Annotated in this window: 55 protein-coding genes (2 of these 55 running past the window's edge); 37 read left to right on the forward strand and 18 right to left on the reverse strand. The window is 29.8% G+C overall.

All coding sequences use genetic code 11. The features are described from left to right. Positions 1-451: the 3' end of an alpha-2-macroglobulin family protein gene (locus EAH69_RS05415; protein ID WP_230466716.1), read on the forward strand. 5,477 nt of this gene lie to the left of the window's left edge; 451 of the gene's 5,928 nt are visible here — the last part of the coding sequence; its start codon lies off the left edge, out of view; its stop codon occupies positions 449-451. Between the two features lie 43 nt (positions 452-494). On the opposite strand, the gene EAH69_RS05420 is transcribed toward EAH69_RS05415, so the two are convergent. Both EAH69_RS05420 and EAH69_RS05425 read right to left on the reverse strand, forming a co-directional pair. Continuing rightward, positions 495-1,223, reverse strand: a complete 729-nt coding sequence (locus EAH69_RS05420; protein WP_121934160.1) for a LytR/AlgR family response regulator transcription factor — start codon at positions 1,221-1,223, stop codon at positions 495-497. Continuing rightward, on the reverse strand, positions 1,204-3,885 hold the full coding sequence (locus EAH69_RS05425; protein ID WP_121934161.1) for a sensor histidine kinase: 2,682 nt from the start codon (positions 3,883-3,885) through the stop codon (positions 1,204-1,206). The genes EAH69_RS05420 and EAH69_RS05425 overlap by 20 nt, the downstream gene beginning before the upstream one ends. 356 nt (positions 3,886-4,241) lie before the next feature. Here EAH69_RS05425 and EAH69_RS05430 point away from each other — a divergent pair, with 356 nt between their 5' ends. Continuing rightward, positions 4,242-4,679 (forward strand): hypothetical protein, encoded by a 438-nt coding sequence (locus EAH69_RS05430; RefSeq protein ID WP_121934162.1) that lies wholly within the window; start codon positions 4,242-4,244, stop codon positions 4,677-4,679. A 469-nt stretch (positions 4,680-5,148) separates the two neighbouring features. Here the strand turns inward: EAH69_RS05430 and aceA are convergent, their stop codons facing one another. Both aceA and aceB read right to left on the reverse strand, forming a co-directional pair. Further along, on the reverse strand, positions 5,149-6,435 hold the full coding sequence (gene aceA / locus EAH69_RS05440) for an isocitrate lyase (protein ID WP_121934164.1): 1,287 nt from the start codon (positions 6,433-6,435) through the stop codon (positions 5,149-5,151). Positions 6,436-6,503: 68 nt separating this feature from the next. Further along, complete coding sequence (aceB, locus tag EAH69_RS05445; protein WP_121934165.1) at positions 6,504-8,093, reverse strand: malate synthase A; 1,590 nt, start codon at positions 8,091-8,093, stop codon at positions 6,504-6,506. A 116-nt stretch (positions 8,094-8,209) separates the two neighbouring features. Between aceB and EAH69_RS05450 the strand changes: the two genes are divergently transcribed. From EAH69_RS05450 to EAH69_RS05460, 3 genes are all read left to right on the forward strand, one after another. Next, positions 8,210-9,706 (forward strand): helix-turn-helix domain-containing protein, encoded by a 1,497-nt coding sequence (locus tag EAH69_RS05450; RefSeq protein WP_121934166.1) that lies wholly within the window; start codon positions 8,210-8,212, stop codon positions 9,704-9,706. Between the two features lie 94 nt (positions 9,707-9,800). Further along, the gene (locus tag EAH69_RS05455) at positions 9,801-10,424 is read left to right on the forward strand and encodes a lysoplasmalogenase (protein ID WP_230466717.1); all 624 of its coding nucleotides are present in this window, start codon (positions 9,801-9,803) and stop codon (positions 10,422-10,424) included. A 24-nt stretch (positions 10,425-10,448) separates the two neighbouring features. Beyond that, positions 10,449-11,075 (forward strand): hypothetical protein, encoded by a 627-nt coding sequence (locus tag EAH69_RS05460; RefSeq protein ID WP_121934168.1) that lies wholly within the window; start codon positions 10,449-10,451, stop codon positions 11,073-11,075. Between the two features lie 56 nt (positions 11,076-11,131). Here the strand turns inward: EAH69_RS05460 and EAH69_RS05465 are convergent, their stop codons facing one another. Then, the gene (locus EAH69_RS05465; RefSeq protein WP_121934169.1) at positions 11,132-11,845 is read right to left on the reverse strand and encodes a 16S rRNA (uracil(1498)-N(3))-methyltransferase; all 714 of its coding nucleotides are present in this window, start codon (positions 11,843-11,845) and stop codon (positions 11,132-11,134) included. A gap of 1 nt (position 11,846) precedes the next feature. After that, positions 11,847-12,866, reverse strand: a complete 1,020-nt coding sequence (gene tsaD / locus EAH69_RS05470) for a tRNA (adenosine(37)-N6)-threonylcarbamoyltransferase complex transferase subunit TsaD (protein WP_121934170.1) — start codon at positions 12,864-12,866, stop codon at positions 11,847-11,849. Between the two features lie 128 nt (positions 12,867-12,994). Here tsaD and EAH69_RS05475 point away from each other — a divergent pair, with 128 nt between their 5' ends. From EAH69_RS05475 to EAH69_RS05505, 7 genes are all read left to right on the forward strand, one after another. Beyond that, a complete protein-coding gene (locus EAH69_RS05475; RefSeq protein ID WP_121934171.1) occupies positions 12,995-17,506 on the forward strand; it encodes a translocation/assembly module TamB domain-containing protein in 4,512 nt (1,503 codons plus the stop codon). A gap of 213 nt (positions 17,507-17,719) precedes the next feature. Then, positions 17,720-18,190: an Lrp/AsnC family transcriptional regulator gene (locus EAH69_RS05480; RefSeq protein WP_121934172.1), complete on the forward strand. Its 471-nt coding sequence runs from the start codon at positions 17,720-17,722 to the stop codon at positions 18,188-18,190. Between the two features lie 34 nt (positions 18,191-18,224). Then, positions 18,225-18,926, forward strand: a complete 702-nt coding sequence (locus EAH69_RS05485) for an NUDIX hydrolase (RefSeq protein ID WP_121934173.1) — start codon at positions 18,225-18,227, stop codon at positions 18,924-18,926. Positions 18,927-18,936: 10 nt separating this feature from the next. Beyond that, positions 18,937-19,422, forward strand: coding sequence for a hypothetical protein (locus EAH69_RS05490; RefSeq protein WP_121934174.1), 486 nt, complete (start codon positions 18,937-18,939; stop codon positions 19,420-19,422). A gap of 173 nt (positions 19,423-19,595) precedes the next feature. Further along, positions 19,596-21,011 (forward strand): L-serine ammonia-lyase, encoded by a 1,416-nt coding sequence (locus EAH69_RS05495; protein ID WP_230466718.1) that lies wholly within the window; start codon positions 19,596-19,598, stop codon positions 21,009-21,011. Between the two features lie 249 nt (positions 21,012-21,260). Then, entirely contained in the window at positions 21,261-23,222 is a 1,962-nt protein-coding gene (locus tag EAH69_RS05500; protein ID WP_121934176.1) for a DEAD/DEAH box helicase, read from the forward strand. 115 nt (positions 23,223-23,337) lie between these two features. After that, positions 23,338-25,035 (forward strand): AMP-binding protein, encoded by a 1,698-nt coding sequence (locus EAH69_RS05505; protein ID WP_121934177.1) that lies wholly within the window; start codon positions 23,338-23,340, stop codon positions 25,033-25,035. A 458-nt stretch (positions 25,036-25,493) separates the two neighbouring features. On the opposite strand, the gene EAH69_RS05510 is transcribed toward EAH69_RS05505, so the two are convergent. Genes EAH69_RS05510 through EAH69_RS05520 form a run of 3 tightly spaced genes read right to left on the reverse strand, consistent with a single transcriptional unit; the run spans position 25,494 to position 27,313 of the window. Further along, entirely contained in the window at positions 25,494-26,204 is a 711-nt protein-coding gene (locus EAH69_RS05510; protein ID WP_121934178.1) for a ZIP family metal transporter, read from the reverse strand. Beyond that, positions 26,197-26,928 carry a class I SAM-dependent methyltransferase gene (locus tag EAH69_RS05515; protein ID WP_121934179.1) on the reverse strand — a complete coding sequence of 244 codons (732 nt, stop codon included), beginning with the start codon at positions 26,926-26,928 and terminating at the stop codon, positions 26,197-26,199. Before EAH69_RS05515 ends, EAH69_RS05510 begins: the two co-directional genes overlap by 8 nt. Positions 26,929-26,935: 7 nt before the next feature. After that, positions 26,936-27,313: a Fur family transcriptional regulator gene (locus EAH69_RS05520; protein ID WP_121934180.1), complete on the reverse strand. Its 378-nt coding sequence runs from the start codon at positions 27,311-27,313 to the stop codon at positions 26,936-26,938. 256 nt (positions 27,314-27,569) lie between these two features. Here EAH69_RS05520 and EAH69_RS05525 point away from each other — a divergent pair, with 256 nt between their 5' ends. Genes EAH69_RS05525 through EAH69_RS05535 form a run of 3 tightly spaced genes read left to right on the forward strand, consistent with a single transcriptional unit; the run spans position 27,570 to position 30,214 of the window. Then, positions 27,570-28,709, forward strand: coding sequence for a THUMP domain-containing class I SAM-dependent RNA methyltransferase (locus EAH69_RS05525; RefSeq protein ID WP_121934181.1), 1,140 nt, complete (start codon positions 27,570-27,572; stop codon positions 28,707-28,709). Positions 28,710-28,720: 11 nt separating this feature from the next. After that, entirely contained in the window at positions 28,721-29,158 is a 438-nt protein-coding gene (locus EAH69_RS05530) for a DUF2750 domain-containing protein (RefSeq protein WP_121934182.1), read from the forward strand. 15 nt (positions 29,159-29,173) lie between these two features. Continuing rightward, the gene (locus EAH69_RS05535; protein WP_121934183.1) at positions 29,174-30,214 is read left to right on the forward strand and encodes a glycosyltransferase; all 1,041 of its coding nucleotides are present in this window, start codon (positions 29,174-29,176) and stop codon (positions 30,212-30,214) included. Positions 30,215-30,456: 242 nt separating this feature from the next. On the opposite strand, the gene EAH69_RS05540 is transcribed toward EAH69_RS05535, so the two are convergent. Beyond that, positions 30,457-30,879 carry a PaaI family thioesterase gene (locus EAH69_RS05540; RefSeq protein ID WP_121934184.1) on the reverse strand — a complete coding sequence of 141 codons (423 nt, stop codon included), beginning with the start codon at positions 30,877-30,879 and terminating at the stop codon, positions 30,457-30,459. 64 nt (positions 30,880-30,943) lie between these two features. On the opposite strand from EAH69_RS05540, the gene EAH69_RS05545 reads away from it, so the two are divergent. Then, positions 30,944-32,209, forward strand: coding sequence for an acetyl-CoA hydrolase/transferase family protein (locus EAH69_RS05545; protein ID WP_121934185.1), 1,266 nt, complete (start codon positions 30,944-30,946; stop codon positions 32,207-32,209). A gap of 39 nt (positions 32,210-32,248) precedes the next feature. Here the strand turns inward: EAH69_RS05545 and EAH69_RS05550 are convergent, their stop codons facing one another. Then, the gene (locus EAH69_RS05550; RefSeq protein ID WP_121934186.1) at positions 32,249-32,884 is read right to left on the reverse strand and encodes an NAD(P)H-dependent oxidoreductase; all 636 of its coding nucleotides are present in this window, start codon (positions 32,882-32,884) and stop codon (positions 32,249-32,251) included. A 96-nt stretch (positions 32,885-32,980) separates the two neighbouring features. Then, positions 32,981-33,562 carry a DUF6642 family protein gene (locus tag EAH69_RS05555; protein WP_121934187.1) on the reverse strand — a complete coding sequence of 194 codons (582 nt, stop codon included), beginning with the start codon at positions 33,560-33,562 and terminating at the stop codon, positions 32,981-32,983. A gap of 273 nt (positions 33,563-33,835) precedes the next feature. Here EAH69_RS05555 and EAH69_RS05560 point away from each other — a divergent pair, with 273 nt between their 5' ends. From EAH69_RS05560 to EAH69_RS05610, 11 genes are all read left to right on the forward strand, one after another. Further along, complete coding sequence (locus EAH69_RS05560; protein WP_121934188.1) at positions 33,836-34,834, forward strand: LLM class flavin-dependent oxidoreductase; 999 nt, start codon at positions 33,836-33,838, stop codon at positions 34,832-34,834. Continuing rightward, a complete protein-coding gene (locus EAH69_RS05565; protein WP_121934189.1) occupies positions 34,834-35,331 on the forward strand; it encodes a hypothetical protein in 498 nt (165 codons plus the stop codon). Before EAH69_RS05560 ends, EAH69_RS05565 begins: the two co-directional genes overlap by 1 nt. A gap of 39 nt (positions 35,332-35,370) precedes the next feature. Further along, positions 35,371-36,342: a polyprenyl synthetase family protein gene (locus EAH69_RS05570; RefSeq protein WP_121934190.1), complete on the forward strand. Its 972-nt coding sequence runs from the start codon at positions 35,371-35,373 to the stop codon at positions 36,340-36,342. A gap of 6 nt (positions 36,343-36,348) precedes the next feature. Then, positions 36,349-37,335, forward strand: a complete 987-nt coding sequence (locus EAH69_RS05575) for a GSCFA domain-containing protein (RefSeq protein WP_121934191.1) — start codon at positions 36,349-36,351, stop codon at positions 37,333-37,335. Continuing rightward, positions 37,329-38,096 (forward strand): TatD family hydrolase, encoded by a 768-nt coding sequence (locus EAH69_RS05580; protein WP_121934192.1) that lies wholly within the window; start codon positions 37,329-37,331, stop codon positions 38,094-38,096. The genes EAH69_RS05575 and EAH69_RS05580 overlap by 7 nt, the downstream gene beginning before the upstream one ends. Positions 38,097-38,145: 49 nt before the next feature. Then, the gene (pyrH, locus tag EAH69_RS05585) at positions 38,146-38,856 is read left to right on the forward strand and encodes a UMP kinase (protein WP_121934193.1); all 711 of its coding nucleotides are present in this window, start codon (positions 38,146-38,148) and stop codon (positions 38,854-38,856) included. Positions 38,857-38,863: 7 nt separating this feature from the next. Beyond that, positions 38,864-39,418 (forward strand): ribosome recycling factor, encoded by a 555-nt coding sequence (gene frr / locus EAH69_RS05590; protein ID WP_121934194.1) that lies wholly within the window; start codon positions 38,864-38,866, stop codon positions 39,416-39,418. Between the two features lie 83 nt (positions 39,419-39,501). Beyond that, positions 39,502-41,916, forward strand: coding sequence for a DUF5686 family protein (locus EAH69_RS05595; RefSeq protein ID WP_121934195.1), 2,415 nt, complete (start codon positions 39,502-39,504; stop codon positions 41,914-41,916). Between the two features lie 155 nt (positions 41,917-42,071). After that, the gene (gene asnS / locus EAH69_RS05600; RefSeq protein WP_121934196.1) at positions 42,072-43,520 is read left to right on the forward strand and encodes an asparagine--tRNA ligase; all 1,449 of its coding nucleotides are present in this window, start codon (positions 42,072-42,074) and stop codon (positions 43,518-43,520) included. A 91-nt stretch (positions 43,521-43,611) separates the two neighbouring features. Next, positions 43,612-45,084: an RNA polymerase factor sigma-54 gene (gene rpoN / locus EAH69_RS05605; protein WP_121934197.1), complete on the forward strand. Its 1,473-nt coding sequence runs from the start codon at positions 43,612-43,614 to the stop codon at positions 45,082-45,084. Positions 45,085-45,148: 64 nt separating this feature from the next. Further along, complete coding sequence (locus tag EAH69_RS05610; protein ID WP_121934198.1) at positions 45,149-45,709, forward strand: hypothetical protein; 561 nt, start codon at positions 45,149-45,151, stop codon at positions 45,707-45,709. On the opposite strand, the gene EAH69_RS05615 is transcribed toward EAH69_RS05610, so the two are convergent. After that, entirely contained in the window at positions 45,706-46,182 is a 477-nt protein-coding gene (locus tag EAH69_RS05615) for a GNAT family N-acetyltransferase (RefSeq protein ID WP_121934199.1), read from the reverse strand. The two genes, EAH69_RS05610 and EAH69_RS05615, sit on opposite strands and share 4 nt — an antisense overlap. A 49-nt stretch (positions 46,183-46,231) precedes the next feature. Between EAH69_RS05615 and EAH69_RS05620 the strand changes: the two genes are divergently transcribed. The 3 genes from EAH69_RS05620 to EAH69_RS05630 are packed head-to-tail and all read left to right on the forward strand — an operon-like array spanning position 46,232 to position 48,152. Next, the gene (locus EAH69_RS05620) at positions 46,232-47,521 is read left to right on the forward strand and encodes an MFS transporter (RefSeq protein WP_121934200.1); all 1,290 of its coding nucleotides are present in this window, start codon (positions 46,232-46,234) and stop codon (positions 47,519-47,521) included. Continuing rightward, positions 47,521-47,925, forward strand: coding sequence for a hypothetical protein (locus EAH69_RS05625; RefSeq protein WP_121934201.1), 405 nt, complete (start codon positions 47,521-47,523; stop codon positions 47,923-47,925). The genes EAH69_RS05620 and EAH69_RS05625 overlap by 1 nt, the downstream gene beginning before the upstream one ends. Positions 47,926-47,930: 5 nt before the next feature. Then, complete coding sequence (locus tag EAH69_RS05630; RefSeq protein WP_121934202.1) at positions 47,931-48,152, forward strand: hypothetical protein; 222 nt, start codon at positions 47,931-47,933, stop codon at positions 48,150-48,152. Between the two features lie 9 nt (positions 48,153-48,161). Here the strand turns inward: EAH69_RS05630 and EAH69_RS05635 are convergent, their stop codons facing one another. Next, positions 48,162-48,509: a hypothetical protein gene (locus EAH69_RS05635; protein ID WP_121934203.1), complete on the reverse strand. Its 348-nt coding sequence runs from the start codon at positions 48,507-48,509 to the stop codon at positions 48,162-48,164. A 91-nt stretch (positions 48,510-48,600) separates the two neighbouring features. Here EAH69_RS05635 and lpdA point away from each other — a divergent pair, with 91 nt between their 5' ends. Further along, entirely contained in the window at positions 48,601-49,992 is a 1,392-nt protein-coding gene (gene lpdA, locus EAH69_RS05640) for a dihydrolipoyl dehydrogenase (RefSeq protein WP_121934223.1), read from the forward strand. Positions 49,993-50,060: 68 nt separating this feature from the next. Here the strand turns inward: lpdA and EAH69_RS05645 are convergent, their stop codons facing one another. Next, positions 50,061-50,900, reverse strand: a complete 840-nt coding sequence (locus EAH69_RS05645; RefSeq protein WP_121934204.1) for an aldo/keto reductase — start codon at positions 50,898-50,900, stop codon at positions 50,061-50,063. Between the two features lie 154 nt (positions 50,901-51,054). On the opposite strand from EAH69_RS05645, the gene EAH69_RS05650 reads away from it, so the two are divergent. Beyond that, positions 51,055-52,008 carry a DUF3667 domain-containing protein gene (locus tag EAH69_RS05650; RefSeq protein WP_121934205.1) on the forward strand — a complete coding sequence of 318 codons (954 nt, stop codon included), beginning with the start codon at positions 51,055-51,057 and terminating at the stop codon, positions 52,006-52,008. A 37-nt stretch (positions 52,009-52,045) separates the two neighbouring features. Here EAH69_RS05650 and EAH69_RS05655 read toward each other — a convergent pair whose 3' ends face one another. Next, the gene (locus EAH69_RS05655; protein WP_121934206.1) at positions 52,046-52,507 is read right to left on the reverse strand and encodes a DUF1569 domain-containing protein; all 462 of its coding nucleotides are present in this window, start codon (positions 52,505-52,507) and stop codon (positions 52,046-52,048) included. Between the two features lie 116 nt (positions 52,508-52,623). On the opposite strand from EAH69_RS05655, the gene EAH69_RS05660 reads away from it, so the two are divergent. Both EAH69_RS05660 and EAH69_RS05665 read left to right on the forward strand, forming a co-directional pair. Next, positions 52,624-53,580, forward strand: coding sequence for a hypothetical protein (locus EAH69_RS05660; RefSeq protein ID WP_230466719.1), 957 nt, complete (start codon positions 52,624-52,626; stop codon positions 53,578-53,580). A 273-nt stretch (positions 53,581-53,853) separates the two neighbouring features. Then, entirely contained in the window at positions 53,854-54,495 is a 642-nt protein-coding gene (locus tag EAH69_RS05665) for a 2OG-Fe(II) oxygenase (RefSeq protein WP_121934207.1), read from the forward strand. A gap of 36 nt (positions 54,496-54,531) precedes the next feature. Here the strand turns inward: EAH69_RS05665 and EAH69_RS05670 are convergent, their stop codons facing one another. Then, positions 54,532-54,843 carry a winged helix-turn-helix transcriptional regulator gene (locus tag EAH69_RS05670; RefSeq protein WP_121934208.1) on the reverse strand — a complete coding sequence of 104 codons (312 nt, stop codon included), beginning with the start codon at positions 54,841-54,843 and terminating at the stop codon, positions 54,532-54,534. Positions 54,844-54,998: 155 nt separating this feature from the next. Here EAH69_RS05670 and EAH69_RS05675 point away from each other — a divergent pair, with 155 nt between their 5' ends. Beyond that, positions 54,999-55,844 carry a pirin family protein gene (locus tag EAH69_RS05675; RefSeq protein ID WP_121934209.1) on the forward strand — a complete coding sequence of 282 codons (846 nt, stop codon included), beginning with the start codon at positions 54,999-55,001 and terminating at the stop codon, positions 55,842-55,844. A gap of 77 nt (positions 55,845-55,921) precedes the next feature. Then, positions 55,922-56,443, forward strand: coding sequence for a GNAT family N-acetyltransferase (locus EAH69_RS05680; RefSeq protein ID WP_121934210.1), 522 nt, complete (start codon positions 55,922-55,924; stop codon positions 56,441-56,443). 24 nt (positions 56,444-56,467) lie between these two features. Here the strand turns inward: EAH69_RS05680 and EAH69_RS05685 are convergent, their stop codons facing one another. Further along, complete coding sequence (locus tag EAH69_RS05685; protein ID WP_121934211.1) at positions 56,468-57,430, reverse strand: alkaline phosphatase family protein; 963 nt, start codon at positions 57,428-57,430, stop codon at positions 56,468-56,470. A 102-nt stretch (positions 57,431-57,532) separates the two neighbouring features. Between EAH69_RS05685 and EAH69_RS05690 the strand changes: the two genes are divergently transcribed. Continuing rightward, positions 57,533-57,671 carry the 5' portion of an OsmC family protein gene (locus tag EAH69_RS05690; protein ID WP_121934212.1) on the forward strand. Its footprint extends 281 nt past the window's final position, so 139 of the gene's 420 nt are visible here — the first part of the coding sequence; it begins with the start codon at positions 57,533-57,535; its stop codon lies beyond the right edge, outside the window.

Consider the following 57,671-nt stretch of genomic DNA (forward strand, 5'->3'; position numbering starts at 1 on the left):
TTTAGATCAAATTAAATCTGCTGAAACAGGAATAAAATTCAACAAGAAATTGTTTGTGAAAACGAATACTTCGAATGGTCCAATTCTAAAAGAAATTACATCGCAAACACCAATAAAAGTAGGAGATGTTGTGACTGTTCGTTTAGAGATTTCGATTGATCGTAATATGGAATTTGTTCACATCAAAGATATGAGAGCAAGCGGTTTTGAACCTGTAAATGTTTTATCTGGTTATAAATGGAAAGGTGAATTTGGATACTATGAAAGCACAAGAGATGCGTCGACTAATTTCTTTGCCGATTATATGAGAAAAGGAACGTACGTTTTTGAATATGATTTAAAAGCGAATAATGCAGGAAACTTCTCGAATGGAATTACATCAATGCAAAACATGTATGCACCAGAATTAAGTGCGCATAGTGAAGGAATACGAGTAGAAATAAAGAATTAATATTATTATAAAGTAAAAGCCTCAACGTTAGTTGAGGCTTTTTTTATTTCTTTAAAATGATGATTTTATCGAGAATGGATTGAATTTTATCGGTTGCAATTGGTATTTGTATATCATTAATTAGATGTAAAGTTCCACCATTTGTTTTACTTACTGAAACGATAAAATCGAAGTTTACAATATATGATTTTTGCACACGAACAAATCTGGAATCTGAAGCTAAAACATCTTCAAAATTCTTTAAATTTTTGCTTACAAGTATATGTTTTTGATCTTTAATAATTACATCAGAATAAGCGCCTTCTCCTTTGATGTAAATAATGTTTTTGGTTTCTAAGAACAATAAATTATTAGCTGTCGGAACTGCTATTTTTTCAATTGGAACGTCAGTTTTTATTTCAATAGGGATTATTTTTTTACGATTAATACGTTCTATTGTATTTATTAAATCTTCTGGATTAATTGGTTTAAGTAAATAGTCAAATGCATTTAATTTAAACGCTTTTAATGCATATTCTTGATAGGCTGTTGTAAAAACTAATTCAAAGTCAATATCATTCATATCAAAGAATTTATCAATATCTAAACCATTGAAGTTTGGCATTTCAATATCAAGAAATACAATATTTGGTTTTAGTTTATTAATTGCTTTTACACCTTCAGTTAAATTTTCGCAAGAAGCAATAATTTCTATCGTAGGACAAAATTCTTTAATCATTATTTCGAGAGAAATCCTAGCACGGTTTTCATCATCAATTATAATCGCTTTCATAGGCAAGTTTTAAAAGTTTAATATCAACTCTTGTTCCGGTTGGTTGGCCATTATTATTATACAAATCAATATATGTAATTTGTAAATCAAGTTGATAGGATTGGTTTAATATATTTACACGATTCTCTATTGCTTTGGTTGCAAAAGATTCATGATTTTTTCTAGATTTATTTATTTTTTCACTTTCTGTTCGTCCAATACCATTGTCAATAATACTAATTATTAAATGAGTTTCATTTTGATTAATTATTATGTCAATTTTTTTATCACCATTTTTGTGTAATAATCCATGTTTAATAGCATTTTCTATCAATGGTTGTAGTAGAAGAGAAGGAAATCTCCATTTAAGTATATCTGTTTTATTTTTTATTTCAATTTGATATTCAAAATTATCATTAAAACGAGCTTTCTCTATATCTAAATATATCTCATTTGTTTCAATTTCTTCTTTTAAACTAATAAAATCTTTCTCACTTAAATTAAGAATTTGACGTGTTAATTTGGAGAATTTTGATAAATAAAAAAGAGCTAATTTCTTATCATCAGTTAATATATAAGACTGTATAGTGTTTAAAGCATTAAAGAAAAAATGAGGATTCATTTGAGATTTTATAGACTTTAATTTTTGCGTGTTTAATTCATTTTTTAAATTTATTTGATTCAAATATTGTTTGTTATTATTTTTAATTTTCTTAATTCTAATTCTCGTAAAATAAAAGATAAGGCCAGCTATACATGCTATTAATAGGGTATTAAACCATAGTTTTGACCAAAAAGGTTTTGCTATGGTAAAATTAAATTCTTTAGTAATTGAGCTTTTATAATCACCTTCAATTAATATTTTTACAACGTAGCTGCCTGGAGCTAAAGAGGAAAGATTTATCGTTCTTGATTTGTGATCCTTCTTTATCCAATTTGAATTATTGATTTTATAAAAAATGTTATATACTTCGTTTGGTGTTTTACTAATTACTTTAAAGTGGATATCAATATTGTTTTCACTATGATTTAATTCTTCCAAAATAGGATAATCAACTTCAGTAGAATTAATGTATACTTTGTCGATTTCTAACCAAGGATGGTAATTAGACGTGAAATTAAATTTATTTTTTTTTAGTACTCCAAGAGATGTTGCAAAGTAGAGATATGAACCAATTCTTTCGACATCTGTGGCTTTAAAATATGGAGTTAGATTAATCATTTTGGAAATATTTTGATGTATTAAATCATATTCGTATACAGCATTTGTAGAAAAAATAAACAGCATATTTTCTAATATTTTTATTTTTTCAACAGTTGTATTTTTTATATAACTCGGTAATTCAAAATTTGAAATTTGATTTTTTGAATTGATTACAACTATCACATCATCTTTAGTTAGCCCAAAAATTTTATCGTCGTAAAAAGAGATATCTTTTAAGTAAATTGATTTTCCAAATGAATCTTTGATTTCTGTTTCTTCTTTATTTTTTATTCGAATTAAACCATTATTAGTTGCGAAATATATACTTTGTTTGTTAGGCTCATATACTACACTTCTTGCATTGTACTCTACAAGAAGATTTGTAAAATATAATCCTTTAATTTCTTGTCCAATACCATTAGGGAAATTTTTTAAATTTTCTTGATGTACAATAGGATCGTTAGTAACTAAACCAGAACGAATACTTCCTGCGAAAGCATAATTGTTTTTACCAATAGGTACAATATCTTTAATAGAAGTATGATTTTCGTAACTCTTATTTTTTTCAATCCATTTAAAACTTGAAGAAGTAGCTAATAATCTATCTTGATTTTCATCAAACTTAGTCATTAAAAAGCTATGATTGGATGTGTAATTATACATCAATTTATAATTATCATTATTTGATGTAAATATTTTTTCGTCTTCAGTACTTACAATTAACGTGTTATTATTCTTAGCTAACAACACTGGTGTAGATTTTAAATCAAAAATTTTAGTATTAAAACTTTCAATAAAGAAAATACCTTCATTTAATGTAGAAATCCAATAATGATTATTCTTGTCTTTAAAAATTTGTGAAATATTTTTCTTCTTAAAATATAATTCAGTTCTTTTAGTTATTACATTATATCTTACAATTCCAGATGTGGTACTCATCCATATTTCATTACCAAAACTTGTAATGTTTTGTTTAAATTCTATGGGGAAGTCAATTGTATGTTTTAGTAATTTTTGTTCATCAAATGTGTAAAAAACTTTAGAATTATGTTTGTCAAATAAATAAACTTTATTTTTTAAAGTTGTAGCTAATGGATTTTCAATATCTTTTTTAAATTCAGGATCAATTTTAATGACATTAATATTATTTTTATCTACAAGCTTGACATAATTTTCATAAAAAATTCCAAGTCTACCATTTAATTCAAAAACATCAATAACTCCTTTTGTAGAGTGCTTTAGATCTATTTTATTTTTTAAATTTGATAATGAAAAATAGCTTAAAGTGTTTTGTTCTATGATGTAGATTAAATTATTTGTGATAATATATTTAATATATCCTTTAGCAATCGTTTTAGGGAGAATTTTAATTACATCATTTTCTATGTAATATATTCTTCCATTAAAATCTTGGTACCAAATTCTATTATTGGAATCAAACTGTATATTAGAAACTCCATTTTTTCTGATTTGATCCATTTTTTCTAATAGATTTCCATCATATTTATAAATTCCGTTTTCCGTCGCAATCCAAAATACACCTCTAAAATCTTGTTTTACATCATATATTGTGTTTGTAGAAAGACCTTCAGTTGTACTAATTCTATAGTAAAATGGTTCTTGAGCATTAATTAAAATACTCTGAATTAATAAAATAATAGGGATTAAGTATTTTGAATTTAATAGTTTGATAGGTTTATAGTGTTGATTATTAATAAAATAAATATAGTGTTTTTGTGAATTTTTTTAAGATTTTATTTCTATTGATTGTTGAATAGTTGAGGTTAGATTAATTGCTCATTGCTTTTTGTATTTTTGCTTGATACTTTTAGATTATGACAAAAGATTTATATGATGCAATTGCAATTGTTTTAAATGAGAAAATTTATTATTTAAACGGTTTAATTGAAGATTTACGCGCATCAAATAATGATACGAAAAGTAGCATGGGGGATAAGTACGAAACTTCTCGTGAAATGATGCAACAAGAGATTACTCGAATTCAAAATCAGTTGAATGAAGTGTTAGTTCAACAAGAACAATTTTTGAAAATAGGTGTGAAAGTAAGTCAAACAATAATAAATGGATCTTACATCGAAACTTCTATGGGGAATTTCGTAATCGCATGTAGTTTAGGTGAAATAATGTTTGATTCTAAAAAGATTTTTGTTTTATCAAATCAAACGCCATTGGCACAAGTTCTTTTAGGGAAGTGTGACGCAGAACAATTTGAAATGAATGGTAAAATGTTTATGATTAATAAAGTTGATTAGAATCTTTTCTTTTTGAAGATTTTAAACTGAAAAATAAAATTAAATAACAAAAAATAGATATAACTGCCCAAGTCATAGAAATTTTATTGATATTTTCATTGTTTAACCATTTGTCAATAATAAGTTGAAGTATAATTAATGGAGTTGAAATAGAAAATAGTAATAATTGAAAAATATAGATTTGATTGTTATACTTTATAGTTCTTAAAATTTTATTTTCAATTACAATTATGATGAATATTACGGATATAATAATTATACCTATTAAGTTTACTATATAGTTGTTTCTCGCTAAAATATCTAAATATTTTAAACAAAAAAGTATCGTAGAAATTATTAAATAAAAAATTAAAGAAGATTTAAATATTTGAATAAATATATTCTTATTCGATTGATTCATATTTCATATATAATAAAAAAGACCGAGGTTGCAGCTCGGTCTTTTTAATTGAAAAGTATGCATTATGGTTTAGTGAAACTGAGCAGTCTCTGTACTTTCAGCCATAGCTGTCGTAGAAGAAACGCCTTGTTGCACTGTGTTTTGTACATAGTCAAAGTACTGAGTTCCTACAAAAGATTGGTGCTTAACTGCAGCAAATCCTTCATCTTGTAAAGCGAACTCACGTTCTTGTAATTCTGAGTATCCAGCCATTCCTCTTGCGTTGTAAGCTTTTGCTAATTCGAACATTGATGTGTTCATCGCATGGAAACCAGCTAATGTTATAAATTGAAATTTGTATCCCATGGCAGCTAACTCTTCACGAAATGTTTCCATTTGTGACGGAGTTAAGTGTTTGGCCCAGTTAAATGATGGCGAACAATTGTACGCTAACATTTGGTCTGGATATACCTCACGAACAGCTTGAGCAAATTCTCTCGCCATTCCTAAATCTGGATTAGATGTTTCCATCCAAACTAAATCTGCATATGGCGCGTAACTTAAAGCACGATCAATTCCTTGATCTAATCCATTATTTACTCTGTAAAATCCTTCCGATGTACGAGAACCATCAACAATAAATTTGCGATCTCTTTCGTCTATGTCAGAAGTGATTAAGTTTGCAGCTTCAGCATCTGTGCGCGCAACCAATAAAGTTGGAACTCCACAAACGTCAGCAGCTAAACGAGCAGCTAACAATTTATTAATAGCTTCTTGCGTCGGAACTAATACTTTCCCACCCAAGTGTCCACATTTTTTAGCTGAAGATAATTGATCTTCAAAATGTACACCTGCTGCACCTGCATCAATCATTTGCTTCATTAATTCGTATGCATTCAAGTTTCCTCCGAAACCAGCTTCAGCATCAGCAACGATTGGTACGAAATAATCAATATTTCCTTGTCCTGTGATAGATTGAATTTCATCACGGCGACGTAATGCGTTGTTGATTCGCTTAATAACTAATGGAACAGAATTAGCAGGATATAAGGATTGATCTGGATACATTTCTGCTGATAAATTAGCATCAGCAGCAACTTGCCAACCTGATAAATAAATAGCATTTAACCCAGCTTCAACTTCTTGTATCGCTTGATTTCCGTTTAATGCACCTAAACCAGCCATGTATTCTTTGGAATTTAAACCATCCCAAAGTTTTTGTGCTCCGTTTTTTGCATATGTATATTCAACATCTAAAGAACCTCTCAATTTAATTACATCTTCAGCAGTGTAATTTCTTTTAACGTTTTTCCATCTTGGGTTAGTATCCCAATCCTGTTGAATCTTTTGGATTCTCTCTTGGTTTGATAGACTCATAGTTTTGCGTTTTTTTGTGTTTAATAGTTTTTTTTGTAAGGGTTATAGTTTTGTAGAGAGCGGATTTATTATATGTATTTATATGCGCTTAGCGTTAAGAATTCTTTAAAATCATTACTTAATACTAATTCGTCAAATAACTGTACAGCTAATTCAAAACGACCAGATTGATAGTTAGTTTCACCAACTAAAGCTTTGATCTTATTGATTTCATCAGATCTTAATTGCTTGTATTTTTCACAATTAAATTCTGATCCGTCTTCTAAAACAACCTTGTTTTTTAACCATTGCCAAACTTGAGTTCTAGAGATTTCGGCAGTTGCAGCATCCTCCATTAAATTATATAATGCAGCTGCTCCTTTGCCAGATAACCAACTTTCGATGTATAAAATTCCTACATTGATGTTATCACGAATACCTTTTTCAGTTACTGTTCCTTTCGGAATTTCTAATAAGGATTCTTCTGTAGTAACTACATCTTCACGCTTTTTATCTATTTGATTTGCCTGAGGCATATGTTCGTTAAAAATATCCATGGCAACTTTTACCAACGCTGGGTGTGCAACCCAAGTACCGTCATGTCCGTTAGTTACTTCACGTAACTTATCGTTTTTAACTTTAGTAAAAGCTTCTTCATTTTTAGCTTCATTATCTTTTACAGGAATTTGAGCCGCCATTCCTCCAATCGCGTGTACATTTCTTTTATGACATCTCTGGATTACAGCTAATGAATATGCAGCCATAAAGGGAGAGGTCATTGTTACTTGACTACGTTCTGGAACGATGAAGTTTGGATGATTTCTGAATTTTTTAATATAAGAGAATATGTAATCCCAACGTCCACAATTTAATCCAGCCATATGTTCTTTCAACTCGTAAATAATTTCATCGATTTGAAAAGAAGCTGTAATTGTTTCAATTAAAACTGTTGCTTTAATTGTTCCTTGTGGGATTTGTAAATATTCTTGTGCAAAAGTAAAAATATCATTCCACCAACGGGCTTCAAGATGATGTTCTAATTTAGGAAGATAGAAATAAGGCCCACTCTGATTGGAAAGTAACGTGTGTGCATTATGGAAAAAATATAAACCAAAGTCAAATAGTGAGCCTGATATTTCCTCTTTATGTATTGTTATGTGCTTTTCGTTTAGGTGTAAACCTCTCGGTCTAACCAAAAGAACTGCTACATTTTTATTTAATGTATATGTCTTGTTTTTTGCTTCATCTACATAAGAAATTGTTTTGTTTACAGCATCTTTTAAATTTTGTTGACCTTGTAAATTATTATCCCAAGTAGGAGAATTACTGTCTTCAAAATCAGCCATAAAAGTTTTAGCTCCAGAGTTTAATGCGTTAATTACCATTTTACGATCTACAGGACCTGTAATTTCTACACGTCTATCTTGTAAATCTGCAGGAATTGGCGCTGCAACCCAATTACTATTTCTAATTTCTTTTGTATTTGCCTGGAAATTTGGTACGTTTCCTAAATCAAAAAACTTTTGGCGAGCATCACGCTCTGCCAATAATTCAAGTCGTCTTGAATTGAACTTCTCGTGTAAAGCAATGAGAAAATCCATTGCTTCATTAGTTAAGATATCAGAATATTTATTCTGAATATCTGGTGCTAATGTAAATTCATTAATAGCTGGTCTCATTTTTTGTGTTTTTTTGTGTAGTTTTGGTTTTGTTTGTAAGCAGATTTAATTCAATCAGCGAACGTTCGCTAAATTATAAAAATTCGTTTACATTCACCAAATATTTTTATAAAAAAATGCAAGAAGATTATATAAAACTAATTTTTGGATTAAAGATTAAACAAATTAGAACGGCTAAAGATTTGTCATTGTTTAAGTTATCTAAAATAACAGGACTTTCTAAATCATACTTAAATGAGATTGAAAAAGGTAAAAAATATCCCAAAACTGATAAGATTATTCTGTTAGCAGAAGCTTTTGATGTGCCTTATGATGAGTTAGTTTCTTTAAAATTAGATAAAAACTTAGCTCCGGTCGCTGAAATTTTACAATCTAATCTTTTACAAGAAATACCTTTAGAGTTGTTTGGAATTGAAGAAAGAGATTTAATTGAAATTATTTCAAATGCTCCAATGAAGGTTAATGCATTTATTTCAACCTTAATAGAGATTGGGAATAATTATAATCTTACAAGAGAAAGTTTTTACATGGCTTCTTTGCGATCATTTCAAGAAGCGAATGATAATTACTTTCCAGAATTAGAACTTGCTGCAAAAAATTTCTTGAAACAATATTCAACGAATCAAGATGGTGAATTGATTACGGACGAATTAATGACTGAAATTCTGAAGGAAGAATATGGTTATGAAGTTTTTTATGAAGATTTCAAGACATATAAACGTCCAGAATTAGGTAAACTTCGATCTATTTTTATTGAAGAAAAGAAACATTTATATATTAATATAGATTCAGAATTGGATCAAAAAAGATTCATTTTAGCGAAAGAGTTAGGGTATAATTATTTAGGTTATAAAGAGCGTTTAAATACTTATTCTTGGGTTTCTTTTGAGAATTTTGATCAGTTGTTGAATAATTTCTACGCTTCTTATTTTGCAGGAGCATTGTTATTACCAGAAGATGAACTGGTTCAGAAAATGAATGAAATGTTCGCTGCTGATAAACATGATATTAAAAATTTCTTACGTCTTTTTGGAAGTTATACAGAGTCGCCAGAGACGGTTTATCAACGTATGACGAATCTTTTACCAAAGCATTTTAATATTAGAGATTTATTCTTTTTACGTCTTACAACAAAAATAGGGACAAGTAAATATAAATTAACGAAAGAGTTACATCTAAATCAGCAACAATCGCCGCAGGCAAACGAAACTGATGAGCATTATTGTAGACGTTGGGTTTCACTAAATGTTTTAAAACAATTAGAAAATTCTACTCCTGAAGATCCAGATCATGTCATTTCTTCTCAGGTTTCTATTTATCCATTTAATAATAATCAAAAATATTATGTAGTTTCTTCTGCTACGAAAGATCCGTTTAATCCAGAATATTTACGAAGTGTAACCATTGGTCTATTACATAAAAGTGCGCAACGAAAGGTTAAGTTTTTAAATGATCCTGAAATTCCTGTCAAAGAAGTTGCAGTAACTTGTGAAAACTGTGGAATGGAAAATTGTGCTGAACGTGTGGCTCAACCAAAGCGATTTGCAAAAGATATACATTCAAAACGATTGAATGTAATTGTAAATGAATTTATAAAAGAAAAAAGTAAATAAAATTGATTAGATTAGCATATAACCACAAAGTTTTATGCTAATTTTTTTTTCAATATTATTATTGATTTCTTGGACTATTTATGTCCGTTTAAAGTTGAAAGCACCTACATTAAAAGCTTTGATTTTTAAGATTTCAACGACTTTTTTGATTATTGTAATTGCGTTATTTAACATTATTAATTCACCAGATCAACTTTCTTTAGGTGTTTTGATTGTTATCGGATTAATTTTAGGTTTAATAGGTGATATAGCCCTTGACCTGAAGTTGTTGTATCCGAAAGATGATAAATTTTACACCTATTTTGGTTTTACAAGTTTTATTATTGGGCATTTAATTTATATCGGGTATTTTGCTCTTAATTACCATTTACACCTCCTGGATTATTCGTTTATTTTTGGTTTTGCCGGTATGTCAGTATTTATTCTTTTAGTCTCGGAAGATTCAATGAAATTAAATTTTGGTGAATTTCGATTAATATCAGCCGTATATGCATTTGTACTAAGTTTAGTCACATTTTTATTGCTTTGGACAAGTTATCGGTATGGAAATTATGGAATGTTAATTTTTGGAATAGGATTAATCTTGTTTTTGATTTCTGATTTAATTTTAAGTTTCTCGTATTTTGGTAAAGATGAGAAATCTTGGATGATTAAAGGGAATTACATCTTTTATTATGGTGCACAATACCTAATTGCAGCAAGTATTTCTTATTTTTGATGCATCATAAGTCAATAAAAATAAATGAAATACTTATTATGTTTAGTTCTTATTATATGTTTTTCATGTACAAAGAAAGATATTGTAGTTAAAGGGAATTTTAAAGAAAAAGAAAAACGAGAAATAAGATCAATAAATTTAGAGAATACTGATCAATCGGAGGTTTATATATTAAATTCAGATTCGACGTATACTTTCTTAAATTCTAAAGATTTGAGTTATAACTTTGGTAAAGTAATCGCTAAAAATGATTCAACAGCATTTATTTCAGTTGCGATTGAGAAATTTAATTTTCTTAAAAGTATACATACAAAAGAATCCAAAAGTGAAGATATTGAACTTTATTTTTATGATAAAACGGGAGATTTAATTCCGTTTTTAAATATAGAAGTTTATAGAGATAATTATAAAACAGATTTATTAGCTTTAAATGGATTGTTAAAATTAAATTCATTTCCTGATTCAATATCTATTCCTAAATTAGAATACTTATCTGGGTTGAAACATAATTTTTCTCTTTCAAAAAACGGAAAATCTTATGAAGTTTATTTAGATTTAAATCACGAAATTTTGGAGAAATTCATGAATTATAATTCTCCAAATAATAAACACTTTGTAGTGTTTACTCCGTTAGAAGAATTATTAAAGTAATAAAAAAATCCAGTCTAAATTTTAGATTGGATTTTTAAATTATATTGATTTTTGATTTACTTGTGATTGAATGCCCAATCTGTTGCGAAAACAGCTTGTAATGCAGCAGTTTCAGTTCTGAATCGTTGTGAACCTAATGAAATTCCATTAAAACCATTTTCGTAAGCGGCTTTAATTTCATCGCGAGAAAAATCACCTTCTGGACCAATCATAATTAAAACCTTTTCAGGTTGTTTACTTAAGATTTGATTGAAAGGAGTTCTTTCAATATCACTTTCACAATGTGCAATACACTTTTTGTAATCGGATAAATCTTTTTTAATGAAATCATTAAACTTAGTTAAATCATTCAATTTTGGTAAATAAGCTTTTAACGATTGTTTAGTTGCAGATTGTACAATTTTTTCTAAACGTTCAATTTTAATGTTTTTACGTTCAGAATGAAAAGATTGTAAAAAAGTAATTTCATCAATACCAATTTCAGTTGCTTTTTCTAAGAAAAATTCAATACGCTCCATTGTTTTCGTAGGTGCAATAGCAACGTGTAAATAGTATTTCTTTTGCTCAAAATTTTCTTGTAACTGAATTACATTAGCTTCTACAATTTTTTTAGAAACATGTGTAACTTCACATTTTCCTAAATTTCCATTTCCGTCAGTAATATGAATAATATCGCCTTCATTTCCTCTTAAAACTTTAGTGAAATGATTACTTTCTTCTTCATTTAAAATAGCAGTATCGCCTTGAAATATTCCAAAAAATAATTTCATATTATATATGGTATTTTGCTACAGATTTTGCTGAAAGATCTGTAAATAATTGACGTTCGTATTTCAATTGACCAACAATTGCAATCATTGCAGCGTTGTCTGTTGTGTATTCAAATTTCGGAATAAATGCTTTCCATCCAAATTTTTCTTCACCTTCTTTTAAACGAGCTCTAATTTCTGAATTGGCTGAAACTCCACCTGCAATTGCAATTTGTTTGATTCCAGTTTCATCAGAAGCTTGCTTAATTTTAGCCATCAAAATATCAACGATTGAACGTTGAATAGATGCACATAAATCGTCAAGATTTTCTTCAATAAAATTAGGATTAGCTTTAACTTCTTTCTGAATGAAATATAAAATAGATGTTTTAAATCCAGAGAAACTAAAGTTTAAACCATCAATTTTTGGTTTTGCAAATTTGAATTTTGTTGGGTCTCCAATTTTAGATTTTTTATCAATAATTGGACCTGCAGGATAAGGTAAATTAAGAATTTTACCCGCTTTATCAAATGCTTCACCAGCTGCGTCGTCAATCGTTTCTCCTAAAATTTCCATATCCAAATAATCGTTAATTTTTACGATTTGTGTATGTCCACCACTAACAGTTAAACATAAAAATGGAAATGTAGGTTTTACATCATTCGCGTCATCAATAAAGTTAGCCAAAATATGTCCTTGCATATGATTAACTTCGATTAACGGAATGTCTAAACTCTGAGAAAATGACTTAGCAAAACTTCCTCCAACTAACAAAGAGCCCATTAATCCTGGACCTCTGGTGTAAGAAACTGCTTTTAAATCTTCTTTCGTAATTTTTGCCTGTTTTAAGGCTTGATCCACTACAGGAACTATATTTTGTTGATGTGCTCTGGATGCTAATTCTGGGACTACGCCACCATATTCTTCATGTACTTTTTGGCTTGCAACAACGTTAGATAAAATACAGTTATCTAAGATGATTGCTGCTCCTGTGTCATCGCACGAAGATTCTATGGCTAAAATGTAGTTTTTATCGCTCATAAACCCTTGTAGAATAAAATTTATACTTATTTTTACACTGCAAATATCGTAAAATTAAACCATTGAAAATAGTCAGAAGATTAGGAAGAGTAATTTTAGTATGTATCATATTCATACTGACGCTATTATTGTGTGCGTCTATTGCGATTCAGATTCCTGCAGTGCAATCAAAAGTTGCAAAATTTGCGATGGAAAAACTGAATAAATCTCTAAATACTCGAATGTATGTAGATTCGGTAGATATTGATTTTTTTGGAAAAATATATTTAAATGATATTTCGATAAAAGATGATCGTGATTTAGATTTTATCACCGGTCGTCAATTACAAACTACGCTAAGTGTTTGGTCAATTATTTCAAATTCAGAACATATTAATCTGAAAGAAGTAAAGTTAGTCGAGCCAAATATTCAGGTAATTACTTACAAAGGAGATTCTGTTAGTAATTTCATCAAATTCGTAAATGGTTTCAGTTCAGATAAACCAAAAGATCCAACACGTGTTTTTAAGTTAGATGGAGATTTTTTTATTAAAAATGGAAAGGTTTCAATCTTGAATCAGAATTCAGGTAATGTTTGGTTAAAATCCCATAATCTACAATTACATGTTTTAGATTTTAAATTAGTAGGTGATGATATCACTGGCGAATTAGCTAATTTTTGTTTTGCTGCTGAAAGAAATGGTGAAAAATATAATGTAAAGAATTTTACAGGAAAAGTTCATTATTCGAGTAAAGAAATTAGAGTTGATAATTTGAATATGAGAACTGATGATTCAGTTCTAAACGGTCATTTATTGATGAGTTATGAAAAACCATCTGATATGTCCGATTTTAATAATAAAGTTTTTTGGAACATATTATTTGATCGTGGTTCGGTTATCAATTATAAAGATATCAGATATTTTACAAATTTATTTGACAAGAATAATTCTGTATATGTTTATGGTAAAGTAGATGGAACTTTAAATAATTTAAACTTTACTGATTTTGAATTAAAAGGTGGCGATAATTATGTTGGTGCAAATCATTTGAATTTGACTGATATGATGAATGGTTCTTTGATTAAAATTAAAACAAATAATCTTAAAGCTACAACATCATTTCAAAAGTTAACGTCATTATTACCAACTTTTGTTTCTACTAAAATTCCTGATTTTATTAAACGATTTGGGAATATGAATTATCGTGGAGATTTAATGTTAAATCCTTCTACAATTACATTAGATGGATATGCAGTTACAACATTAGGAGATGCTGATATTACGGCTAAATTAACCAATTATAAAAATCCTAAATCAATGTTGTATGCAGGTACAATTGATGCTAAAAATTTAAATATTCAACAGATTACAGACGTTAAAGATTTAGGATATGTAAGCGGTAAATTTAAGTTTAACGGAGTAGGGACAGATATTGCTAAAATGAAGTTAGACTTAGATGGAGGGCTTCGTTATATCGATTTAATGGGGAAACGATACAATAATATTATTGTTGACGGCGAGATAAAAAATAATGCTTTCAATGGATTGTTTGATATTAAAGATCCTAATTTAAATGCTCAATTAAACGGAAAGATAAACTTTAGTGGTAAACCTTATGATTTTGATTTTACTTCTAAAATTAGAGAAATAAATCTTGATTTTTTAGGTATTACTAAAAACATGAAAGCGGTTGTTCGTGGTGATGTAACCGGAGATTTTTCTTTAACAAACTTAAACGATTTAAGAGGAAATATAGATTTGAGTAATGTATATTATCGTTCGAAAAAAGATACAATTAGTTTTGACCATATTACATTAAATTCTGTTGTAGAAGGGAATCGTAAAATCATGGATGTAAATGTTCCTGATTATATGAAAGCTTCTATTGATGGGAATTTTAAAGTCACTGAAGTTGTTAATGTGCTTAACAATTCACTTGTTCCATTAGTTCCGTCTTTTAAACATAAAAAAGTAAGTCCTGGTCAGCAATTTAATTTTGATATTTATGTTGAACAGAATTTATTGAGCTATTTTGATGAATCGATTAAAATTGAGCCTGAAACTCAAATACAAGGATTTATAAATTCAGACGAAAATAAATTAGATATTAAATTAGATACACCAGGTATTTCATATGCTGGTATAGAGTTGTTTCAATCCAATGTTAGTTTAAATACATTAGAGGAAGCAAATAATTTAAATGCTAAAATTGATAGTTTAAAAGTTAGTGGTATTACTATCAAAGAAATTGATGTTCGTTCAATTCCGAAAAATGACACACTTTTAGTTGAAACTGATTTTAAAATTGGTAATAAAAATCCAGTTGATTTTAACTTGAATCTTTATCATACAGTTTCAGAAAAACGAGAGTATTATATTTTTGGTTTTTCACCATCTACAATTACAATTGATTCTACTAAATGGAATATTAATCCAACGAATGATCGTAATTCGAATCGTATGATTCTAAATCCAGTAAAAAAATCATTTATGGTTCAGGATTTAGTTTTAGAGTCAGATAATCAACACTTGGATATTAGTGGGGTTTTCTACGAAAAAGAAAACTTCAACTTTGATGCTAATTTCCATGATTTACATTTAGATAAAATTATACCAAAAGCGCTTATTGGTAAACTTCAGATAGAAGGTGTTGCAAATGGACAAATGAATTTTGTTCGAACTAAAGAAAAGTTAGAGCCAACCCTTCAGACTAATGTAAAAGGCTTAGCATTAAATAAATTTTTATTAGGAGATTTATCGTTAAATGGTGGATATAATATTGCTGATAATCGTTTTAATTTTGACTTAAGTTTACTTCGTGAAAATATTGAATCAGTTAAAGCAAATGGAGATATCATCAATAAACCATCTGGACCAGAATTAGATATTTATGCAAATTTAGATGATTTTCATTTAGATTTCTTAGAAGGATTCTTAGGTTCTGTTTTTTCTAATATTAGAGGGAAAATGTCGGGTGATGTTCATATCGATGGACCGTTAACATTGCCTAATTTAAATGGAGATTTAATCGCAAAAGATCTAGGAATGAAAGTTAAATTCTTAGGCGTAGATTATCTTTTCGAAGGAGAAAATAGTTTGTTTGTTTCCAAAGAAGGTAATCGTCAGGGTATTATTATGCTTGATGATGTTAAATTAAAAGACACGACTTTTAATACAACAGGTACTGTGAATGGTGCGTTACTTTTCAGAAATGTTAGCGAATGGGGTTTAAACTTACAATTTGATGCCGATAATCTTTTAGTAATGAATACAACCATTAAGGATAATGAACTTTTCTACGGTAAAATTTTTGCTAAAGGAGATGTCTTAATGATGGGACCTGTAGATCAATTGGGTATTTATGGTAATGCTACAATTGTCGGAAATTCTGAATTAACAATTAATACAGGAAGTACTACGATTGAAAACGAAAGTAATTTGGTGCGTTTTGTGCCAGATCAGACGGTGTTAGTCGCTGATAAGGGCGAAAATCGAATAAAAGGTATGACGATAGATTTGTCAATTAATGCATATCCAAATTCTCAAGTTAATTTAGTTTTTGATGCTGCTACAAACGATAAAGCTTCAGCTCGTGGAACAGCAGAAAATCTACGTTTCTTAATGAATAATAATGGTCTTAGTTTGACAGGTGTTTATAATATAGAAAGTGGTATTTATGAATTCCGTCAAATTCCATTGATTCCAAAAGATTTTAAAGTAGCAAAAGGATCTTCAGTTCAGTTTGCTGGTAATCCAATGGATGCAACTCTTCAAATTCATGCGATTTATGAACGTAGTGTTTCTAATGTTGGAGATTATTTAGGGATTGGTTTCTCTCAGATTTATGATACAGAATTATCGATTGATATTACTGAGACTTTGGCTAAACCACAAATTGATTTTGGACTTACTTTACCTAATGCAGGTTCTGATATTAACTCGCAATTACAATCAAAATTCCGTTCAAACCAAGAAGAACAAATGATGCAATTCTCTTATATTTTACTTACTGGTAAATTCGGAGATGCATTAGATATTGGTTCAGGTGTTACAAGTACAGCTGCGGATATTGGTTTATCTACAATTGCCGGAATGTTATCTTCTATTATTAATGGAGTTAATATCGATTTAGAATATGTTGGTGGAAGTCAGCAATCAGGTACAAATGATAAATTAAGATATTCTTTAAGTTATCAGATCAATGAGCGATTACGTATTCGTGGAGCGTACGGAATGGCAGTTAGAAACCAATATGTAGAGAATTTTGACGGAAATTTAGATTTAACTTATGATATTTCTAAAGCGAATAATGGTTCTCTAGTATTAAATGCATTTACAAAACCAACTACATTCGGTATTCAACAATTTACTGGTAACTCAATGATGAATCAGAGTTATGGTACCGGAATTACATATAACGCATCTTTTGATAATTTCAGAGAATTTATTGGCGAAAAACAGCAACAGAGAGAAACTAAAGCTAAATTTAAAGCAAATGCTGAAGAAGTTACTCCAATCAAAAAAGATTCGGTTGTGGAATCAAAACCAATTTCTAAAAATGATTCTTTAATTGGTCACTCAATTTCTAAAAATGATGAGGTTAAAGTCTCTAAGGAACAGCCTAAAAAGGCTGGAAGAGGTCTTGTTAGAATGCGATAAAAAAAAAGAGTTTATTGTTGGTTAGACAATAAACTCGCGCAAACAAACAAAAGTGATTAGTTCTTAATAGATTAGAACTTCAATTCAACAAATCTAAAAATATTAAATAAATCATTAAAAATAATTTTGCCCTTTGTAAGTATTATTTATATTTTTGCTAAAAATTAAACGGATTTTTTGTTAAAATAATAATAATAGGCAAAAACAAGGAAAATGAATTACATAATTGATGAAGTTGATAAGAAGATTTTAATGTATTTAATTGATAATACAAGAATGCCTTTTACAGAAATAGCGAAAAAAATGAATGTATCAGCTGGTACAATTCACGTTCGTGTTAAAAAATTAGAAGAAGCAGGTATTATTAAAGGAACTACATTAATTACTGATTATGACAAAATGGGGTATCAGTTTGTGGCTTATGTTGGTTTACTTTTAACTAAAACAAGCAAAACTCAAAGAGTAATTGATGAATTATATAAAATTCCAAATGTAACAGTGGTTCACGTTGTTTCTGGGAAATATAATATTTTCTGTAAAATTCGTGCGAAAGATACAGGAGATGCGAAAGAAGTAATCTATAAAATTGATCAAATTGATGACGTTTTAAGAACAGAATCTATGATTTCATTAGAGGAATCTTTTAATGATAAAAATAGATTGATGCACTCAATCTTTCACTAAAATAAATACGAAATCGATTTAACCTAATCCACAGATGACAGCAGAAGAAAAACAGAAATACTTTCAGGTTGCGCTTTGTTCAAGTCTTGTATTATTCGGATTTGATGGAGAGGAACTAAAAGTTTTAGTGTACAAAAAAGCAAGTGAACCTTTTCAAGGGGCATTAGTTTTACCAGGTAAATATATTGCGCCAGATGTTAGTAATGATCAGGCGATTCACGAATTACTTACCGAAAAAATTGCATACAACGAGCACGAAACATATATCGAGCAATTAAAAGCATTCACAAAAGTTTTCCGTAATCCTATGGGACGTGTTGTGAATGTTGCCTACTATGCATTGGTAAAATTAACTCCAGAAATTGAAGAAAAAGTGAAAAATCAAGGAGGCGAGTGGTTTGCATACGACAGAGTTCCTGATCTTGCATTTGATCATAACGAAATTATTCAATATGCTAAGGAACGTGTTAAACGTAGAGTAAAACGTCGTCCTGTTGGATTTAATCTTTTACCAGAAGAATTTACAATTGCTCAATTACAAAGTCTATATGAAAAGGCTTTAAATAGAGAGTTGGATAAACGTAACTTCCGTAAAAAGATTTTCAATTCAAACTTAATCATTGAAACTGGTAATACAACAGATCCAAAATTACATCGTAAAGTATCTAAATTATACCGTTTCGATGAAGAGAAGTATGAAAAGTTAAGTTTAAAAGGTTACGATTTCCTTTTCTAACATTAATGATATGACAAATAAAGAAAGTCAAAATCAAGAAATTGAAAGAGACGATATTTTTGATAGAAGTAATTTAATCAATCAATCAAGAGAGTCAAGTCACGCTATTCACGAGGGTGAGGGTAAATCTTTTTGGTTTAAGTTAATGTTCTACTTTATGTTATTCGTTGTCGGAAGTTTAATCTATCGTGGATATATTTTATATTCTACTAACGATTATTTATTCCGCTCTTTCTTAAATGAAGATGCTCCAGAAATGCCGCAATGGTATCCAATTACAACATTGGTCTTATCATTTTTAGCATTAATTGGATTATTTTTAACGTACGCATTCAAAAAATTAGGACCAATCTTAGTTGTTGCAGCGTTATTTGTTTCTGCTACAGTACAACCAGAATTTATGGCCGACGGAACATTATATACATTGTTTGCGTTGTTTGTTTTTATTGGATATGGTTTAGCAGTAATTTATCCATATTGGCATAAGTTTAAATAAACACAAATTTTTAAATATATAAAAAGCACTTTCTAATTAGGAGGTGCTTTTTTTAATTTAATAGAAAATCGCTAATAAATTTTTCATATTCATAAAATAATTTTACGGAATTGAGTGTATGTGGAAAATCCAATTATCTTTGTTAATGGAAAAAATATAAAACAAAGTGTATTATGGAGTGTATCTCGGTATTCGATATGCTAAAAATTGGAATTGGCCCGTCAAGTTCACATACTTTAGGTCCATGGCGTGCTGCTGAACGTTTTATAGAAGAAATAAAAGCTGCAAACATTTTTAACGATGTAAAACAAGTCAAAGTTGACTTATATGGTTCTTTATCTTTAACAGGTAAAGGTCACGCGACAGATTTCGCTGTGATGTTAGGTTTAACTGGTGCTGATCCTGAATATATTCCTGTTGAGAATATTTCAAACGTAATTGATCAAATTAAAACTACTCATAAAATTAAATTTGGTAACGAGATTGAAATCAATTTTAATCCAGAAACGGATATCATTTTTAATCGTAATTTTTTACCATTTCATGCAAATGGATTAAAATTTACAGCAATAACAAATAATGAATCTATAGAATCTGTTTTTTATTCTGTTGGAGGAGGTTTTGTAACGAAAGAGGAAGATGAAAATTCAACATCTGAATTTACTTGCGATTTTCCTTTTTTATTCAATACTGCTAACGAGTTATTGGTTTATTGTAAGCAAGAAAATAAATCAATTTCAGAAATTATGTACGAAAACGAAAAAACAATTCGTACGGAAGAAGAAGTTGATAAAGAATTGATGCGAATTTGGAATACAATGTTAGAGTGTATGTACATTGGATGTCATACTGAAGGAATTCTTCCGGGTGGTTTAAATGTAAAGCGACGTGCTTTTGATATGCATCAGAATCTAAAAGGAGATTTGCCATACGAAACACCGATGGAATGGTTACAAACAATTCGTAAAACAAAAGTATATTTTCGTCAAATTCTAAAATGGGTTAGTTGTTTTGCACTTGCTGTCAACGAAGTAAATGCATCATTAGGTCGTGTTGTTACAGCGCCTACAAATGGTAGTTCAGGAGTTATTCCTGCTGTTTTAATGTATTATTTAGTTATTGAAAATCATAAAGCAGGCGAAAAAGAAATCAAACAATTTTTAACTACAGCTGGTGTTATTGGTTCTATTTTTAAAAAGGGTGCAACAATTTCAGCAGCAATGGGTGGTTGCCAAGCAGAAATTGGTGTTTCTTCAGCAATGGCAGCAGCGGCTTTATGTGAATTAATGGGAGGGACGCCAGATCAAGTTACAATGGCAGCAGAAATTGCAATGGAACATCATTTAGGTTTAACATGTGATCCGATTGGTGGTTTGGTGCAAATTCCTTGTATCGAAAGAAATACTATGGGAGCAATTAAAGCTATTAATGCTGCAGAGTTAGCTTTAGATTCAGATCCTTTAAATGCAAAAGTACCATTAGATAAAGTAGTCAATACAATGTGGGAAACAGCAAAAGATATGAATAATAAATATAAAGAAACTTCAGAAGGAGGGTTAGCAGTAGCAGTTAATATAGCTGATTGTTAATACCCAAAACTATCATTCATACCCAAGTTAGGGATTTATTAAATAAATTTTTTATTTCAAATTAAATCCCTAACTTTGCACAGCTTTACATAAAGGTAAAGTACGGATGTAAAAGAATTCATTTAGGGATTTTTCGGCTGCTCAGCCATTTAATTTTATTCTTTCATATCTGTTGGTTATAATATAATTTAAAATAAAACCGAGGTATGGAAAACATAAATGAATTTTCATGCACGGTAATTATCTAACATGATTACATTCAAAGAATTAGGTCTTCAAGAAAACATTTTGACTGCAATTGAGGGAATGGGATTTGTTTCTCCATCTCCTATCCAAGAAAAAGCAATTCCACAAATTTTAACATCAGAACAAGACGTTATTGCATTAGCACAAACAGGTACAGGAAAAACTGCTGCATTTGGTTTACCAATTTTAAACCAATTAGATAGTTCTTCTCAATCAGTTCAAGCTATTGTATTATGTCCTACTCGTGAGTTATGTTTACAAATAGCTAAAGAGTTAGAATCTTTTTCTTCAAACATGAAAGGGGTACGTATCCAAGCGGTTTATGGTGGTGCAGATATCTCAAAACAAATCAAAGGTTTAAGAGATAATCCACAAATCGTTGTAGGAACACCTGGACGTACAATGGATTTAATTAAACGTAAAGCTTTAAAAATTCACGATATCACATGGACAGTTTTAGATGAAGCTGACGAAATGTTAAACATGGGATTCCGTGATGAGATTGACTCAATTTTAGAGACTACTCCAGAAGAAAAACAAACATTATTATTTTCTGCTACAATGCCAAGCGAAGTTCGTCGTATTGCATCAGAATATATGAATAATCCAGTTGAAATTGCTGTAAGTAAAGTTAATACTGCTTCTAAAAATATCGAACATCAAGTTTTCTTAGTTCGTGCTTCAGATCGTTACTTAGCTTTAAAACGTTTAGCTGATTATTATCCAAATATCTATGGTATTGTTTTCTGTAGAACTCGTCGCGAAGCGAAAGAAGTTGCAGATAAATTAATGCAAGATGGTTATAATGCAGATGCATTACACGGAGATTTATCTCAATCTCAACGTGATCACGTGATGGAGAAATTCCGTAACCAAAATATCCAAATTTTAGTTGCTACTGACGTTGCAGCTCGTGGTATTGATGTTAACGAATTAACTCACGTAATTAACTACAACTTACCAGATGATCCAGAAGTTTACGTTCACCGTTCAGGTCGTACAGGTCGTGCTGGTAACAAAGGTATTTCTATTATTATTTCTAACAACCGTGAAGGTCGTAAGATTAAAGAATTAGAGCGTTTAATTGCTTCTAAAATAGAACAAAAAAATGTACCAACTGGAGAAGAAATTTGTGAAAAACGTTTATTCAATTTAATGGAGAAAATCCAAAATATTGAAGTAAACGAAGAGCAAATTGAACCATACATGGCAACTGTAAACGAAAAATTAGCTGATTTAGATCGTGATGATTTATTAAAGCGTTTCGTTACTGTAGAGTTTAATACATTCTTAGAATACTATAAAGATTCTAAAGATATCAATACAGACTCTAATGATAGAGAAAGAGGTGATCGTTCAGATCGTCGTCGTGGTGGAAGAGATTTTACACGTTTCTTTATTAACATCGGTCAAAAACAAAACTTACGTGTTCCTAACTTAATTGGATTAATTAACGAGCAAACTCGTAACCGTAACATTGAAATCGGAAAAATTGAAATTTTACGTAATTTCTCTTTCTTCGAAGTTGATACACAGTTTGAATCATTAGTAATGGAATCATTCGCTAATGCACAACGTGATGGTGTTGATTTAGATGTACAAATTTCTAAACCAGAACCAGGACGCGATGGAGGTTCAAGAGGAGGTTCTCGTGGAGGAGATCGTCGTGGTGGTTCTCGTGATGGAGGATTCCGTGGAGGAGATCGTCGTGGAGGAGATCGTCGTGGAGGTTCTCGTGACGGAGGTTCTCGTGACGGAGGTTCAAGAGATGGTGGATACCGTGGTTCTCGTGATGGAGGTTCTCGTGGAGAGCGTCGTGATGGAGGTTCTCGTGACGGAGGTTCAAGAGATGGTGGATACCGTGGTTCTCGTGATGGAGGTTCTCGTGGAGAGCGTCGTGACGGAGGTTCTCGTGACGGAGGTTACCGTGGTTCTCGTGACGGAGGTTCAAGAGATAGAAGATAATATTATCAATAATATAATTAAAAAGATGACTTTGAATAAAAGTCATCTTTTTTTGTTTAAATTGATATGTGATTGAGAATAATTATTATATTTATTATTCAAAACCACAAAATAAATGACAGAATTACAATTATTTACTACTATTCGTGAAACGATAGATAGTGAAAATTATGCTCAGCTGCGTAATATTCCGCTTTTTAAGCCAAAATATTTTAACTGGGTAAGAGATGTTTTTGAACCATATAATGTTCAGCAACTTGGTGATCAATTAGGATTGATTTGGAAATATAATGATTTGGAGGAAAAGTATACCTTCAAAGATTTATCAGATAAAAGTAATCAGTTTCTAAATTATTTACGTGATCATGGGGTAGAAGCAGGTGATAAAATGATTTCTCAGATTCCATTATTGCCATGCACATGGATAAGCTATTTAGCTTGTATCAAAGGAGGATTTGTAATAATACCGGCAGCTGTTACTTTAGAAGAACGTGATTTAAAATTTAGATTTGAATCTGCTTTTCCAAAAGTAGCATTAGCAGATCCTACAAATGCAGATAAGATTGATAAGGCAGAATCTTATTTTGAAGAAAAAATTAAAGTTAAAATTATTACTGAAGGAACAAGAGAGGGTTGGGTAAGTTTATCTGATTTGTATTTAGGCGATACGTCTTCAGTCGCAGAAAATACACAAGCTGATGATAATTTATTTTACTTTTTTACTTCTGGAACAACAGGTATGCCAAAAGTAGTAGTTCATACACATTATACTTATCCTTTAGGTTCTTTTACAACCTCTTCTTGGGTAGGGATGAAGCAAGGTGATGTACACTATAATATTTCACAACCAGGTTGGGCCAAATTTTTCTGGAGTTCTTTCTTCGCACCTTGGAACATGGGCACTACAATTTTAGGATTTCATTCAGATCGTTTTGTTGCAGAAGATCAATTAAAAGCATTAGAAGATTATAAGGTAAATACCTTTTGTGCTCCTCCTACAGCATTACGTTCGTTAATATTAGAAGATTTAACGAAATATAATTTTAATTTAAGACAATGTGTAGCTGCTGGTGAACCATTAAATCCTGAAATTATTGATGTATGGAAAAATGCAACAGGTATAACTATTCGTGATGGATATGGGCAAACAGAAACGACTGCATCAATTGTAAATTTACCAAATGAACCTGTAAAATTTGGTTCTATGGGAAAACCAACGTTTTTATATGATGTTGTAATTGCTGATGATGAAGGGGATGAAGTACCAATTAGTGAGGAAGGAAATATTTGTATCAAATTTGATGAAAATGTAATTAATGGTGTTTTTAAAACGTATTTAATTCAATTGGATAAAATGAAGCAAGTTTTTAAACATGGGCTATATTACACAGGAGATAAAGCATACAAAGACGAAGATGGTTATGTTTGGTTTGTTGGTCGTGATGATGATGTGATTAAAGCATCTGATTTTAGAGTAGGTCCTTTTGAAGTTGAGAGTGTCTTATTAGAACACGATGCAATTGTAGAAGCAGCAGTTGTAGCCAGTCCTCATCCAACAAGAAGTGCTGCTGTAAAAGCATTTGTAATTTTGAACAAAGATTATGTGCCTACTAAAGAATTAGCTGAAGAATTATTCAAGTTTAGTGAAGATAATTTAGCGCGTTATAAAATACCAAGAATAGTTCAATTTGTTGAAACATTACCAAAGACTATTTCAGGAAAAATTAGAAGAGTTGAATTACGTGCAAATGAAGCTCTTGATAAACAAAATAAAACCGAAATAGAAAACGAATTCTATCATTCAAAATATTAAAATTAAAAAACTCCCAATCTATGGATTGGGAGTTTTTGTTTTACTTAATCATAAAACAAATTTTTTGAATTTCGTCTTGAAAATTACAATTGTCTATTGTAACTGATATAGAATTTCTCCCTTCGTTTATAGTAACTATTTTACTATTTACATTATAGCTACTTCTGGCATTTTTTAAAGTAATCTGAAAATAACCTGTTTTATAAAATGAAGATGTATTGTTGTAATTAATATTATAGGTGCATGGATTTACGCCTTTACTCCAGCTAATTATTTCGTTAAACATAGAGCAAGAGTAAAAATTTTCATAATTATCATCATCATTATTTAAAAAATCACAAGATTGAAAATTTAATAATAATATTAAAAAACAATATTTTAAATACTTCATATAATTTTATTAGTGTATAAGGTTTAAATATATAAAAAAAGCAACTCAATTGAGTTACTTTTGTATTTTAATGACTGTGTATGTGCATGGAAACGGTGGCGAAAGCCAATAAAAACCCGACGACAATAACAGCAAATTTTTTCGCATTGAATTTATGCCCTTCGTTTGCTTCGAATAATATTACAGTTGAAATATGTAAGAAAATTCCCGAAACAATAGCGCTAATTTCTAATGTATAGTTAGATATAGGTGTAAATTTTCCTAATACAAATCCGATTGGAGCTGCAACAGCAAACAAGAACATAAACAAAAATTGTCTTATTTTAGATGTTGTATGCTGGCTTAATGCTCCAAATAAAATCATTGAAACAGGAATGTTATGGATAAAAATTGCCCATAAAAAATCGTGAGAATGTGCATTGGCTACCGGAATTCCTTCGATTAATGAGTGTAAAAATAATCCTCCAAAAATTCCTAAAGGAAATTTATTTTCGTTGTGATGTAAATGCACATGGCCATGTTCTACACCTTTACTAATTGTTTCCAAAATATATTGAATAACAACTCCGGCTAAAACAAATAATCCAATTGTGTGATGTGAGTGTGAACCTTCGTGATGACCATAAACTTGTGGTAAAATTTCAAGTACAGTCATTGCAAGAAAATATGCACCACTAAAAGTTAATAGTAGTTTTGAATTGTGTTTGTTACGTAAAAAAAACTTAGAACAAATTACTCCAAGAATTACGCTTCCAATAAGTACACTAATTTCAAGCATTTTCTAAAATTAATATTAAACGATCAGATGACGTATCACTAAAGAAAGAGCCTAATTGATAATTCCCGAAAACATGTTTGATTTTAAAACCTGCTTTTTCAATCATTAAATCAAAATCTTTTTTGTACAATACTTTTACATATTCCTCAAAATGCCAATCTTGTCCGTCAGCATAAAAGTCAATTTCTTTTTTGATAAAATTCTTTTCAGTAATAGTTTTTGTTAGTTTAAATAAAATTCCGTCAATTTCTTTTTCCTCATAAGGAACAAGGTTTTTAACGATTTTCTCAGCATTTAGATAATCAAAAACTAAAATTCCATTTGGTTTTAGTTGTTTTTTTATCGCTTCAAAAACTAATGCATTTTCATCATCATTATCAAAATAACCAAAGCTTGTAAATAAGTTGAAAATTGCATCAAATTCATTTTCTTGATATATTTTACGCATATCATGAACATCAAATTTTAGTGTTTCATTTTCAAACTGTTTTGCATAAGCAATACTTTCATCAGAAAGATCTACACCAACTACATCAAATCCTAATTGATTTAATGTAACAGAATGTCTTCCTTTACCACAAGCCAAATCCATAACTTTTGAATTTGCTGGAATTTCGATGAAATTTGTAACATTCTTTATAAATGTACGTGCTTCTTCGTCGTTTCTATTTTTATATAATGTATGATAATATGGTGTATTAAACCAAGCTTTAAACCAATCCATGTTTTGTTTATTTATTACATTTTGGGCAAGTTCCCGTGATTACTAAATTACATTTTGTCATTTCAAATCCTTCTGGTAATGTCAATTTTATTTCTTCTTTTAAACAGGTTAATTCTTGACATTTTTCGCATCTAAAATGATAATGATCGTGATGATGATGGTCGCTTTCGCAAGTTTTACATAAAGCGTAATAAGAGATTCCGTCGTCTCCTAAAATTTTATGCATTTTACCATCTTCACAAAAACTTTTCAGAATTCGATAAATCGTAGCTCTGTCCATTTTTTCGCGCAAATATTTTTCAATCGCTTCCTGATTTAGGGCAGTAGAACACGATTCGAACAAATCTAAAACAGCCTGTTTTTGTGGAGTATTTCTTCGTTTCATTTCTTAATGCAATTATGTTGCAATAATACGAAAATAATTTGTTAATGCGATGCTTTGTTGATTAGCTTCTTTTAATTTTTTCATAAATCATTGTTTTTATCTGTACTTCTTTACCTTAATTAGGTTAGTAGTTATAATGAATTTACTTTTAGTAAAGAGCTAGATAAATTGTATATTATCAATTACGGCCTAAATGATGAGGTTTCTAATAAAATCCGTACTTTTGTAAAAATTTTGATTGTTGGAAAACTTTAGAATGCAGGCGAAAACCTTTTATGGTTTCGAAGAGATATTAGCACAAGAATTAAAGGCTTTAGGAGCAGCAGATGTAAAAATTGGTAATCGTATGGTTGAATTCTATGGAGACTTAGGATTTATGTACAAAGCGAATTACAGCTTAAGAACAGCTTTAAGAATTCAAAAACCAATTCATACATTTTCAGTAAAAACTGATCACCAATTATATGAAAGAATGAAGAAATTTCCATGGGAAAATTACTTCGATGTAGATCAAACGTTTGTAATTGATCCTACGGTTTTTTCAGATTATTTTACACATTCACACTACGCAGCCTTAAAGGTAAAAGATGCTATTGTTGATCGTTTCCAAGAAAATACAGGTCGTCGTCCAAGTATTGATAAAGAAAATCCAGATGTACGCTTCAACTTACACATTTCGCATGATAAAGTAACTTTATCGATTGATTCTTCGGGTGAATCTTTACATAAACGTGGTTATCGTTCGGAAACTGGACCAGCTCCAATTAACGAAGTTTTAGCAGCATGTTTATTAATAACAGCAGGTTGGGATGGTAAAGGAAATTACTTAGATCCAATGTGTGGTTCTGGAACTATGCTTGTTGAAGCAGGAATGATTGCATGTAATATTCCAGCACAAATTCACCGTAGAGATTTTTCTTTCCAAAATTGGCCAGATTATAATCCACAATTATTTGCAGAGATTAGAAACTTTAGAATTAACAGAATTAAAGATTTTGATTACAAAATTGTAGGTTATGATATTTCTCCAATGATGGTTAAAATTGCAGAAGAGAACATTCGTTCTGCAGATTTATCAGATATTATTGAGGTGCGTCAACAAGACTTCTTTACGTCTAAAAAAGATTTATTTCCAGTTTCTATCGTATTTAATCCTCCTTATAATGAGCGTTTAGAGAATGATAATCAAGTGTTTTACAAACAAATTGGAGATACATTAAAATCGAGTTATCCAAATACATTAGCTTGGTTTGTAACTTCAGATTTATCTGCAAAGAAATATGTAGGATTAAAACCATCTAAAAAATTAAAAGTTTTTAATGGTAAATTAGAATGTGATTTCTTACAGTACGAAATGTACGAAGGAACTAAGAAATTTAAAAAACAAAACGATTAAAAATATAAAAATTGGATACTAAAGATTTTATCGAACAAATCATAGCGAATCAAAAAGTTTATTTATTGACTTCTGAAGAGGGCTTTGCAGTTACTTTTTCTGAAGATTTTGAATATGAAGATGGTTCGAATTTAGAAGTGATTTGTTTTTGGTCTTCGGAAAATAAAGCTCAAGAGGCAAGACAAAATCAATGGGAAAATCATAAAATAGAGTCATTAGATCTGAATGTATTTTTAGAAGAATGGCTTTTTGGAATGATAGAAGAAGTTTCTATGGCTGGTTTAGATTTTAATGCTGAACCAAAAGGTCTTGAAATTTCACCAATTGATTTGATCATCGAAATTGCACACACAATTAAGCAATCAAATGCTAATTATTCTCCATTACACAGTAAAGGTGTAGGTAATATTATGCAAGTTGCTTTAGAAATTAAAGAAAGTATCAACTAATATCTTTTATTGATTTTGAATACAACTGACATTCAGTTATCTATTATTGTTGCCGTTTATGAACGTCAAGACGAGTTAACAGAATTATTATCGAGTTTAACAAAGCAAACAAATTCTAATTTTGAAATGATCATCGTAGACGATGGATCAAAAAATAAATTAGATACAGTTTGTGCTAAATTTCAAGATCAATTAGATATTAAATATTATTATAAATCGAATTCAGGTCCAGGAAAATCTCGTAATTACGGAATGGAAAAAGCCAATGGTAATTATTTTATTTTCCTGGATTCGGATACGATTATTCCTTCAACATATATTCAATCGGTTTACGATGAATTATCTTCAAATTATGTAGACGCTTTTGGTGGACCAGATGATGCGGATGAATCGTTTAATGAGATGCAAAAAGCAATTACATTTTCGATGACTTCATTTTTAACTACTGGTGGAATCAGAGGAGGTAAAAAGCAGGTAGGTAAATTTCAGCCGCGTAGCTTCAATATGGGAATTTCCCGTAAAGCTTACGAAAAAACTGGTGGATTTGCTGCCATGCGAATTGGTGAAGATCCAGATTTATCAATGCGTTTATGGGAAAATGGATTCGAAACGCGATTGTTTCAGGATTCAAAAGTGATTCATAAACGTCGTACTTCATTAAAGAAATTTGCGAAACAAGTTTATCAATTTGGTGTTGCGCGTCCGATTTTGAATCAGCGCCATCCAAATTATGTAAAACCAACTTTTTGGTTTCCGAGTTTATTCTTTTTAGGGACTTTATTTGCTTGGTTTACTTTTGTGTTAGGATTTATTATTTTTGATTTGATAAAAATTCTACATATTCCAATGATGTTTTGGTTATTGTATATGGTTCTTATTTTTGTATTTGCAACCATGCGTTTTAAATCAATTAAAGTTGGAGTTCTATCAATGCAAACAACATTAATTCAGTTTTTTAACTATGGTTATGGTTTTTTAGAAAGTCAGTTTAAATTAAACATTCTGAAACAAGATCCTAAAAAAGCATTTCCTTCTCACTTTCATGTTGAAGATTAAATTAATTTAATTGTTCTGATTTAGTATTTTATTTTTGAATTGTAATAATATATATCAAAAGTAGATTAATGCAGAAGTAAGTGGTATAAATTGTTTTTAAAACGCATAAATTATCACCATTTACAAGCGAAATACAATCATTAGGATTATCAGTTTCATATTTCAAACTAACCCCAATATTGATAGTACAAGGAAAACGAGGATGGTATAATACATATTTTTTTTGATTTTTACTATTTTTTTTATTTTATTCTCATCATTGTTACTAAAGAAGTAGCTACATGTTTTTCATGAGATAAATCGTTATCTACTGTATAAATTTCTGTTCTAATAACACTTATCTTTTTTCCTCCTTTAACAACAAAAGATTTTGATAATAAGTTATCACCAAGCGCAGGATTTAAGTAATTTACTTTTAACTCTACAGTTACAACATAGCAATCGTCTTCATAATTACTAACCGCAGCATAACCAGAAGAAACATCTACTAATGAAGCAATCATTGCTCCATTAAACATTCCATGTTTTCTGGTCATTATTGTTTGTTTTGGAATTTTAATAGATATAAAACCAGTTTCAGCTTCAACTAATGTTGCATTGTAAAATTTTAATGTTTCTGAACTATTAAAGCTCGCTTCAATTAATTCTCTTTTTTCTGTTGTCATAACTGTTTATCATACTAATTGTTTTGCAAGAATAATTTATTTTTGTGAAAACAAATCAAAAAAGATGACTTTTATAACTGCTAAAGAAGCTGTAAAAGCTGTTAAATCGGGAGATAGAGTATATGTGCATGCTGCTTCTATGACACCGACTATATTAACTGATGCTTTGACAGATCGCGCATCTGAATTAAAAGATGTAGAAATGTGTCATATCCATACCTATGGTGAAGCAAAATATGCTGATGTACAATACAAGGATTCGTTTTTTGTCAATTCATTGTTTGTGGGAGCCAATGTTAGACATACGATTAAACAAGGGAACGGTTCATATACGCCTATATTTTTAGGCTCTATGCCAAAGGCTATTTTAAATGGAGATTTAAAGGTTGATGTATTATTAATACAAGTAACAGAGCCAGATGTACATGGTTATTGTTCTTTAGGAACTTCGATAGAAAATATTCATGCAGCAACTCAAACTGCAAGAGTGATTATTGCTCAGGTAAATAAATTTGTACCTCGTACTTTTGGAGATTCCTATATTCATGTATCAAAAATTACGCATTTAGTCGAGCATCATTCGCCATTATATGCATTTTCTATGCCTGAAGCTACAACTGATGAAATAACTATAGGAAATTATATTGCTGAACTTATTGAAGATAAAAGTTGTTTACAAATGGGAATTGGATCAATTCCGAATGCAGTTTTAGCTAATTTAACGAACCACAAAGGTTTAGGAATCCATACTGAAATGTTTTCAGATGGAATTATTCCGTTAGTAAAATCAGGTGTAATTACAGGTGAACATAAAGGTATTTTAAAAGGAAAAATTGTATCAACTTTTGCTGATGGATCACAAGATTTATATGATTTTATCAATCAAAATCCAATCATTGAAATGAAACCAACTTCATTTTCTAATGATCCATATAAAATAGCGAAGAATAATCGTTTAATTTCTATCAATTCGGCAATTGAGGTTGATGTAACCGGACAAGTTTGTGCAGATTCTATTGGGACAAATGTATTTTCTGGTGTTGGAGGACAAATTGATTTTATTACAGGAGCTTCTATGAGTAAAGGAGGAAAATCAATTTTAGCTTTAACTTCTACAACGAATAAAGGAGTAAATAAGATTGTTCCAACTTTAAAGATTGGTGCCGGAGTTGTAACTTCTCGTGCGCATGTTGATTATATTGTAACTGAATTTGGAGTTGCAAAACTTTCGGGAAAACACATCAGAGATCGTGTAAAGGCAATGGTAGAAATTGCTCATCCTGATTTTAGGGAAGAAATAGATCGTGAATATTTTGAAGCTATAAAATAGAAATAAAAAAAACCGATGAATTTCATCGGTTTTTTGTCATTATTTAATTTCTAATACAAATTCTTCTGTCGGAATTCTAACTTTGTTCAACGATGCATTCCAGTCATTTCCTTCATCTCTGTAGCCAATAGGTAACATTAAAACACTACTTAATCCTTTGATTTTTAAACCTAAAATTTCATCTAATTTATCGTTTTCAAAGCCTTCCATCGGTGTAGCATCTATCTTTAGTTCAGCTGCTTGTGCAATAGACATAGCCATACCGATGTATGCTTGTTTAGCGGTATGAATAAAATTTTCTTCCTGTGATTGAGGCAGATAAATACTTTTTAATTTATCTGTATATGAATTAAATCGTCCACGAGGTAATTCTCTTACATCAGTTGCAAAATCGAAAGCAGAGTCAATTCGTTCTTCAGTGTATTTGTCCCATGAGGCAAAAACTAATAAGTGTGAACAATCTTTAACAATTTCTTGTCCAAATGAAACATCAACTAATTTTTCTTTAATTTCTTGATTTGTAATAACAAGTACACGAAATTGCTGTAAACCAGATGAAGTAGGAGCTAATCTTGCTGCTTCTACAATTTTTTGTACATCAGCTTCGTCTACTTTTTTTGTAGTATCATATTTTTTAGTGGCATATCTCCACTGTAAAGTATCTATTAATGACATTTTTTCTTTATTGTAGTGCAAATTTAAATTAATTCAGTCTAATTTATAATTGATTTATGTCAATTAACATGTAATAATCAAAAGATTAAGATTTTATTAATAATATAGTCTAAAACCCATTTTCACACATAAATTGTAATGCTTTTCAAAAAGTGTTTCTACTAATTCTACTGGATCATCAAATTCTCTAGCTAATTCAAAAAAATGTTGATCTAAAATAGTGCTCAATATTGGTGCATTTTTAACATAACCCGATACGGCTTTTGCACCAGTTACATCTAAGAAATATTGAAATGTTTCTTCTTCTAAATCTAAACATTTAGTGTTTGAAAAATGAATAATTTTATCAGTTAAGCGACCTTGAAATAATTCTGAAATTTCCTCTAAAGAATAATAATAGCCATCGATTTCTATATTATGATCTTGACCATTAAAAACTAAATAGATAATTTGATATTCTCTAAAGTTTTTGTCATGAAATAATAGATTAGAAATACTTTCTTCAAATCCTTCAAAACTATCACATGGTTGATAAACATTTGTTATACCTTTGTTTAAGGCAAGATGTTCAAAGAAAGGAAATAATTTAGATGTTTCTTCCGTTTCAATATCATCAACCCCTTCTAAACAAAAGATTTTAAAATCATCAAACTCTTCATCATAAAGCTTTACATCCATTATTTTTTCTTTTTACAAAGTTAAAAAAAAACAGTAATTAAATGCTTCGAATTAATTTTAATTATCTAAATAAGGTATTTGGTTAATTCAATTTAATGGTTTATTAAATCTTTATATATTGAATTGAAATGCTATATAAATTTGTATTTATAACATTCCTAGCTAACAAAAAAAATCTAATATCAATCTGATCTATATATATAATTATAGGTTGGATTGATATTTTTTTTTGAAGATAAAATCTTCTTATTTTAGTACAGTAATTAATGATTGATGGAAAAACTAAAGAATATTAAATATTCAGTTTTAGATTTAGCTGTAGTAAGAAAAGGAGATTCGTTAAATGAAACGTTTCAAAATACGTTAGAATGTGCTAAAATTACAGAAGATTTAGGATACACAAGATATTGGTTGTCTGAACATCATAATATGGAAAATGTAGCGAGTTCTGCTACATCTATTTTAATTGGTTATGTTGCGGGCGGAACTTCTACAATTCGTGTTGGGTCTGGTGGTATTATGTTACCCAATCATACTGCTTTAAATATTGCTGAACAATTCGGAACTTTAGATGCATTATATCCAAATCGTATCGATTTAGGCTTAGGACGTGCGCCAGGAACGGATCAGTTAACTGCTTCAATACTTCGCCGTGGTGAGGGGTTTCATCAATATAATTTTGAATTAGAAATCAAAGAACTTCAACGTTATTTGTCTGCAGAGAATTGTACTAATAAAGTTCGTGCAATTCCGGGAGAAGGTGCTAATGTAGATTTATATATATTAGGATCAAGTACAGAAAGTGCGTATTTGGCTGCCAATTTAGGGTTGCCTTATGCTTTTGCTGGGCATTTTGCTCCTCAACAGTTTTATGAAGCTATCAAAATTTACAAGAAACATTTTCAGCCGTCCAAATATCTTTCAAAACCTTATACAATGGCGTGTGTTAATGTTATTGCAGCTTATTCAGATCAAGAAGCACATTATTTATCAATGACGATGTATCAATCTTTTCTAAATATAATTACTGATCGTAGACAACCAGTAGTTTCCCCTGAAGAAACAGATTTACAAAATTGTACAGATCATCAGAAATATATATTAAAAGGTATGACAGCGTTATCATTTATTGGTTCTCGATCTACTTTGCATGCCGCGTTAATAGATTTTGTAAATGAAACTGGAATTGATGAGATTATTGTGAATTCTAATATTTATGACCAAAAAGCAAAACGTAAATCATACCAAATAATTAGCGAATTATTTAAATAATGAAAAAGAAAAAAACATTTTCAAGATTTGATTATTATTTAATGTTGTTGGATGAATTTAAAGATCAATTTACTATTGTTTTATTATTCAATATAGCTGTTTTCTTTTTGTCAAATAATTTAGATTCTCTATATAGTCAAACTTATCTTTATTCGTCTTTTAACGATTATTTCGATGAATTTTCTGTTCAATTTATCTTAAATGATTTTTTCAAGATTTTAGGTTACATCTATTTCTTTGCAATATTTGTGCATTTTGGGGTATATAAAAAAAATATAAAATGGTTATTTCGTCTAAACGCTGCAATTTTAGTGCTTGCATCTACTTATGTTTGGTGTATTCCAACTTTTAATAGTATTTTGTTGATTTTAGAAAAAGGTCATTTATTTTTCATATTATCATTGTTTACTCAATTTCTTACTTATTTGGTAGTTGGAAATGAATTTTATCAGCTCATCAAAAAAAGGATAAAACAACCCGAAATCAATCATTCTTAATTATATTTGCCAAAACTTAATTTTTACAAAAATTAAACTATGAGTTCATTAGATAAATTTCACGATTTAGTTGCACAAGGATTACAAGAAAATTCTTTAATCAATACACCAAAAGAATTGTACGAGCCAATGGATTATATCCTAAATATTGGTGGTAAACGTATTCGTCCGGTAATTGTTTTATTAGGTGCAGATTTATTTGATGGAGATTTACAACAAGTCATTAAACCTTCTTTAGCGGTTGAGTTTTTTCATAATTTCTCATTAATGCATGATGATATTATGGACGATGCGCCATTACGTCGCGGAAAAACTACAGTTCACGAACAATATGGTGTTAATACAGCAATTCTTTCAGGAGATGCTTTATTGATTAGATCATACGAAATGTTAGAAGATTTAGAACCTGAATTATTTAAAAAGGTAACTAAATTATTCACTAAAACGGCGAAGGAATTATGTGAAGGTCAGCAATGGGACATTAATTTCGAAACGCAAACGAATGTTTCTTACGAAGATTACATCAAAATGATTTCTTTCAAAACTGGTGTTTTAGTTGGTGCTTCTTTACAAATCGGTGCTTTAATTGCTGGAGCTAAAGAGGAGGATGCTGAATTAATTTATCAATATGGTCTTAATTTAGGAATCGCATACCAATTAAAAGATGATTATTTAGATGTATTCGGAAATTTAGAGCATTTAGGTAAAAAACACGCAGGAGATATTTACGAAAATAAGAAAACGATTCTTTACATTTCTGCTTTAGAAGCTGCAAATAAAGAAGAGCGTGATGAATTATTATTCTGGTATAATATGAATACGGATAATATTGATAAAGTTTACGCTGTAGAGAAAATTTTCAGAAAATTAAATGTAAACAAAAAGCTTTCTACTTTAATTCGTGAATACACGAATAAAGCACATCAATATTTAGATAAAATTGACGTAGCTGACGATAAGAAAGTTTATTTACGTGAATTAAGCGAACTTTTAATTGACCGTCAAGGATAATATAAAATGCAATTTCGAACGACTTTTCATATTCCTGAATCTGATTTTAAAATTAATCATCAGCATAAAATTTTGACCATTGGTTCTTGTTTTTCTGATGAAATGGGAAACCGATTAGTTGATTTAAAATTTGATGGATTAATTAATCCTTTTGGAATTATTTTTAATGCTTATTCCATTCAAAATTTAATCGAAAGAAGCATCGATAAAAGATATTTTACAACGGATGATGTACATCAAAACGGAGAACAATTTTTCTGTTTTGATGTACATTCATCATTTAATGCACTTTCTAAAGATGAGGTTTTAATCAATTTAAATTTAACTTTAGATCGTGTACATCATCAAATTAAGAATTGCGATGTTTTGATTTTAACATTAGGAACTTCGTGGGTTTATGAAAGAATAGATACGGCTGAAATTGTTGCAAATTGCCATAAAGTAGAAGCTAAGCAATTTAAGAAAGTATTACTTACAACCGAAGAGAATTTTAAATCGATGGATTTAATTGCTTTTGAAATCACGAAAATTAATCCAAACGTTAAGATTATTACAACTGTTAGTCCAGTTCGTCATATTAAAGACGGAATTGTAGAAAATAATGTAAGTAAGGCAAGGTTATTAGACGCTTTATATCAATTAGATTTAAAATACAAACAAGTCAATTATTTTCCGTCTTACGAATTGGTGATGGATGATTTAAGAGATTATCGTTTTTATAAAGAAGATTTAATTCATCCCACAAATCAAGCAGTAGAATATATTTGGGAAAAATTTGGAGAAACTTATTTCGAAAATTCAACACAAACCATTATTCAAAAAATTAGCAAAATAAATAGTGCTTTAAATCATCGTCCGTTTAATGAAGAATCAACAAGTCATCAAAAGTTTTTACAAAAGACGATGCAGATGATAAATGAATTAGAGAAAGGACAAAAATTAGATTTTCAGCAAGAAAAAGAAATATTAAGAACAAAGATCAAATCATGTTAATTGATACACATACACACTTGTATTCTGAGCAGTTTGCAAAAGATATTACTGAAGTAATTGCACGTGCAAAGGAAAATGGTGTTGAACGATTTTATTTACCCGCAATCGATCAATCGTATACAGAAAAGATGTTGAATTTAGAAGCTCAATATCCAAATGAAATGTTTGCGATGATGGGATTACATCCATGTTCAGTTCATCCAAATACGTTAGAATCTGAAATGGCACATGTTCGTGAATGGATTGATAAAAGAGATTTTAAAGCAATCGGAGAAATCGGAATTGATTTATATTGGGAAAAAGCATATTTAAAAGAACAACAGGATGCTTTTAAAACCCAAATTGAATGGGCGAAAGAAAAGAATTTACCAATTGTTATTCATTGTCGTGATGCTTTTAATGAAGTTTTTGAAGTTTTAGAAGAAGTAAAAGACGATAAATTATTCGGAATTTTCCATTGTTTTTCTGGGACTAAAGAAGATGCGCAACGCGCGATTGATTTTAATTTAAAATTAGGAATCGGTGGAGTAGTGACTTTTAAAAATGGAAAAATTGATCAGTTTTTAGCGGATTTTGATATAAAACACATCGTTTTAGAAACAGATTCGCCTTATTTAGCACCAGTTCCTTTTAGAGGGAAACGAAATGAATCAAGTTATTTAAAGTATGTTTCTGAGAAGTTAGTCGATATTTATCACTTGACTCCGAATGAAATCGCAGAAATAACAACAAAAAATGCATTAGATATATTCGAACGTTAGTAGAATAGTAAGAGATAAATTATATTTGCAAAAGAAAACCTTTGAAATAATGAAATACAAAAGAGTACTACTTAAATTAAGTGGAGAGGCACTAATGGGAGATTTACAATACGGAATCGACCCAAATATGTTAAAACAATATGCAGATCAAATCAAAGAAGTTGTTGATTTAGGATGTGAAGTGGCAATCGTAATTGGTGGTGGTAATATTTTCAGAGGTGTACAAGGTGTTGCATCGGGTATGGATCGCGTACAAGGAGATTACATGGGAATGTTAGCTACTGTAATCAACAGTATGGCTTTACAAGGTGCTTTAGAAGATGCCGGATTAATTACACGTTTACAAACTGCAATTCGTATGGAGCAAATTGCAGAACCTTTCATCAAACGTAAAGCGACTCGTCATTTAGAAAAAGGTCGTGTTGTTATTTTTGGTGCTGGTACTGGAAATCCATATTTTACAACAGATACAGCAGCTGTATTACGTGCAATTGAAATCAATGCTGATGTAATCTTAAAAGGAACTCGTGTAGATGGTATTTACACTGCTGATCCTGAAAAAGACCCAACAGCAGAGAAATTTGATACAATTACATATCAAGAAGTTTACGATAAAAACTTAAAAGTAATGGATATGACAGCTTTTACTTTAAGTGAAGAAAACAAATTACCAATTATCGTTTTTGATATGAATACAGAAGGTAATTTAAAAGCATTAATTGAAGGAGGTAACGTAGGTACTCTAGTAACAAATAATTAAATCCAAAATGGAAGAGTTAGATCTAATTTTAGAAACTGCAAAAGAGCAAATGCAAGGTACTGTGGAACATTTAGGTGTTGCATTTGATAAATTAAGAGCTGGTAAAGCTACACCTGCTATGTTAAGTTCTGTTCGTGTTGATTACTACGGAAGTTTAACTCCGTTAAGCCAAGTAGCTAATGTTACAACTCCAGACGCCATGACATTAAGCATCCAACCTTGGGAAAGAAACTTAATTAACGAGATTGAAAAAGCAATCGTTAACAGTAACTTAGGTTTCGCACCATCTAACAATGGTGATTCTATTATTATTAGTATTCCTCCAGTAACTGAAGAGCGTCGTAAAGAATTAGTTAAAATGGCTAAAGCGGATATGGAAAATGCAAAAGTTTCTATTCGTAATGCACGTCAAGATGCTAATAAATCTTTAAAAGGATTAAAAGATGTTGCTGAAGATTTAGTAAAAGATTACGAAACTCGCGTTCAAGGTTTAACTGATAAATTTTCTAAAAAATTAGAGGAAGAATTAGCTAAAAAAGAAGCAGAAATCATGAAAGTTTAATTCTTTCAAAATTTCTTAAATAAAATTTAAAGCAGCGTTAAAATCGCTGCTTTTTTTGTTAAATTGCGGTTCAATTTTACGACATGCAAAAACTTTACAGTTTTTTATTTTTATTAATATCAATCAGTCTTACAGCTCAAATTAAAGTTCGAGTTTACGACTCAAGAGACGAGTTTAGAATAGCAAAAGCTAAGATTTCTGATAAAAACTTTTCAGTCCTTGGATTTACAAATGACATTGGCGAATTGACGCTAAATGATAGCATTACTGAATTTAATGTAGAAAGCGAAGGTTTTCAGCCTCAGAATTTGAAGGTAAACAATCAAAAATTAGTTGAAGTTTTTCTTGAACAAAGCACTATTAGCTTATCTGCAGCAGAATTTTATTCAAATGATTCTATCGCCAGAAGTTATGTAAAAAAGGTAATACGTCATCAATCTAAAAATTCATTAAAAAAATCAGATTCATACTTTTTTCAATCGTACACAAAATTCTGGAGTACTGTTGAACAAGACTCTTTGCGTTTAATTCTTAATCCGAAGGATAAAAAAGATTCTTCAATTAATAATTGGCGAAAATTCTTGAATGAGAGTCATGTTTTCTTAAGTGAACGTGCGATGGATCATAAATATTCGCGTAGTTTTGGTTCTAAAAACATCATCAAATCTTCTCGTATTTCTGGATTAAAAACTCCGATTTATGAGTTAGATGCCATGCAACCTGTTTTAATTAATTTAGATCAGCCCCGTTTTGATTTCTTTTTTCGTGGTATTGAAAACCCAATTTCTTCAGAAGGTTTAAATTATTATAGATACAAAATTGTAGAAGAATTTCAGTTAAATGGGCGTACAACTACAATTGTTGGTTTTACTCCAAGACAACGTATCAATAAACGTCAGCTTCGTGGTGAGTTTTGGATTGATGAAAAAACTAAGGCCTTAGTTAAAATTATTGCTGAAAATACAGACGATCAATTTTATGCAGATTTTGATGCAGAATGGCAGTTTATAGATAACAATTGGTTTCCATCGTATCAAATATATCGTATGGAAAGCGGGTATTTAAACATGGACGGAATTAAAATTGAATCTAATGAAGAAGTTGATGAATCAGAAAAACTTTGGATTTTCCATCAAGTTAATTTCAAAAATATTCAAACTCCAGTTCAGTATAAAGCCAGTGAATTTGCTGGATATTCTACCGAAGCAGCTTTTGATGTTAATACAGTCGATAAAACTGAAAAAGTATTGAAAGAATACCGTGGCGAATTTTCTGAAAAAGATAATATGACTTACGTAAAAATGGATAGTATTTCAGAGAAATATAACATTGAGGGTAAGATGAAATTGTTGCGTATTATCCAAAAAGGAGGTAAGGTTGATATTGGAAAAGTTGATTTAGATTTAACGAAAGTTTTAAGTTATAATAATTTCGAAGGATTAAGATTAGGAGCTGCTTTTAATACAAACGAAAAATTAAGCACAAACTATTCGATCAATGCATATACAGCTTATGGTTTTAAAGATGAAACGTTTAAGTTTGGATTTGGAGGAGATTATTTTGTGAATAAAGCTTATTCAGGTCGAATTTTTGGGAATTATGCACAAGATGTAAGTGCATCAGGTCATATTCCGATGTTGTTACAAAGCAATTTTACACGTTTTGTGAACGGTACTTTAAAGAATTTATACAACGATCAATATTATTCGTACAAAAAATATAGCGCTGGATACGAACAAGATATTTTTAGAAATGTAACCTTTAATGTTTCGATGAATTATGAGAAACAAAAGAATGAATTTGTATATCAATATGAAGATAATCAAGGTTGGTTAGATTTTTATAATACACAATTTGCAGTTCGTTGGGCGCCAAAAGACGAATATTTAAGAACGCCTTACGGAAAAGTTACTGTAAAACAAGGACAATCAGTTTTCTACATTTTAGCTAATAAATACTGGAAATTTGGAGATTCTGAATTTGATGCCATTCGATTAAATGTTGCATATTCTGATATTTTTGAATCATCATTAGGGAAATCAAAAGTAAATGTATCAACAGGAGCAGTGTTTGGAGAAATGGCTTTGATGAATTTATTCGAAGGAATGGGGAATGCAAAAGGAAAACCAGTTTTTCAGAATTTTGGAGTTGCAACTGCTAATAATTTTGAAACAATGTTACCTGGCGAATTTTATTCAGACCGTTATATTTCATTTCAAATCAAACATATTTTTGCTGGAGTTAGAATTGGTCAAAATGTGATTTTACCACAATTTGTTTACCGTGGTATTTTAGGAACGATGAATCATAAACAAAATCATAACCTATTTGATTTTAAAACGCCAAATCATTATTTTCATGAAACTGGTGTAGAAGTAAATAATATCTTTCTGAAAAATTTTGGGTTAGGTGTTTATTACCGTTTAGGTGCTTACTCTCATTCAAAAGTGGAAGATAATATTCATGTGAAGCTAACATTTAATTTAAATTTATTTTAGGCTTTAAATCATTCATAAATTATAAAAAATCCGTTAAGAAAGTTTAATTTCTTAACGGATTTTATTTTTATCAAAACTTTTTCGCAAAAATTATGCCTTTAGTTTTTCTAACATAGAAATATAACTAAATTTGTAAGTATAAATTAAATTATAATATGCAATCGTACGGAATTAAAGCCTTATTAGAAAGAGGTAAAGATTTGTTACAACAAGAAGTAGTTGTTAATGGATGGGTAAGATCATTTAGAAGTAATCGCTTTGTAGCGTTAAATGACGGGTCTACAATTAATAATGTACAAGTTGTAGTAGATTTCGAAAATTTTGACGAATCAATCATAAAACAAATTTCTACAGCAGCTTCTTTATCAGTTACAGGTGTAGTTGTAGAAAGTGAAGGTGCAGGTCAAGAAATTGAAATTATTGCGAAAGAGATTAAAGTATTAGGAATTGCTCCTTCAGATGATGTACAAGGAACAATTTTACAGCCTAAACAACACTCTTTAGAAACATTAAGAGAACAAGCACATTTACGTTTTCGTACGAATTTATTCGGAGCTATTTTCCGTGTTCGTAACTCGTTAATGTTTGCGATCCACAAATATTTTAACGAAAATGGATTTGTTTACGTAAACACTCCAATCATCACAGGTTCTGATGCTGAAGGTGCAGGAGAAATGTTCCACGTAACAAATTTAGACGTTAACAATTTACCTCGTACAGAAGATGGTGAAGTAGATTATACACAAGATTTCTTCGGAAAATCTACAAACTTAACTGTATCAGGACAATTAGAAGGAGAAACAGCTGCAATGGGATTAGGTAAAGTATATACTTTTGGACCTACTTTCCGTGCAGAAAACTCGAATACATCTCGTCACTTAGCTGAATTTTGGATGATTGAACCAGAAATCGCATTTTTTGATTTAGATCAAAATATGGATTTAGCTGAAGATTTCATGAAATACGTGATTTCTTACGCAATGGAAAATTGCAAAGACGATTTAGCTTTCTTAGCTCAACGTTACGATAAAGAGCAACAAGGTAAACCAGCTGCAGAGCGTTCAGAATTAGGTTTAATTGAGCGTTTAGAATATGTATTAAATAATGAATTCGTTCGTTTATCTTATACAGAAGCAGTTGAGATTTTAAAAGAATCTAAACCAAACAAAAAAGGTAAATTCAAATATCCAATTGAAGGTTGGGGAGCTGATTTACAGTCTGAACACGAGCGTTACTTAGTTGAAAAACACTTCAAAACTCCAGTGATCTTATTCGATTATCCAGCAGAAATTAAAGCATTCTATATGCGTATGAACGAAGATGGTAAAACAGTTCGTGCAATGGATGTTTTATTCCCAGGAATTGGAGAAATTATCGGTGGTTCTCAACGTGAAGAGCGTTTAGAAGTATTAGACGAAAAAATGGAAAAATTCGGAATCGATCCAGAAGAATTATGGTGGTACCGTGACACGCGTCGTTTCGGAACTGTTCCTCACTCAGGATTTGGTTTAGGATTAGAGCGTTTAGTTTTATTCGTAACAGGTATGGGAAACATCCGTGACGTTATTCCTTTCCCAAGAACTCCAAATAATGCAGAATTCTAATCAATAGAATTTAAAATATAAAGTTGGGTTTAATCAAATTTTATTATATTAGAATAGTGATTAAACCCATTTTTTAACTTATTTCATTTTTATGTTAAAGCAGGAATTAAATTTAAAATTACAACAGAAATTATCGCCTCAGCAAATCCAATTAATGAAGTTAGTCCAACTTCCTACGGTTGCATTTGAACAACGCGTACAAGAAGAGTTGGAGGAAAATCCTGCATTAGATGACCAATCGTCTGAATATGATGATGAATATTCGAACGATCAGGATGATTGGGGAAATGATGGTGATGATTATGGTGATGACCAAGTAATTGATACAAGTGATATAAATATAGACGAATATTTGAGCGATGATGATGTTCCGAATTATAAAACATACACGAACAATTACAGTGATGATGACGAAGAAAAATCGGTTCCTTATGCACAAGGTGTTAGTTTTATCGAGTATTTATCAAGTCAGGTTTCTACATATCGTTTAACTGAACAGCAATTTAAAATCGCTGAGTTTATTTTAGGTAATATTGATGATGATGGATATATCCGTCGCGAATTAAAATCTTTAGTAGATGATTTAGCATTTACTCAAAATATTTTTGTGTCTTATGAAGAGGTTGAAAATATTTTGATTAATTACATTCAAAAACTTGATCCAGTAGGAGTCGGAGCCCGTAATTTACAAGAATGTCTTTTAATTCAATTAGAAAATAAAAACCAATCTCCAGCAATAGAACTAGCTGAAAAATTAATTTTTGATTCGTTTGACGCGTTTACGAAAAAGCATTATTCTAAATTATTAGCGAAATATGATGTTGATGAAGAGGAATTACGTGATGCGATTACTGAAATTGAAAGATTAAATCCAAAACCAGGAAAATCATTTTCGTCTAGTGGAAGAATTGTAGAGCAAATCACTCCAGATTTTACAATTAATATTAATGATGGTGAATTAGAATTATCGTTAAATGGTCGTAATGTTCCTGAACTTCGCGTATCAAATACATTCGCAGAAATGTTGGATACATACAAAAAAACTGAACATAAATCTGCTCAGCAAAAAGAAGCCGTAATTTTCGTAAAACAAAAATTAGATTCAGCAAAATGGTTTATTGATGCGGTACAACAACGTCGTAATACGTTAATGTATACGATGGAAGCTATAATGAAGTTTCAGAAAGAATATTTCCTAACTGGGGACGAAACCAAAATTAAACCAATGATTTTGAAAGATATTTCTGATCGTATTGGAATGGATATTTCAACTGTCTCTCGTGTAGCAAATTCTAAATATATTGCAACGCCGTATGGTACATTTTTAATCAAAGATCTTTTCTCTGAATCATTGACAAATGAAGAAGGTGAGGAGGTGTCAACTCGTGAGATTAAACGAATTTTACAAGATGTTATCCAAGATGAAGATAAACGCAAGCCATTAACCGATGAGAAATTAACTGAAATCTTAAAAGAAAAAGGTTATCCTATTGCTCGTCGTACCATTGCAAAATACAGAGAACAATTAAGTATTCCGGTTGCGAGATTAAGAAAAGAAATTTAACAATATTTTAAAAGCTATCTATTATAGGTAGCTTTTTTTATTACCTTTAAATCAAACTACTAATATGAATCAAATCAAAGTAAAATTATCTGAAAGAATATTATCATTTTTTGAAAAATATACAGAAAAGGTAACTTTTTCAGAAAAGAGATGGTTTAACCGTGGATTTTTACCCTTGTATAATTATTATGTAGAAATTGATAATTTATATTCAACTAGCGTTATTACCTACGAGAATAGATCTTCAGGATTTTCAGAAACATCATCAACAGAAGGAAGTGCATTTAATGATATGCATAGAATTAATATTAAATTGATTTCGAAATATCATCCTAATTATCCAACTTTTGAAATCAAAGAAACTTCTATTCTTAAAAAGGTATTTTCTAAAAAGAATTATTTTGTAAAAACTAATGATTCTAACTTAGTAAATGAATTAGAATCTAATTTATTTTTACAAAAATTTTATAACAATCAAGATTCGGAATTTTCGCCAATTTTTAAATCAGAATTAGTCAAAGGAAAATATACTATTTCAGTATTATTTAATTTGAAACGTTTTGATGCAGAAGTTTTAGATGCTATTATTAGTTTTTTAAATGATTTTGATAAGAAATTACGTTAAACATATAATTGATAAAACTTTGATTCAGGGTAAATAGTTTGTGAAACCAAACGAAAATTATTCTTTTCTAAAACTTTACTAGAAGCAATATTTTCATTTAAAACCCAAGCTTCAATAATTCTAAAATTATTTTGTTTAAGATAGTTAATCATCCAATCAACAACTTCAGTAGCAAATCCATTTCCCCAGGTTTGTTTAGCAAAAGAATAACCTATAATAGCTTTATTGTAAATTGGTTGATACATGATTGTCCCAATTAATTGTTTCGAATCTTTTTCAATAATTCCAAATCGATGCTCATAATTTGAAGCTTTCACTTCAGCATCACGTTTCAACATTTCAAAAGAATCGTCAATTGTTTTATGATGATTGGATTGCCTGTATTTCATAGCTTCTTTATCTGAATAAATTTCAAATAATCGAGCTGCGTCGGACATATTTAATTCACGAAAAATTAATCGTACAGATTCCATTTTTATTTTACATTTGAGATGCTTAATTTAACACAATTATAAAAGCAAAATGAGTACAATAGAAAAAAATCAACCAAGTTTAATAAGAGCATGGGTTTCTTACGATTGGGCAAATTCGGTTCACTCTTTGGTAATTGCTTCGGCAATATTTCCTGTGTTTTACACTGCTATGACAAGAGATGAGGCTGGAAATCCTATAAAGTTTTTAGGGTTATTACCAGAATCTGCTTTCAACTTTTCATTAGCTATTGCTTTTTTCTTTGTGATTATTTTATCGCCAGTTTTATCTTCAATTGCAGATTTAATAGGAAATAAAATCAAATTCTTACGTTTTTTCTGTTATTTGGGAAGCTTTTCGTGTATGTCGATGTTTTTCTTTACTTCATCAGAACTTACTTGGCTTGGATTATTATTAAATATTACTGGAAGTGTAGGTTTTTGGGGAAGTTTAGTGTTTTACAATGCATATTTACCAGAAATAGTTTCCGAAGAAAAAATGGATTCTGTATCTGCAAAAGGTTATATGTTTGGTTATATCGGATCAGTCATGTTATTATCGATTTGTTTAGCGATGATTCAATTTGCTCCAGAAGAAAAAGTATCATTTTTCACACGATTAAGTTTTCTATTAACTGGATTTTGGTGGTTAGGATTTGGACAAATTGCTTTATCAAAATTGCCAAATAAAGTAACGAACAAAGAAGTTCCGAAAGACATATTCAAAAGCAGTTTCAAAGGTTTATCAAACACTTTCAAAGAACTAAATAGTTATAAAAACATACGTGTGTTTTTAGCTGGATTTTTCTTTTACAGTTTAGCGATGCAAACGATTTTCTTGATGGCAGCTATGTTCGGAAGTTCAGAGATTAAAATGGAAAGTTCAGAATTAATTATGACAATTCTTTTAATTCAGATTGAAGCCATTTTAGGTGCATGGATTTTCTCGTATTTATCAGGCAAAATCGGAAATAAAATTACCATTTTAATCGGAATTGTAATTTGGATTATCACTTGTGTTATTGGTTATATGATTCAGCCAGATCATCCAGATGTAAAAATACATTTTTATTCTATGGCTGCTTTAGTTGGTTTAGTAATGGGAGGTTTACAAGCGTTGTCTCGTTCAACTTACGCTAAATTATTACCTGAAACAGAGGATACAACTACATATTTTAGTTTTTATGATATCTTTGAGAAATTGGCTTTATTCTTAGGTTTAGTGATTTATGGTTTATTGATCGAATATACAGAAGGAATGAAAACTTCGGTCCTTGCAATGGGATTATCTTTTGCAATTAGTTTTGTGATTCTACTATTCTATAAAATGGAGAAGAAGTAATGAGCTATCATGATGAAGATGAGCTATTCAACGAAGAAACAGTGCCATATTTTCTATTATTTGGTGGACTAATAGTTTTAGTAATATTTAGTGCAATGGTTTATGATACTATTGTTAAAGAGAAAAATTTGAAATCATTTAAATTAGAAATTAACAATTCAGAAATATATTATGATAAAGATTCAAAAGAGTATTTTGATAGTATTAATATAACCTTGAAAGATGTTATTTTTAATAATGATGAGAGTAAAGCAGTAAATGAAAATATTGGTTATAGATTTGGTTTAATTGAGAATTCAGATACTATATTTTATAAATTATGTCTTTCAAATTATAATAAAAATGATTTTTATTTAATGAAAGAATCATCTGAAAGGATTTATGGAAAATACACCATTAAATAAATCTTATGCTAGAGTTTAAAGTAACAGTTATTTTCGAAGGATTAATCCTTAAATTGTATAAAGCCTTAGGTTATAGCTTCCATTGGTTGATTCTTACATTAAGTTTTTATTCAAAAGAAGAAAAGGATAAAATTATTGAAGAAGATAAATCCTATCATGTATGGATTGGATTTATTTTGATGATTTTATTAATCGGATTATACTTTTATTTAAAAAATAAAACATAAGAAAAGCGACTATTTAGTCGCTTTTTCAGTTATATACTGTTCAAATTTTAAATCAGGTATATCGTAAGGATCAAAACCATTAAACAAATGTTCAATTAAATTTTTTACTTGAAAGTAATTTAATAATTTAGAATAAGATGCATCTTGATCATATACAGGTATTTCGACCAAAAATAAAAATCGGTCGTATTTAGAAATCTGAACAGTATTGCCATCGTCATTTACAAATCCAATAAAACTACCATCATAATCGGGTAGATTATGGAAAATATCAATAGCTTGTTCTAAACTTCCTACTAAAGGAAAGTCCGTTTCGACGCATAAATCGTCGGCGTAATTTTCAAAGAATATTTTCACCCTGCAAATTTAAGAAATTTTAATCTATTTTACCGAATTGCTTTTATTTCGTTTTAGATTTATATAAATTAGCGTTCAAATTATGGAAAAAATGAGTTACGACATTATAGTTATTGGAAGCGGACCAGGAGGATATGTGGCAGCAATTAGAGCTTCTCAGTTAGGAAAAAAAGTAGCAATCGTGGAAAAAGCAGAACTAGGAGGGATCTGTTTAAATTGGGGTTGTATTCCAACGAAAGCTTTATTAAAAAGTGCTCAAGTATTCAAATACTTAAATCACGCGGAAGATTTCGGGTTAAACAAACCTTCAGACATTACTTTTGAATTCGGAAATGTTGTTGCACGTTCTCGTGGAGTAGCTGATCGTATGAGTAAAGGTGTTCAGTTCTTAATGAAAAAGAATAACATTGAAGTAATACAAGGTGCAGCGCAAGTTTTACCAGGTAAAAAAGTTAAAGTAACTGCGGCAGACGGAACGTCTAAAGAAATCGCAGCAGAAAATATTATCATTGCAACAGGAGCACGTTCTCGCGAATTACCTGCATTACCACAAGATGGTAAAAAGGTTATCGGTTATCGTGGCGCTTTAGCAATGGAAAAACAACCAAAATCTATGATTGTTGTTGGTTCTGGAGCTATTGGAGTTGAGTTCGCTCATTTCTACAATACTTTAGGAACTGAAGTTACAATCGTTGAATTTTTACCAAGAATTGTAAATGTAGAGGACGAAGATATTTCTAAACAATTACAATTATCTTTAAAGAAATCAGGAATAAAAATCTTAACAAATGCTGAGGTTACTGGAGTTGATACAACAGGAGATTTAGTTAAAGCAACTGTAAAAACTGCAAAAGGTGATGAAATCTTAGAAGCTGAAGTTGTTTTATCTGCAGTTGGAGTTGTTCCAAATACAGAAAACTTAGGTTTAGAAGCGGTAGGAATCGCTACAGAAAGAGGAAAAATTGTAATTAATGATTTCTGTGAAACTTCAGTAAAAGGATATTACGCAATTGGTGATGTTGTAAAAGGTGCAGATTTAGCACACTTAGCTTCAGCACAAGGAATTTTATGTGTTGAACATATTGCAGGCGAAAAAGTAGAAGCAATCGATTACGGAAATATCCCTGGTTGTACATATTGTTCACCAGAAATTGCATCTGTTGGTATGACAGAAGCACAAGCAAAAGAAGCTGGTTACGAAGTAAAAGTTGGTAAATTCCCATTTTCTGCAAACGGTAAAGCAGTAGCAAACGGAGCTGCTGATGGTTTTGTGAAAGTTGTTTTTGACGCTAAATATGGTGAATGGTTAGGTTGTCATATGATTGGTGACGGAGTTACAGAGATGATTGCAGAAGCAGTTGCAGCTCGTAAATTAGAAACGACAGCACACGAAATTATGAAATCTGTACATCCACACCCTACAATGTCGGAAGCTATTATGGAAGCTGTTGAAGACGCGTATGGACATGCAATTCATATCTAATAAAATTTAAATTTTTATATAGAATAAAACAAAAAACCGCTTCATTATGAAGCGGTTTTTTAAAATATTTAAAAAGCTATTTCGCTAGGATTTAATCCTGAAAAACCTGAATCTTGTAAATTAGTTAATTGTTCAATTTCTTCAGTAGATAATTCAAATACAATATTTAAATTGTTTTCAATGTTACTTGGGTTTTCAGATTTTGGTAAAGGTAAAATTCCTTGCTGAAGAGCGAATTGGATACAAACTTGTCCAACTGTAACATTATATTTTTTAGCAATATCAATTACTATATTATTCTGTAAAATTCGTCCAGATCCTAAAGGAGACCATGCTTGCACTAAAATATTATTCGCTTTACAAATCGAAACAACTTCAGGTTGTGTAAATCCTGGATGAAATTCAATTTGATTAACAGCTGGGATTACAATTGCAGTTTTTAATAGAGCTTCTAGATGATTGACCATGAAATTACTTACACCGATTGCTTTAATTTTTCCTTCGTTATATAATTCTTCTAAAGCTTTCCAAGATGCAGCATTTATTTCTTTCCAGTTTTCTGGGAATTGAGTTTCATTTGCAGGCCAATGTAATAGATATAAATCAACATATTCCAAACCTAATTTTTCTAAAGAAATTTTAAATGCTTTTTTAGCATTTTCTTCTCCACGCATATCATTCCATAACTTAGTAGTAACAAACAATTTTTCTCGAGGTATACCGCTGTCTTTTATAGCTTTTCCTATACTTCTTTCGTTGCCATAAACGGCTGCAGTATCAATATGTGTATATCCTTTACTAATTGCAGTTTTTACTGCATTATATGCATTTTCTCCTTCTGCAATTTGCCAAGTTCCAAAACCAATTGATGGTATTTTAGTTGAATTATTTAAAATATAATTTTTCATTTGTAATGATATTTATACTCTAAATTAATCATTTCTTTATTTAAGCTATAGTTGGTATAAAAATATTATTTATAACATATTGTAATTTAAGTGTTTAAAAATAATATTACACGTTTTTTTTTTCATAAATTATCTTTTAATTAATACTAAATCCATGTCTCATCATCAATTAAGAGAAGAATCAAATTGTTTGAATTGTAATTATCAAGTAGAACGAAGATTTTGTTCTAACTGTGGACAAGAAAATACAGAAAATAGACCACCTTATCATTATCTTTTCACCCATTTTTTGGAAGATTTTACTCATTATGATGGTCAATTTTGGGATACTTTTAAAGTTTTATTTTTAAAACCAGGAGTATTGATTGAAACATATTTAAGAGGAAAAAGAAATTTTTATGTTTCACCTGTAAAACTTTATATTTTTATTAGTTTTTTAACCTTTTTTATTCCACCTATCGTTTCTAGTTTATTTCATCATAAAGAAACATTTACAATTAATATTCAAACAGATAGTGGAGTTGAGGAGCAAGATTTTGCAGATATTTTAAGTAATGAATTATCTGCTATCAAAGAAAGTAATGAAAAAGAAACTTTTGTAGATAAATTCTTTTTTGAACCTTTTGCTGAGAAATATATAGAATTAAGCCATCACGGATATAATAAAGAACAAATTGCAGATAAATTTGCTAATTCTTTTATGCATAATTTACCAAGAGCATTATTTATTTATCTACCTATTTTTGCTTTTATCATGTGGTTGTTCCATAACAAGAAAAAATGGTTTTATTATGATCATGGAATATTTACGCTCTACTTTTTCTGTTTTGTACTTTTAGTTTGTATGTTTTCAATTATAGAAAGCTATATCAATGATACAATACTTAAAACTCCTATAGGTAGCATGTGGACTTTTGTTTTTGATTTCTTCGATTATTTTTCGATTGTCTTAATTTTTATCTATTTTTTTATGGCATTAAAGAGAGTTTATAAAGAGAATCTAATAAAAGTTATATTGAAAGGAACTTCTATATTATTTATATCTCTTTCCATTTTTTCACTTTTATTAGCCTGTTTAATATTAATTACTTTAAAAGTTACACATTAATATAAAATTAATACGGAAGCAATTAGCTTCCGTATTTTTATGATTTGATTAATTTGAACTGTTTAAAATGATGTTTAAAATGTTTATTATGAAAAATAACCCATTCATCATAACCAATTTCATCCACTACAGGATTCATCATTAAGATTCCAGGATTTGATAGAAAATAATCATGAAACTTCTCAATTTCCCTTTCTAATTTTTCAATAGCTGCTTCCATCGTAGGAAATCGTAAATCTAATAATCCTTCCATACCACCGGCTTTAATTCCTCTTTCCATATCGATAGCTGGATTCAAAACTACTTCTTTATATTTCGGAATCATTTCTTTTGGCGTTCTGCAAGGAATAATAAATCCACCGTTAGACATTTTCATCGAAACGATTAAATGTTCAACCATATGTTGTGGTGTCATAATTCCCCAATCCGGTGTTTGTGTTGTATCTAATTGTTTTAATTGATCAATAATTTGTTCCTTATTATGGATTGAAATACTCATTGTTTATGATTTTATTTTAAAGCGAAATCTAAGATATGATAAATTAAAATATGAATTTATTTAACAAAATATAATTTGAATCTTATTCGTACATTTAATAGGCTAAACCACCTAATATGAAAGGAATATATCTTGTAATATTACTTTTTTTCTTTTCTTGTGTTAGTCAACACAAAAAGAATTTAGAAGAAAATATTTTATCTCTTAAAAATAGCTATTGTAAAGCTCCATTTAAATATAATTATCAAAAGGAAATACCTTCATTAAATTCAGATTCAATTTTAAGTGTTAATAATCATTTACGAGCATCTTTCTCAGATCAAAGTGTATTGATTTTAAACGCACTAGGTGGAATTGATGAAGTTGAGGATATAATATTATTAAAAAAGGATTCTACAATTAAAAGTCAAATGAAAATTTTACAATTAAAATCAGCAATTAATAGTAAAATAAATATTGCTATGACAGAGCTAGATGCTGTTGCTGCAGAGTATGATTGTGAGGGTGAAAGAGTCGCGCAAATGGCTTATTATGTTGATAATATAAATTCTGAAAAAAATAATCGTGTTGTTTATTATTCTATAGTTGCTGGAGCCTTAACTTCAATTGCTGGAGCAATTATTACAAATGATAATGTAGGAAATGTAGTAGATATTGGTGGAGGTGTATTGGGAGCTGGATTAGGTTTTGCAACATTAAATCCTAAAGGTAAAAAAGTAGAATTTATACACAATAGAAATATTTTGGGCGATGTTTGGAAAGGAAAATTAGATTCAGATAATTTTCCTCCATTTGTTTGGTACATGTATTCCGAAAAAAAATTCTGGGGTAATACGGATAATAAATCTATGCTGGAGCATATCAAAGAAAGATGGCTAAAATTTAATTTTGAAAATGATTTAGATGCTGCTAATAATTCTGTGAATTTTAATGAAGGTGGTACTTACTTAGCTAGTGATTTGCATAATAGAAATTTAATGTTAAATCAGATGCAATCTGCAACAAGAACTATACATCAAATCATTAATTATTTACTTTTAGATTTAGATAAGTTCGTTTACGAATATAAGTAAATGAATATAATTTATTAAAATCGTATTTTTTTTGAAGATATATTAATTTAATCTAAAGAAATACGATTGAAATTATAGGTTTTGTTAATTATATTATTGAAATATAGTTAATAATGTAAAATAATGATTAGAATATCCTCAGTTTTTAATCCTTCTTTTTAGTTAGATGTTAATAAATTGAACAAATATTAATTTATTAAGTATTAATTGATGTTTTTGTATTTCATTTTTCTCAATAAAAATTATTTTTACCATAGTTTTTTATAACAATTAATGGGCGAATTTGCATTAAACTCAATTTACGAAAAGATTATTGATGATATTTTAGAACAGAAATATTCTATTTCGGATAACTTTTTTTCTTCTGAAGAAACAACACAATTACGAAATCACGTAATTAATCAAAATACAAATGAAGGATTTCATCAAGCTGCGATAGGAAATTCTCAGAACGAAAAAATATTAAAATCTATTCGAGGAGATAAAATCAAGTGGATTGATGAAGCGAATAAGAACGAAGTAGAGGAAATTTTCTTTACAAAGGTTAATGATTTCATTTCTTATCTAAATCGTACTTGTTATATGGGAATTGAAGAAAGCGAATTTCATTATGCCGCATATACAAAAGGAACCTTTTATCAGCGTCACGTAGATGCATTTAAAAATGATGATCGTAGAACATTATCAATGGTTTTTTATTTGAATGATGAAGATTGGAAAGATGAATTTGGAGGGCAATTAGCGTTACATTTATTGAATGATGATGGTTCTGAAAAAGAATTAAACATATTACCATTTGCTGGTAGGATGGCAATTTTTGATAGTAAAACTATTCCGCACGAAGTGAAAACGGTTAAGAAAACGCGTTATAGTATCACAGGATGGTTAAAAACAAGACCTACAAACGGGTTTTAATACATATAAAAAAGGATGCTTAATTTAGGCATCTTTTTATTCATCCTCTAAAATTTTTATTCGATGATTTTGTCCCCAAATCACTAATACATTTATGATTTCCTTCGTTGTTTTTCCGTACTCGGTAATAGAGTAAGCAACAGAAATAGGTTTAGTTTTTTGTTCTTCTCTTTTTATCAACTTATTTGCTTCTAAATCTTTTAATTCTTTCGATAAAACTTTGGCAGAAATTCCTTCAATATCTCGTTCAATTTTCTTAAAAGTATTTAAATCATACTCTCTTAACATTAAATAATGTATGATTAAGAGCTTCCATTTCCCACCCAAAATATCTAAAGAATCTGTCATTGCAAGTATATCACCTGTACATGGTGCCGGATCTGTTAGTGGTTTTTAATCATATGCTTTATTTAAGGTTACCGGTTACCTTTAAGTAACCCATAGTTAAGGTACTATTTTTCGGTTATAAATTTTTAGTAAATAATGTATTAAATAAAATCACAATGAAAAATACAGTCTTAATTACAGGAGCAAATAGCTTTATTGCTAAACATATTATTCCAATATTATCTGAAAAGTATCAACTTAAATTTTTAACTCGAAATCCTAAACTTGAAAATGAGTTTCAATGGGATTTCGAAAATAAAACAATTGATGAAAAAGCCTTAGATAATGTAGATTATATAATTCATTTAGCGTACAAAGGAAAAATTGCTCACAAAGATAGTCGTGGAAATCATGGCGTAATTGGAGAAGGCGATGTTCAATGGATGACAGCTGGAGCCGGAATTTTGCATCAAGAATACCACGAAGAAGAATGGTCTAAACAAGGAGGAATGTTCCAAATGGTTCAGATTTGGATGAATTTACCAGCAAAGGATCGTGAAACACCACCACATTATCAAGATGTATTATATAATGATATGACTAAAGTTGTATTGAATGATGAGGTGAGTTATATAAATATAATTGCAGGAGAATATAACGGGCAAAAAGGTAAAGCAACAACATATTCGCCTATAAATATGTATAATGCATATTTACAAAAAGGTGCAATTGCTGATTTTGATTTTTTAAACTATTATAATACGGCAATCTTAATTATTGATGGAAGTGTAAAAGTTAATGGTGAAGAAGTTTTAGAAAAAGATTCGTTCGCAATGTTTGAGAATGAAAAAGGAGATACATTTAGTCTTGAAGCTCTTAGTGATAATACTTTAGAATTAGTTTTGAGTGGAGAACCATTAAATGAACCAATTGCACATTATGGTCCTTTTGTGATGAATACTCAAGAACAATTGGTAAAAGCATTTGAAGAATTTAAAGCGGGAAAATTCGGAACACTATAATCTTTTAATATAAATTTAAACAGTGCATTTTTGCACTGTTTTTTTATTTGAATTAATTTTAGAATCAAATTATAATAATGAATTTTCAACTGAAAATAGCCACAATTAATGATGTAGATGCAATATGGTTTTTATTAAAACAGGGTATCGAAAAACGTAAAAATGATGGAAGTAACCAATGGCAAGATGGTTATCCTAATCGTGATGTTGTAGTAAATGATGTTAAACATAATTATGGAGTTGTAGTTCTTAACGAACAAAATACAATAGTTGGTTATATTGCAATGATTGATGAAATAGAGTCAGCCTATGAAGAAATTATTGGAAATTGGTTATCAGCGAAAGATGAAAAATATATGGTTTTTCATCGTTTAATTGTTGATCATATTAATCCTACAAAAGGATTAGCAACTTGGATATTGAATGAAGTTGAACAACTCGTGATAAAAAAGGGAGTAAAGTCAATTAAAGTTGATACAAATTACGATAATGTAGGAATGTTACGTGTTTTTGAAAAATTGGGATACACGTTTTGTGGGAAAGTTTATTTTCGAGGAAGTGAAAGATTAGCTTTCGAGAAGATTGTAATAAAAAATTAAAAATCATCAATCATCAATAATACTTTATTCCATTATATTTTTAGAGAAGATTTCTTTTATAATTTTCCCATCCGAAAAAGGCATTTCAAATCCCATTATCAAACCAATAGTTTTAGCAATATCTTTTTGTTCGTAATTTCCTGTACTTATAGTAACATTTTTCTTAAAATCTGGACCTAAAGCAAAAAATTCTATAGAAGTACAACCTCCACATTGGTCACCATGATGCTGAAAACCACCATTGTTATCATCGTGTCTTCCATGATCGTTTGTTACAATTAAAGCAGTTTTATTTTTATAATTGTTAGATGATTGTATAAAATTCCAAATCTCTTTTATTTGAGCATCGGTATTTTTAATTCCATTGATATAGCCGTTCCAATCATTATTATGACCAGCGGCATCAACTTCTTTTAAATTTATCATTACCAATTTTGGTTGATAATTATTCAATATATTTTTAAAACTCTCTACTGTTTGTATATCTGTTCTATCAGTTGTTCCAGTAGTTGGATTACCACAATCTGTAGATGGTAAAAATTGATCTTTCCAAGAAGTATTTACACAATTCGCGATAGTTTTTAATTTTACTTTAGAGGTAATAATCCAAGCTTTATTATTAGGTTCATTTGATTGTTTTAACCAAAGTTGAAGCATTGAAGGATTTTCGGGAGATTGACTTCCATCGTTTAGCAAATGTTCATATGTTCCATTTAAAATACTACTATGTCCAGACATTGTTAAAGTCGTTCCATTATTCTTAAAATTACTAATTAAGACACCTTCTCTTAATAAATTTACTCTATTTGGAATATTTATACGATTACTATCAAACCAAGTTTCGTGCATTCTTGGTCCATCTACAACTAAGATAATTACATTTTTAGTTTCAAAATTGTTTGTAATAGGATCATTTTTTAGATCATCATTTTCATTACATGAAAAGAAAAGTATTAAAATAAAAAGAAATAAGTAGTTGTTATTCATAGTGTTTAGTTAGGTTATTAAATTGATTATTAACAATAGTTGTTCCATATTTAATTGAATCAATAAAAGATGTAATTTTATCCAAATTAATTACAAGAGAACATGCAAGTTAAATTACAACGCGTAAATCAAGCATCACATTACGAAGCAACAGCTCCATCATCAGAAGTTAAGGTTAATATTGATGGTCCAGCATCTATAGGAGGAGAAGGGAAAGGATCAAGTCCAATGGAAATGATTT

Source organism: Faecalibacter macacae, from assembly GCF_003687725.1.
GTDB classification, from domain to species: Bacteria; Bacteroidota; Bacteroidia; order Flavobacteriales; family Weeksellaceae; genus Empedobacter; species Empedobacter macacae.

Bases quoted from the DNA above. Each gene is read 5' to 3' on its own strand.
- EAH69_RS05575 (WP_121934191.1), top strand. From the start codon at position 36,349: ATGCAATTTCGAACGACTTTTCATATTCCTGAATCTGATTTTAAAATT.
- pyrH (WP_121934193.1), top strand. From the start codon at position 38,146: ATGAAATACAAAAGAGTACTACTTAAATTAAGTGGAGAGGCACTAATG.
- EAH69_RS05630 (WP_121934202.1), top strand. From the start codon at position 47,931: ATGCTAGAGTTTAAAGTAACAGTTATTTTCGAAGGATTAATCCTTAAA.
- EAH69_RS05665 (WP_121934207.1), top strand. From the start codon at position 53,854: ATGGGCGAATTTGCATTAAACTCAATTTACGAAAAGATTATTGATGAT.
- EAH69_RS05570 (WP_121934190.1), top strand. From the start codon at position 35,371: ATGAGTTCATTAGATAAATTTCACGATTTAGTTGCACAAGGATTACAA.
- EAH69_RS05515 (WP_121934179.1), bottom strand. From the start codon at position 26,928: ATGGATTGGTTTAAAGCTTGGTTTAATACACCATATTATCATACATTA.
- aceB (WP_121934165.1), bottom strand. From the start codon at position 8,093: ATGAGACCAGCTATTAATGAATTTACATTAGCACCAGATATTCAGAAT.
- EAH69_RS05610 (WP_121934198.1), top strand. From the start codon at position 45,149: ATGAATCAAATCAAAGTAAAATTATCTGAAAGAATATTATCATTTTTT.
- EAH69_RS05550 (WP_121934186.1), bottom strand. From the start codon at position 32,884: ATGTCATTAATAGATACTTTACAGTGGAGATATGCCACTAAAAAATAT.
- EAH69_RS05670 (WP_121934208.1), bottom strand. From the start codon at position 54,843: ATGACAGATTCTTTAGATATTTTGGGTGGGAAATGGAAGCTCTTAATC.
- EAH69_RS05565 (WP_121934189.1), top strand. From the start codon at position 34,834: ATGAAAAAGAAAAAAACATTTTCAAGATTTGATTATTATTTAATGTTG.
- EAH69_RS05625 (WP_121934201.1), top strand. From the start codon at position 47,521: ATGAGCTATCATGATGAAGATGAGCTATTCAACGAAGAAACAGTGCCA.
- EAH69_RS05490 (WP_121934174.1), top strand. From the start codon at position 18,937: ATGACAAATAAAGAAAGTCAAAATCAAGAAATTGAAAGAGACGATATT.
- EAH69_RS05660 (WP_230466719.1), top strand. From the start codon at position 52,624: ATGAAAGGAATATATCTTGTAATATTACTTTTTTTCTTTTCTTGTGTT.
- EAH69_RS05540 (WP_121934184.1), bottom strand. From the start codon at position 30,879: ATGACAACAGAAAAAAGAGAATTAATTGAAGCGAGCTTTAATAGTTCA.
- EAH69_RS05560 (WP_121934188.1), top strand. From the start codon at position 33,836: ATGGAAAAACTAAAGAATATTAAATATTCAGTTTTAGATTTAGCTGTA.
- EAH69_RS05420 (WP_121934160.1), bottom strand. From the start codon at position 1,223: ATGAAAGCGATTATAATTGATGATGAAAACCGTGCTAGGATTTCTCTC.
- lpdA (WP_121934223.1), top strand. From the start codon at position 48,601: ATGAGTTACGACATTATAGTTATTGGAAGCGGACCAGGAGGATATGTG.
- EAH69_RS05680 (WP_121934210.1), top strand. From the start codon at position 55,922: ATGAATTTTCAACTGAAAATAGCCACAATTAATGATGTAGATGCAATA.
- EAH69_RS05450 (WP_121934166.1), top strand. From the start codon at position 8,210: ATGCAAGAAGATTATATAAAACTAATTTTTGGATTAAAGATTAAACAA.
- EAH69_RS05425 (WP_121934161.1), bottom strand. From the start codon at position 3,885: ATGGATCAAATCAGAAAAAATGGAGTTTCTAATATACAGTTTGATTCC.
- EAH69_RS05545 (WP_121934185.1), top strand. From the start codon at position 30,944: ATGACTTTTATAACTGCTAAAGAAGCTGTAAAAGCTGTTAAATCGGGA.
- frr (WP_121934194.1), top strand. From the start codon at position 38,864: ATGGAAGAGTTAGATCTAATTTTAGAAACTGCAAAAGAGCAAATGCAA.
- EAH69_RS05645 (WP_121934204.1), bottom strand. From the start codon at position 50,900: ATGAAAAATTATATTTTAAATAATTCAACTAAAATACCATCAATTGGT.
- EAH69_RS05505 (WP_121934177.1), top strand. From the start codon at position 23,338: ATGACAGAATTACAATTATTTACTACTATTCGTGAAACGATAGATAGT.
- rpoN (WP_121934197.1), top strand. From the start codon at position 43,612: ATGTTAAAGCAGGAATTAAATTTAAAATTACAACAGAAATTATCGCCT.
- aceA (WP_121934164.1), bottom strand. From the start codon at position 6,435: ATGAGTCTATCAAACCAAGAGAGAATCCAAAAGATTCAACAGGATTGG.
- EAH69_RS05430 (WP_121934162.1), top strand. From the start codon at position 4,242: ATGACAAAAGATTTATATGATGCAATTGCAATTGTTTTAAATGAGAAA.
- EAH69_RS05620 (WP_121934200.1), top strand. From the start codon at position 46,232: ATGAGTACAATAGAAAAAAATCAACCAAGTTTAATAAGAGCATGGGTT.
- EAH69_RS05555 (WP_121934187.1), bottom strand. From the start codon at position 33,562: ATGGATGTAAAGCTTTATGATGAAGAGTTTGATGATTTTAAAATCTTT.
- EAH69_RS05615 (WP_121934199.1), bottom strand. From the start codon at position 46,182: ATGGAATCTGTACGATTAATTTTTCGTGAATTAAATATGTCCGACGCA.
- EAH69_RS05510 (WP_121934178.1), bottom strand. From the start codon at position 26,204: ATGCTTGAAATTAGTGTACTTATTGGAAGCGTAATTCTTGGAGTAATT.
- EAH69_RS05495 (WP_230466718.1), top strand. From the start codon at position 19,596: ATGGAGTGTATCTCGGTATTCGATATGCTAAAAATTGGAATTGGCCCG.
- EAH69_RS05460 (WP_121934168.1), top strand. From the start codon at position 10,449: ATGAAATACTTATTATGTTTAGTTCTTATTATATGTTTTTCATGTACA.
- EAH69_RS05500 (WP_121934176.1), top strand. From the start codon at position 21,261: ATGATTACATTCAAAGAATTAGGTCTTCAAGAAAACATTTTGACTGCA.
- EAH69_RS05465 (WP_121934169.1), bottom strand. From the start codon at position 11,845: ATGAAATTATTTTTTGGAATATTTCAAGGCGATACTGCTATTTTAAAT.
- EAH69_RS05685 (WP_121934211.1), bottom strand. From the start codon at position 57,430: ATGAATAACAACTACTTATTTCTTTTTATTTTAATACTTTTCTTTTCA.
- EAH69_RS05595 (WP_121934195.1), top strand. From the start codon at position 39,502: ATGCAAAAACTTTACAGTTTTTTATTTTTATTAATATCAATCAGTCTT.
- EAH69_RS05650 (WP_121934205.1), top strand. From the start codon at position 51,055: ATGTCTCATCATCAATTAAGAGAAGAATCAAATTGTTTGAATTGTAAT.
- EAH69_RS05675 (WP_121934209.1), top strand. From the start codon at position 54,999: ATGAAAAATACAGTCTTAATTACAGGAGCAAATAGCTTTATTGCTAAA.
- tsaD (WP_121934170.1), bottom strand. From the start codon at position 12,866: ATGAGCGATAAAAACTACATTTTAGCCATAGAATCTTCGTGCGATGAC.
- EAH69_RS05480 (WP_121934172.1), top strand. From the start codon at position 17,720: ATGAATTACATAATTGATGAAGTTGATAAGAAGATTTTAATGTATTTA.
- EAH69_RS05525 (WP_121934181.1), top strand. From the start codon at position 27,570: ATGCAGGCGAAAACCTTTTATGGTTTCGAAGAGATATTAGCACAAGAA.
- EAH69_RS05485 (WP_121934173.1), top strand. From the start codon at position 18,225: ATGACAGCAGAAGAAAAACAGAAATACTTTCAGGTTGCGCTTTGTTCA.
- asnS (WP_121934196.1), top strand. From the start codon at position 42,072: ATGCAATCGTACGGAATTAAAGCCTTATTAGAAAGAGGTAAAGATTTG.
- EAH69_RS05655 (WP_121934206.1), bottom strand. From the start codon at position 52,507: ATGAGTATTTCAATCCATAATAAGGAACAAATTATTGATCAATTAAAA.
- EAH69_RS05580 (WP_121934192.1), top strand. From the start codon at position 37,329: ATGTTAATTGATACACATACACACTTGTATTCTGAGCAGTTTGCAAAA.
- EAH69_RS05520 (WP_121934180.1), bottom strand. From the start codon at position 27,313: ATGAAACGAAGAAATACTCCACAAAAACAGGCTGTTTTAGATTTGTTC.